At 69.2% G+C, this 56,760-nt stretch carries 51 protein-coding genes (2 of these 51 cut by a window edge); 34 read left to right on the forward strand and 17 right to left on the reverse strand.

The window, feature by feature from the left end:
* The 14 genes from AC1DBX_RS10685 to AC1DBX_RS10750 form a co-directional block, all read left to right on the forward strand.
* Nucleotides 1-719, forward strand: the 3' portion of a protein-coding gene (locus tag AC1DBX_RS10685; protein WP_476931718.1) for an ABC transporter substrate-binding protein. 838 nt of this gene lie to the left of the window's left edge; only the last 719 of its 1,557 coding nucleotides appear in the window; its start codon lies off the left edge, out of view; its stop codon occupies nucleotides 717-719.
* A gap of 61 nt (nucleotides 720-780) precedes the next feature.
* Complete coding sequence (locus AC1DBX_RS10690; RefSeq protein WP_476849541.1) at nucleotides 781-1,734, forward strand: ABC transporter permease; 954 nt, start codon at nucleotides 781-783, stop codon at nucleotides 1,732-1,734.
* Nucleotides 1,731-3,869 carry a dipeptide/oligopeptide/nickel ABC transporter permease/ATP-binding protein gene (locus tag AC1DBX_RS10695; protein ID WP_476931719.1) on the forward strand — a complete coding sequence of 713 codons (2,139 nt, stop codon included), beginning with the start codon at nucleotides 1,731-1,733 and terminating at the stop codon, nucleotides 3,867-3,869. Before AC1DBX_RS10690 ends, AC1DBX_RS10695 begins: the two co-directional genes overlap by 4 nt.
* Nucleotides 3,866-4,873 (forward strand): oligopeptide/dipeptide ABC transporter ATP-binding protein, encoded by a 1,008-nt coding sequence (locus AC1DBX_RS10700; RefSeq protein ID WP_476931720.1) that lies wholly within the window; start codon nucleotides 3,866-3,868, stop codon nucleotides 4,871-4,873. Before AC1DBX_RS10695 ends, AC1DBX_RS10700 begins: the two co-directional genes overlap by 4 nt.
* Before the next feature lie 92 nt (nucleotides 4,874-4,965).
* A complete protein-coding gene (locus tag AC1DBX_RS10705) occupies nucleotides 4,966-7,293 on the forward strand; it encodes an alpha-L-rhamnosidase (RefSeq protein WP_476931721.1) in 2,328 nt (775 codons plus the stop codon).
* A gap of 104 nt (nucleotides 7,294-7,397) precedes the next feature.
* Complete coding sequence (locus AC1DBX_RS10710; protein WP_476931722.1) at nucleotides 7,398-9,896, forward strand: glycoside hydrolase family 3 protein; 2,499 nt, start codon at nucleotides 7,398-7,400, stop codon at nucleotides 9,894-9,896.
* A 6-nt stretch (nucleotides 9,897-9,902) separates the two neighbouring features.
* Entirely contained in the window at nucleotides 9,903-12,590 is a 2,688-nt protein-coding gene (locus AC1DBX_RS10715; protein WP_476931723.1) for a family 78 glycoside hydrolase catalytic domain, read from the forward strand.
* Nucleotides 12,587-13,606 carry an alpha/beta hydrolase fold domain-containing protein gene (locus AC1DBX_RS10720; RefSeq protein ID WP_476931724.1) on the forward strand — a complete coding sequence of 340 codons (1,020 nt, stop codon included), beginning with the start codon at nucleotides 12,587-12,589 and terminating at the stop codon, nucleotides 13,604-13,606. Before AC1DBX_RS10715 ends, AC1DBX_RS10720 begins: the two co-directional genes overlap by 4 nt.
* The gene (locus AC1DBX_RS10725; protein ID WP_476855994.1) at nucleotides 13,603-15,468 is read left to right on the forward strand and encodes a glycoside hydrolase family 3 protein; all 1,866 of its coding nucleotides are present in this window, start codon (nucleotides 13,603-13,605) and stop codon (nucleotides 15,466-15,468) included. The genes AC1DBX_RS10720 and AC1DBX_RS10725 overlap by 4 nt, the downstream gene beginning before the upstream one ends.
* Nucleotides 15,465-16,502 carry an alpha/beta hydrolase fold domain-containing protein gene (locus AC1DBX_RS10730; RefSeq protein ID WP_476858655.1) on the forward strand — a complete coding sequence of 346 codons (1,038 nt, stop codon included), beginning with the start codon at nucleotides 15,465-15,467 and terminating at the stop codon, nucleotides 16,500-16,502. Before AC1DBX_RS10725 ends, AC1DBX_RS10730 begins: the two co-directional genes overlap by 4 nt.
* A gap of 97 nt (nucleotides 16,503-16,599) precedes the next feature.
* Complete coding sequence (locus AC1DBX_RS10735; RefSeq protein ID WP_476858654.1) at nucleotides 16,600-17,463, forward strand: alpha/beta hydrolase fold domain-containing protein; 864 nt, start codon at nucleotides 16,600-16,602, stop codon at nucleotides 17,461-17,463.
* Between the two features lie 125 nt (nucleotides 17,464-17,588).
* A complete protein-coding gene (locus AC1DBX_RS10740; protein ID WP_476858653.1) occupies nucleotides 17,589-18,434 on the forward strand; it encodes a fumarylacetoacetate hydrolase family protein in 846 nt (281 codons plus the stop codon).
* Complete coding sequence (locus tag AC1DBX_RS10745; protein ID WP_476931725.1) at nucleotides 18,434-20,182, forward strand: FAD-dependent monooxygenase; 1,749 nt, start codon at nucleotides 18,434-18,436, stop codon at nucleotides 20,180-20,182. The genes AC1DBX_RS10740 and AC1DBX_RS10745 overlap by 1 nt, the downstream gene beginning before the upstream one ends.
* Nucleotides 20,160-21,401 carry a DUF3500 domain-containing protein gene (locus AC1DBX_RS10750; RefSeq protein ID WP_476931726.1) on the forward strand — a complete coding sequence of 414 codons (1,242 nt, stop codon included), beginning with the start codon at nucleotides 20,160-20,162 and terminating at the stop codon, nucleotides 21,399-21,401. Before AC1DBX_RS10745 ends, AC1DBX_RS10750 begins: the two co-directional genes overlap by 23 nt.
* A gap of 116 nt (nucleotides 21,402-21,517) precedes the next feature.
* On the opposite strand, the gene AC1DBX_RS10755 is transcribed toward AC1DBX_RS10750, so the two are convergent.
* Nucleotides 21,518-22,585, reverse strand: coding sequence for a quercetin 2,3-dioxygenase (locus AC1DBX_RS10755; protein WP_476849554.1), 1,068 nt, complete (start codon nucleotides 22,583-22,585; stop codon nucleotides 21,518-21,520).
* 320 nt (nucleotides 22,586-22,905) lie between these two features.
* Between AC1DBX_RS10755 and AC1DBX_RS10760 the strand changes: the two genes are divergently transcribed.
* Complete coding sequence (locus tag AC1DBX_RS10760; protein ID WP_476849555.1) at nucleotides 22,906-23,061, forward strand: hypothetical protein; 156 nt, start codon at nucleotides 22,906-22,908, stop codon at nucleotides 23,059-23,061.
* A gap of 263 nt (nucleotides 23,062-23,324) precedes the next feature.
* Nucleotides 23,325-23,657: a YegP family protein gene (locus tag AC1DBX_RS10765; RefSeq protein WP_028276773.1), complete on the forward strand. Its 333-nt coding sequence runs from the start codon at nucleotides 23,325-23,327 to the stop codon at nucleotides 23,655-23,657.
* Between the two features lie 70 nt (nucleotides 23,658-23,727).
* Here the strand turns inward: AC1DBX_RS10765 and AC1DBX_RS10770 are convergent, their stop codons facing one another.
* Together AC1DBX_RS10770 and AC1DBX_RS10775 are read right to left on the reverse strand one after the other, a co-directional pair.
* Nucleotides 23,728-23,994, reverse strand: a complete 267-nt coding sequence (locus AC1DBX_RS10770; RefSeq protein ID WP_476849557.1) for a hypothetical protein — start codon at nucleotides 23,992-23,994, stop codon at nucleotides 23,728-23,730.
* Between the two features lie 130 nt (nucleotides 23,995-24,124).
* On the reverse strand, nucleotides 24,125-24,796 hold the full coding sequence (locus AC1DBX_RS10775; protein WP_476931727.1) for a hypothetical protein: 672 nt from the start codon (nucleotides 24,794-24,796) through the stop codon (nucleotides 24,125-24,127).
* 537 nt (nucleotides 24,797-25,333) lie between these two features.
* Between AC1DBX_RS10775 and AC1DBX_RS10780 the strand changes: the two genes are divergently transcribed.
* The 4 genes from AC1DBX_RS10780 (at nucleotide 25,334) to AC1DBX_RS10795 (ending at nucleotide 30,721) form a co-directional block, all read left to right on the forward strand.
* On the forward strand, nucleotides 25,334-25,840 hold the full coding sequence (locus tag AC1DBX_RS10780; protein ID WP_230011359.1) for a sigma-70 family RNA polymerase sigma factor: 507 nt from the start codon (nucleotides 25,334-25,336) through the stop codon (nucleotides 25,838-25,840).
* On the forward strand, nucleotides 25,837-26,553 hold the full coding sequence (locus tag AC1DBX_RS10785) for an anti-sigma factor family protein (protein ID WP_230011360.1): 717 nt from the start codon (nucleotides 25,837-25,839) through the stop codon (nucleotides 26,551-26,553). The genes AC1DBX_RS10780 and AC1DBX_RS10785 overlap by 4 nt, the downstream gene beginning before the upstream one ends.
* A 63-nt stretch (nucleotides 26,554-26,616) precedes the next feature.
* Complete coding sequence (hrpB, locus tag AC1DBX_RS10790; protein WP_476931728.1) at nucleotides 26,617-29,310, forward strand: ATP-dependent helicase HrpB; 2,694 nt, start codon at nucleotides 26,617-26,619, stop codon at nucleotides 29,308-29,310.
* A 187-nt stretch (nucleotides 29,311-29,497) separates the two neighbouring features.
* Nucleotides 29,498-30,721, forward strand: coding sequence for a macrolide family glycosyltransferase (locus tag AC1DBX_RS10795; protein ID WP_476931729.1), 1,224 nt, complete (start codon nucleotides 29,498-29,500; stop codon nucleotides 30,719-30,721).
* A gap of 23 nt (nucleotides 30,722-30,744) precedes the next feature.
* On the opposite strand, the gene AC1DBX_RS10800 is transcribed toward AC1DBX_RS10795, so the two are convergent.
* Nucleotides 30,745-31,434: an alpha/beta hydrolase family protein gene (locus AC1DBX_RS10800; RefSeq protein WP_476931730.1), complete on the reverse strand. Its 690-nt coding sequence runs from the start codon at nucleotides 31,432-31,434 to the stop codon at nucleotides 30,745-30,747.
* 70 nt (nucleotides 31,435-31,504) lie between these two features.
* Here AC1DBX_RS10800 and ligD point away from each other — a divergent pair, with 70 nt between their 5' ends.
* Nucleotides 31,505-32,530 (forward strand): non-homologous end-joining DNA ligase, encoded by a 1,026-nt coding sequence (ligD, locus tag AC1DBX_RS10805; protein ID WP_476931731.1) that lies wholly within the window; start codon nucleotides 31,505-31,507, stop codon nucleotides 32,528-32,530.
* A 67-nt stretch (nucleotides 32,531-32,597) separates the two neighbouring features.
* On the forward strand, nucleotides 32,598-32,735 hold the full coding sequence (locus AC1DBX_RS10810) for a hypothetical protein (RefSeq protein WP_164468558.1): 138 nt from the start codon (nucleotides 32,598-32,600) through the stop codon (nucleotides 32,733-32,735).
* On the opposite strand, the gene AC1DBX_RS10815 is transcribed toward AC1DBX_RS10810, so the two are convergent.
* Nucleotides 32,725-32,991, reverse strand: coding sequence for a hypothetical protein (locus tag AC1DBX_RS10815; RefSeq protein WP_476849564.1), 267 nt, complete (start codon nucleotides 32,989-32,991; stop codon nucleotides 32,725-32,727). The genes AC1DBX_RS10810 and AC1DBX_RS10815 overlap by 11 nt on opposite strands.
* A 210-nt stretch (nucleotides 32,992-33,201) precedes the next feature.
* Nucleotides 33,202-33,549 carry a hypothetical protein gene (locus tag AC1DBX_RS10820; RefSeq protein WP_043436051.1) on the reverse strand — a complete coding sequence of 116 codons (348 nt, stop codon included), beginning with the start codon at nucleotides 33,547-33,549 and terminating at the stop codon, nucleotides 33,202-33,204.
* A gap of 212 nt (nucleotides 33,550-33,761) precedes the next feature.
* Between AC1DBX_RS10820 and AC1DBX_RS10825 the strand changes: the two genes are divergently transcribed.
* The 3 genes from AC1DBX_RS10825 (at nucleotide 33,762) to AC1DBX_RS10835 (ending at nucleotide 36,602) form a co-directional block, all read left to right on the forward strand.
* A complete protein-coding gene (locus AC1DBX_RS10825; RefSeq protein ID WP_476931732.1) occupies nucleotides 33,762-35,045 on the forward strand; it encodes a class I SAM-dependent methyltransferase in 1,284 nt (427 codons plus the stop codon).
* A gap of 71 nt (nucleotides 35,046-35,116) precedes the next feature.
* A complete protein-coding gene (locus AC1DBX_RS10830; protein ID WP_476931733.1) occupies nucleotides 35,117-36,157 on the forward strand; it encodes a pirin family protein in 1,041 nt (346 codons plus the stop codon).
* 97 nt (nucleotides 36,158-36,254) lie between these two features.
* A complete protein-coding gene (locus AC1DBX_RS10835; RefSeq protein WP_476872601.1) occupies nucleotides 36,255-36,602 on the forward strand; it encodes a GNAT family N-acetyltransferase in 348 nt (115 codons plus the stop codon).
* A gap of 30 nt (nucleotides 36,603-36,632) precedes the next feature.
* On the opposite strand, the gene AC1DBX_RS10840 is transcribed toward AC1DBX_RS10835, so the two are convergent.
* The gene (locus tag AC1DBX_RS10840) at nucleotides 36,633-37,211 is read right to left on the reverse strand and encodes a TMEM175 family protein (RefSeq protein ID WP_028276784.1); all 579 of its coding nucleotides are present in this window, start codon (nucleotides 37,209-37,211) and stop codon (nucleotides 36,633-36,635) included.
* A gap of 81 nt (nucleotides 37,212-37,292) precedes the next feature.
* Nucleotides 37,293-37,622, reverse strand: coding sequence for a carboxymuconolactone decarboxylase (locus AC1DBX_RS10845; RefSeq protein WP_476849568.1), 330 nt, complete (start codon nucleotides 37,620-37,622; stop codon nucleotides 37,293-37,295).
* 324 nt (nucleotides 37,623-37,946) lie between these two features.
* On the opposite strand from AC1DBX_RS10845, the gene AC1DBX_RS10850 reads away from it, so the two are divergent.
* The gene (locus AC1DBX_RS10850; RefSeq protein WP_476931734.1) at nucleotides 37,947-39,386 is read left to right on the forward strand and encodes a DUF2252 domain-containing protein; all 1,440 of its coding nucleotides are present in this window, start codon (nucleotides 37,947-37,949) and stop codon (nucleotides 39,384-39,386) included.
* Nucleotides 39,387-39,392: 6 nt separating this feature from the next.
* Nucleotides 39,393-40,886 carry an FAD-dependent oxidoreductase gene (locus tag AC1DBX_RS10855; RefSeq protein ID WP_476931735.1) on the forward strand — a complete coding sequence of 498 codons (1,494 nt, stop codon included), beginning with the start codon at nucleotides 39,393-39,395 and terminating at the stop codon, nucleotides 40,884-40,886.
* On the opposite strand, the gene AC1DBX_RS10860 is transcribed toward AC1DBX_RS10855, so the two are convergent.
* The 3 genes from AC1DBX_RS10860 to AC1DBX_RS10870 form a co-directional block, all read right to left on the reverse strand.
* Entirely contained in the window at nucleotides 40,883-41,626 is a 744-nt protein-coding gene (locus AC1DBX_RS10860) for a CDP-alcohol phosphatidyltransferase family protein (RefSeq protein WP_476931736.1), read from the reverse strand. The genes AC1DBX_RS10855 and AC1DBX_RS10860 overlap by 4 nt on opposite strands.
* Before the next feature lie 207 nt (nucleotides 41,627-41,833).
* Nucleotides 41,834-42,244, reverse strand: coding sequence for a hypothetical protein (locus tag AC1DBX_RS10865; RefSeq protein WP_476931737.1), 411 nt, complete (start codon nucleotides 42,242-42,244; stop codon nucleotides 41,834-41,836).
* 44 nt (nucleotides 42,245-42,288) lie between these two features.
* A complete protein-coding gene (locus tag AC1DBX_RS10870) occupies nucleotides 42,289-42,654 on the reverse strand; it encodes a cupredoxin domain-containing protein (RefSeq protein ID WP_476849573.1) in 366 nt (121 codons plus the stop codon).
* Nucleotides 42,655-42,856: 202 nt separating this feature from the next.
* On the opposite strand from AC1DBX_RS10870, the gene AC1DBX_RS10875 reads away from it, so the two are divergent.
* On the forward strand, nucleotides 42,857-43,804 hold the full coding sequence (locus tag AC1DBX_RS10875) for a cation diffusion facilitator family transporter (RefSeq protein WP_476931738.1): 948 nt from the start codon (nucleotides 42,857-42,859) through the stop codon (nucleotides 43,802-43,804).
* A 38-nt stretch (nucleotides 43,805-43,842) separates the two neighbouring features.
* On the opposite strand, the gene AC1DBX_RS10880 is transcribed toward AC1DBX_RS10875, so the two are convergent.
* Nucleotides 43,843-46,134, reverse strand: a complete 2,292-nt coding sequence (locus AC1DBX_RS10880; RefSeq protein WP_476931739.1) for a putative bifunctional diguanylate cyclase/phosphodiesterase — start codon at nucleotides 46,132-46,134, stop codon at nucleotides 43,843-43,845.
* Between the two features lie 219 nt (nucleotides 46,135-46,353).
* Nucleotides 46,354-46,656: a DUF4193 domain-containing protein gene (locus AC1DBX_RS10885; protein ID WP_028276793.1), complete on the reverse strand. Its 303-nt coding sequence runs from the start codon at nucleotides 46,654-46,656 to the stop codon at nucleotides 46,354-46,356.
* A gap of 331 nt (nucleotides 46,657-46,987) precedes the next feature.
* On the opposite strand from AC1DBX_RS10885, the gene AC1DBX_RS10890 reads away from it, so the two are divergent.
* On the forward strand, nucleotides 46,988-47,233 hold the full coding sequence (locus AC1DBX_RS10890; RefSeq protein WP_230008878.1) for a hypothetical protein: 246 nt from the start codon (nucleotides 46,988-46,990) through the stop codon (nucleotides 47,231-47,233).
* A gap of 96 nt (nucleotides 47,234-47,329) precedes the next feature.
* Nucleotides 47,330-48,040, forward strand: coding sequence for a response regulator transcription factor (locus tag AC1DBX_RS10895; RefSeq protein ID WP_230008877.1), 711 nt, complete (start codon nucleotides 47,330-47,332; stop codon nucleotides 48,038-48,040).
* On the opposite strand, the gene AC1DBX_RS10900 is transcribed toward AC1DBX_RS10895, so the two are convergent.
* A complete protein-coding gene (locus AC1DBX_RS10900) occupies nucleotides 47,988-49,460 on the reverse strand; it encodes a sensor histidine kinase (RefSeq protein WP_476931740.1) in 1,473 nt (490 codons plus the stop codon). The genes AC1DBX_RS10895 and AC1DBX_RS10900 overlap by 53 nt on opposite strands.
* A gap of 344 nt (nucleotides 49,461-49,804) precedes the next feature.
* The gene (locus AC1DBX_RS10905) at nucleotides 49,805-51,730 is read right to left on the reverse strand and encodes an alpha-amylase family protein (protein WP_476931741.1); all 1,926 of its coding nucleotides are present in this window, start codon (nucleotides 51,728-51,730) and stop codon (nucleotides 49,805-49,807) included.
* A 166-nt stretch (nucleotides 51,731-51,896) separates the two neighbouring features.
* Here AC1DBX_RS10905 and AC1DBX_RS10910 point away from each other — a divergent pair, with 166 nt between their 5' ends.
* Entirely contained in the window at nucleotides 51,897-52,646 is a 750-nt protein-coding gene (locus AC1DBX_RS10910) for an ABC transporter permease (RefSeq protein ID WP_476855969.1), read from the forward strand.
* Between the two features lie 24 nt (nucleotides 52,647-52,670).
* Here the strand turns inward: AC1DBX_RS10910 and AC1DBX_RS10915 are convergent, their stop codons facing one another.
* Nucleotides 52,671-53,174, reverse strand: coding sequence for an HtaA domain-containing protein (locus tag AC1DBX_RS10915; RefSeq protein WP_476871518.1), 504 nt, complete (start codon nucleotides 53,172-53,174; stop codon nucleotides 52,671-52,673).
* A gap of 184 nt (nucleotides 53,175-53,358) precedes the next feature.
* Here AC1DBX_RS10915 and AC1DBX_RS10920 point away from each other — a divergent pair, with 184 nt between their 5' ends.
* From AC1DBX_RS10920 to AC1DBX_RS10930, 3 genes are all read left to right on the forward strand, one after another.
* Nucleotides 53,359-54,342, forward strand: coding sequence for a S1C family serine protease (locus tag AC1DBX_RS10920; protein ID WP_476871519.1), 984 nt, complete (start codon nucleotides 53,359-53,361; stop codon nucleotides 54,340-54,342).
* A gap of 356 nt (nucleotides 54,343-54,698) precedes the next feature.
* Complete coding sequence (locus AC1DBX_RS10925) at nucleotides 54,699-55,637, forward strand: AfsR/SARP family transcriptional regulator (RefSeq protein ID WP_476931742.1); 939 nt, start codon at nucleotides 54,699-54,701, stop codon at nucleotides 55,635-55,637.
* Between the two features lie 181 nt (nucleotides 55,638-55,818).
* Nucleotides 55,819-56,082, forward strand: coding sequence for a hypothetical protein (locus tag AC1DBX_RS10930; protein ID WP_476855967.1), 264 nt, complete (start codon nucleotides 55,819-55,821; stop codon nucleotides 56,080-56,082).
* A 70-nt stretch (nucleotides 56,083-56,152) separates the two neighbouring features.
* On the opposite strand, the gene AC1DBX_RS10935 is transcribed toward AC1DBX_RS10930, so the two are convergent.
* Nucleotides 56,153-56,760: the 3' portion of an L-threonylcarbamoyladenylate synthase gene (locus AC1DBX_RS10935; protein ID WP_079549522.1), read on the reverse strand. It continues 13 nt past the right edge of the window; 608 of the gene's 621 nt are visible here — the last part of the coding sequence; the start codon falls outside the window, past its right edge; it ends in the stop codon at nucleotides 56,153-56,155.

Consider the following 56,760-nt stretch of genomic DNA (forward strand, 5'->3'; position numbering starts at 1 on the left):
GCACGGTCCAGACCATGGTCGCCTTCGACAAGACGGGCAAGACGTCGCCGGCCTTCGCCAGCGAAAAGGTCCGCCAGGCGTTCCAGTACGCCATCAACCGGCAGGCCCTGGTCGATGCCCTGCACAAGGGTGACATCCCGGCGTGGAACGCCCTGCCCAACGATTCGGCCGGCTTCACGGAGACACTGAACTCACAGTTCGCCTACGACCCCGCGAAGGCCAAGAGCCTGCTGGCGGAAGCCGGCTACTCCAACGGCTTTGAATTCACCATCGTCGCGAGCGCCACCACCCAGACCGACCTCCAGGCGGTCCAGAAGGACCTGGCCGCCGTCGGCATCACCATGCAGGTCAAGATGGCGACGTCGACAGATGAGGCGTTCGCCGCCGTCGCCACCACCCCGCTGGGCTACGCGCCGCTGGGCTGGGACAACCCGGTGGGCCTGATGTACGGCGCGATCCTCAACGGCTTCACCAACGTCCAGAAGGCCACGGACGACCAGCTCAGCGCCGCCACCGGCGAGGTCGCCGCCGCCAAGGACGATGCCGCCCGGAAAGCCGCGCTGACCAAGCTCAACACCCGGCTCGTCGAATCCGGCTGGATGATCCCGCTCTTCGAATCCCTCACCAACCAGGGCTACAACACCAAGAAGGTCAAGCCGGTCGAGTTCGCCGGCAGCAACGTCTACCCGCTGCTCTCGTCCTACGCCCCGGCCAACTGACCCCCACCCTGCCGGGCGGCCTTCACCCCTAAGGCGAAGGCCGTCCGGCAGGACCTGACCAATGGAGGTCATCATGGCGATTTACGTCGCAAAGCGCCTGCTCATGGCGCTGGCCACCGTACTGGTGGTCGCGGTGCTGGCGTTCCTCTTGGTGCACGCCATGCCGGGCAGCCCCGGCGCCGTGTCCCTCGGCGCCGGCGCCACCCAGCAAGCCATTGACGAGGTCAACAGCCGGCTCGGCTGGTCCGATCCGCTCCCCGTCCAGTTCTTCCGCTGGCTCGGCAGCGCCGCGCAGGGAGACTTCGGGGTGTCCCTGATCGACGGCCGGTCCGTGAGCGCCGACCTGGCCAGCCGGCTGCCGGTGACGGCGGCCCTCGCGGCCGGGGCCACGGTCCTGAGCGCCGTGCTCGGCATCGGTCTTGGCGTCACGGCAGCCGTCCGCGGCGGCGTGGTCGACCGGATCGTCGGAGCCGTCTGCGGCCTCGCCGTGGCGCTGCCGGCCTTCTGGATCGGCATCATCTTTGTGTACCTCTTCGCCGTCCAGTCCTCGGTCTTTCCGGCCACCGGCTACGTCCCCTTCGAGGTCTCACCCCAGGACTGGGCCCTGTCCCTGGCCCTGCCGGTGATCACCCTCGCCGTCGGCGGTGCGGCGTTCATCGCCCGCCAGACCCGGGCATCCATGCTGGAGGCGCTGCAGCAGGAACATATCCGGACCCTGCGCGCAACGGCCACCCCCACCTGGAAGATCCTGTACGTCCACGCCCTGCGCTATGCCAGCCTGCCGATCGTGGCCGGGATCGCCCTGCAGTTCATCGGGCTGTTCGGCGGTTCGGTGATCGCGGAGCAGCTCTTCGCCATGCCGGGCCTTGGCCAGGCAGTCCAGACCTCCGTCAGCACCCACGACGCCCCGTCCGTGCAGGGCGTTGTGGTGGTCGCCACCGTTGTGGTGGTGGCCGTGAACCTCGTGCTGGAGCTCGCCACCAAGTTTCTCGACCCGAAGTTGCGTGCCTCATGATCCCTTCCGTTGCCCCCGCGCCCGTCCCCGCCACCGCGAATGCGGAAGATACAGGCACAGGCGGAGCCCCACCCGCGAACACCGCCACGGGCCGGCCCGGTCCCGGCCCCGGTCCCAAAACTGGCGTCGGCCGGAGGCCTGCCCACCGCCTGTTCGCGGCGCCAGGTGCCGTGGCCGGAGTGCTCTGGCTGGCGGTCCTGGTGCTTGCCTCCCTCACGGCGCCGTGGTGGCTGCCGTACAAGACCGAGGACCAGGACTTCGCCGCCATCCTGTCCGGCCCCACTGCCGCCCACTGGCTGGGCACCGACGAACTGGGGCGGGACCTGCTCAGCCGCATCTTCGCCGCGGCCGCCGGCACCCTGGGGACATCGCTCATCACGGTGATTGTCGGCGTCGGACTCGGCACCGTCCTGGCGATGGTCGCCGCCGCTGGACAACGCACCGAAGGGCCGATCAGCCGCGTCACCGAGGTCATGATGTCCTTGCCCGGTACGGTGATCATCCTGGCGGTCATCGGTGCCGTGGGCACGAACATTCCCGTCGTCATGGCGATTCTGGGCGTCCTCATCTCGGCCGGCATCTACCGCGTGATGCTGGGCCAGGCCACCGCGCTGCAGTCACAGCTCTATGTCGACGCCGCCAAGGTGGACGGCGTGAGCACGCTCGGCATCAGCCTGCGGCACGTGCTGCCCGGGTTGAACACCACGATCGTGGTGCAGTCCGCCCTCATCTTCGCGGTGGGCATGCTGATCCAGGCCGGCCTGGCGTTCATCGGATTTGGGCCGCCCATCCCGCAGCCCAGCTGGGGCGGCATGATCCAGGGCGCATCCCAGCACGTCTACGACGCCCCCTGGCTGATGGTCCCCACCGGTGCGGTCCTGGCGCTGACGGTCCTCGCGGCCAATGCCATCGGCAACGCCCTGGGGAAAAGCCCGAACGCGGCCGCCTCCCACCTGCCCTCCGCCGCTGACCGCCGACGCCGGGCCGCTGCGTCCGCGGCTGCGCCGTCGACCGATGCCGCCGCGCCGTCCACCGATGCCGCCGCGCCGGACGCGGCCGGCCGGCTGAGTGTCCGCGGGCTCTCGGTGGGCGTCGACGCCGGCACGCCCCTGGTCACGGAGGTCTCCTTCGACGTCGAACAGGGCACCGTGCTGGGGCTGGTGGGCGAATCCGGCTGCGGCAAAACCATGACGGCGTTGTCCCTGCTGGGCCTGTTGCCCTCGGGCGTATCCGTCACCGGAGGCCAGATCCTGTGGAACGGCCGGAACCTCGCGGCCGCCACGGAAAATGAGCTGGCCGGCGTCAGGGGACGGGAGATCGCGCTGATCTCCCAGGAACCCATGCGTGCCCTCGACCCCATGTTCACGGTCGGCTACCAGCTGGTCTCCGCCATCCGGCGCCTGCGGGGCATGGGCAAAGCCGAAGCACGCACCGAAGCCCTGAGCCTGCTCGAAAAGGTGGGCATCGTGGACGCCGCGCGCATCCTCACCACCTACCCGCACCAGATCTCCGGCGGCATGGCCCAGCGCGTGGCCATCGCCCTGGCCCTGGCCGGCAGTCCCCGGCTGCTGGTCGCCGACGAACCCACAACGGCGCTGGACGTGACAGTGCAGGCCGAGATCCTCTCGCTGCTGCGGGCACTGGTCAAGGACACCGGCATGTCCGTGGTGATGGTGACACATGACCTCGGCGTAGTGGCCGACATCTGCGACACCGTGGCCGTGATGTACGCCGGCCAGGTGGTGGAAAGCGGCCGGACCGCCAACATCCTGGACAACCCCCGCCACCCGTACACCCTGGCGTTGCTGGCCGCCGACCCGCACGCCAACACCGCCGAGGACATGCCCGAGCGGCTCGCCACCATCAACGGCCAGGTGCCGCAGCCCAAGGACTGGCCGGGCGGGTGTCGGTTCATGGCGCGTTGCCAGTTCGCCGGCTCGGCCTGCGTGGCGCCGGTCCCGCTGGTTCCCTCGGGCTCGGACGACGGCGGGGTGCGCTGTGTCAAGGCCGACGAACTGGCCGTGGAAGGCCTGGCCTGGGTGGCCACCGAAGTACCCGCCCACCGTGTCCTCGACATTCTTGAGATGGACAGCACAGTTGAGATGGACAGCACAGTTGAGAAGGACAGGACATGAGCATCGAAACAGCGGTACGCCAGGGCGGAACAGCGCAGGCTCCCGAGCAGCCGCTCCTGGACGTGGTGGACCTCGTGGTCCGTTACGGCCGGGGCCGGAAGGCCGCCGCCAGACCGGCCGCGGTGAACGGCGTGAGCTTCAGCATCCGGCCCGGGGAGACCGTGGGCCTGGTGGGGGAGTCCGGCTCCGGAAAGTCCACGATCGGCAAAGCCATCCTCGGCCTGGAAAAGAGCAGCGGGGGTTCGGTCAGCTACAACGGCACGGACATCACCCACGCCAGCCCCGCACGGCGGCGTGAACTGGGCGGCGAACTCCGGGCCGTGTTCCAGGACCCGAACTCCTCACTCAACCCCCGGCAGAGCATCGGTACCTCACTGGCCGAACCGCTGCGGATCCGTGGCGTGGCCGGCCGGGAAGCCCGGCAGCGCGCCGAGGACATGCTGGCCAGGGTGGGACTCCCGCGCGAGGCCGTGGACCGCTTTCCCGGCCAGTTTTCCGGCGGCCAGCGGCAGCGGATCGCCGTCGCCCGGGCACTGATCTGCGAGCCGAAACTCGTGGTGTGCGACGAAGCGGTCAGCGCCCTTGACCTCTCAACGCAGGCCCAGGTCCTGAACCTCCTGGCCGACCTCCGGGACGAGCGGGGGCTGAGCTATTTGTTCATCGCCCACGATATCTCCGTGGTCCAGTTCCTCGCCCAGCGCGTCGTGGTGCTCTACCGCGGCCAGGTCATGGAAAGCGGCCCGGCGGCAGCCGTCACGGAGTCGCCCCAACACCCCTTCACCCAGGCGCTCGTGGCGGCCTCGCCCGTGCCCCGCCCGGCGGAGCAGGCCGAGCGGCGGCAAAAACGCGAAGCACTGGGCGTGCGGACCGCGGCGGCCGCCGCTGCCGCTCCCGGCGGCTGCCCCTTCAGCCAGCGCTGCCCGCTGGCCACGGACTTGTGCCGGACCGAACGGCCGGCCCTGCGGAAGGTGGGCGCGTCCGACGTCGCCTGCCACTACGCCTGAGCGGCACCGGTCCCGAGCCTGATCCCGCGGCACCAGCGGTACCGAGCAAATCCCACAGCATGGCAACTCCCCACAAGAATGGACGACACCACATGACCCCCGCACCCTGGTCCGCCACGATGATCGCGCCGGATCGAGACTTCGACGGCGCCCCGCTTCTGCGCAAGGAATTCCGGCTGGACGAAGGCCACGGACCCGTGAAGCGCGCGCTCCTGCGGGCCACGGCGTTCGGGATCTACGAGGCGCAGATCAACGGCGTCCCCGTTGGTGAGGACGTGCTGAGTCCGGGCTGGAGCTCGTACGAATGGCGCCTGCGCTACCGCAGTTACGATGTGACCGCGCTCGTGGGCCCGGCCACGGTGATCGGCGTCGCGCTCGGCAACGGCTGGTACCGCGGACGCCTGGCCTGGCACGGCAAGTCGGGCCTGTACGGCGATGAGCTCGGGTTCTTCGGGCAGCTGGACATCGAATTCGCCGACGGCCACGTCCAGTCGGTCGCCTCGGACACGTCCTGGCAGTCCGGGCCCTCGGGCACCACGGCCAACGATCTTTACGACGGACAGCGCATCGACGCGCGGCGGGAACCGGCAGGCTGGGCCCGGCCGGGCTTCGCCGCGGACGCAGCCGGTCCGGAGGCCTACGCTGCCGCTGTGGGGGCCGGCGCCTGGACTGGGGTCCATGCCCTGGAGTTCGACGCCGGCCGGCTGGCGGATCCCGTCGGGCCGCCGGTGGTGCGCAACGAGGTCATCAAACCGGTGGAGGTCTTCACCTCACCGGCCGGCAAGACGCTGGTGGATTTTGGCCAGAACCTGGTCGGCTGGCTGCGCTTCACCGTCCAGGGCGACGCCGGCGCCACCATCACCGTGCGCCACGCCGAAGTCCTCGAGGACGGTGAGCTGGGCACCCGGCCGCTGCGCTCGGCCGCCGCCACCGACACGTTCATCCTCTCCGGCGCCAAGGACTTCTTCGAACCCAGCAAGACCTTCCACGGGTTCCGCTACGCGGAAGTATCCGGCTGGCCCGGCGAGCTGACGGCGGAATCCCTCGAAGCCGTGGCGGTGCACTCCCGGCTTGAACGCACCGGCAGCTTCGAGTGCTCCAACCCGCTGGTGAACCAGCTGCACCGCAACATCGTCTGGGGCCTCAAGGGCAATTTCCTGGACCTCCCCACCGACTGCCCGCAGCGCGATGAGCGGCTCGGCTGGACCGGGGACATCGCCGTGTTCGCCCCCACGGCCGCCTTCCTCTACGACGTCAAGGGCTTCCTGCAGGACTGGCTCCTCGACCTCGCCGCGGAACAAAAGGCTGCCGGCGGACTCGTTCCCATCACCGTGCCGGACGCACTGAAGTACTGCCCCCAGCCGCCGGAATTCCCGGCACCGGAATCCTCTGCCATCTGGAGCGAGGCATCCGTGTGGGTTCCGTGGGCGCTGTGGGAGGCCTACGGCGACGACACCGTCTTGAAGGACCAGTACGACTCGATGGCCTCCCACACCCGCCGGGTAGAGGGACTGCTCTCGCCCGCCGGGCTCTGGGATGAAGGCTTCCAGTTCGGCGACTGGCTGGACCCGGACGCCGCGCCGGACCAGCCGTGGGCGGCCAAGGCGGACACCGGCGTCGTCGCCACAGCGTGCCTGTACCGCACGGCGTCCATCACCGCGCGGACGGCTGCGCTCCTGGGACACGACGCCGACGCCGACGCGTTCGGCCGCCTCGCCGAACGGGTCAAAGCGGCCTTCAACACCCACTACGTGGCCGCCGACGGAACCGTGCACAGCGACTGCACCACGGTCTACGCGCTGGCCATCGCCTTCGACATCCTGCAGACCGGCCGGCAGCGGGAGTTTGCCGGCAACCGCCTCGCCGAACTGGTACGGAACAACAACTACCGCGTCTCCACCGGGTTCGCCGGGACCCCCTTCATCACCGGCGCCCTGGCCGATACCGGTCACACTGACGCGGCGTACAGGCTCCTGCTCGAACAGGAATGCCCCTCATGGCTGTACCCGGTGACCATGGGGGCCACCACCGTCTGGGAACGGTGGGACTCCATGCTCCCGGACGGCGCCATCAACCCCGGCGAAATGACCAGTTTCAACCACTACGCGCTCGGCGCCATTGCTGATTGGTTGCACAAGTACGTCGGTGGAATCCGGCCGCTCGCCCCGGGCTACTCCAGGGTGCTGATCGCGCCCCTGCCCGGCGAGGGCATCGATTGGGCCAAGACCAGCCTGCGCAGCCCGCACGGCACCATCGCCGTCGAGTGGCGGACCACCGGCGACGGGGTGCTGGAAGTCGAAGCAAAAATCCCCGACGGCGTGGAGGCGGAGATCAGGCTGCCGGGGCAGGACGGCCGAAGCGTGGGGGCGGGCACGCACCGCCTGACCGCCGCCGCCACCTCAGCGGCCGTCGCCTCCTAAATTCCACCCAGCGCCGTGTCAACCAATGAAACTGCGCTGTCCGGGCGCGCCGCCGCAAACCCATGCTGATAGCTGACGAAACCAACGATCAGGAGCACCAACGAATGACCTCCACGAGCTTTGACGCCGACGTCGAAGAAACGATCCGCACCCTGCCGGTGGCAGAGAAAGTCCGGCTCCTGAGCGGCTCCGGCCTGTGGCACACCCAGGCCGAGCCGCGCCTGGGACTGCCGAAGATCACGGTTTCCGACGGGCCCGTCGGCGTCCGCGGCCACCGCGACACCGAGGCAGCCGGCTCGGTGAACCTGCCGTCCGCCACGTGCCTGGCCTCTTCTTGGGACCGGCGGCTGATGGCGCGGGTGGGGAAGCTGCTGGCGGCCGAGGCGCGCCGTCAGCAGGTGGACGTGGTGCTCGGCCCCACCATGAACCTGCACCGTTCACCGCTGGCGGGCCGGAACTTCGAGTGCCTGTCCGAGGACCCGCTCCTCACCGGTGAACTGGCGGCCGCGTACGTGGACGGCATCCAGGGCCAGGGCATCGGCGCCTGCCCCAAGCACTTCGTCGCCAACGAGGCCGAGACCGAGCGGACCACCGTCAACAACTTGCTCGACGAACGGACTTTGCATGAGGTGTACCTCGCACCGTTTGAACGCGTCGTCAGGCAGGCCCGGCCCTGGATGATCATGGCGGCCTACAACGGCGTGAACGGCAAGGCCATGACCGAAAATCCCCTCACGGAGAACCCGCTCAAGACCGAATGGGGATTCGAAGGCGCCGTGGTCTCGGACTGGCACGCGGTGTACTCCACCGTGGACTCCGCCCTTTCGGCCACGGACCTCGCCATGCCGGGACCGGAGAAGCTGTGGGGCGACGGGCTCGTCGAAGCCATCTCCGCCGGTCTGGTCCCCGAGGCCGTGATTGACGAGAAAGTGCGCCGGCTCGTCACCCTGGGCCGCCGGGTCGAGGAGGGCCGCCGGAACGAACCCGCGGCACCCGAAGCCGGCGCCGCCGTGGCCCGGGAGGCCGCGGCGGCAGGATTCGTGCTGCTGGAAAATCCGGCCGGCGTCCTTCCCCTCTCGCCCGGGGACCTCACCTCCATCGCCGTGGTGGGACCGGCGGCGCTGGATCCCCGGACCCAGGGCGGCGGCAGCGCCTCGGTGTTCCCGGCCTACACGGTGGCGCCCGCCGCGGGGCTGCGCGCGCGGACCGGCGACGGCGTTCGGCTCACGACCGTCCAGGGTGCCTGGCTCTCCGGGGGCCTTCGCGAACCCCGGAACGCGGAATGCCACGCCCCGGGCCAGGGGGAGGGAAGCGTCCGGCTGACCTGGCGGGGGCCCGCCGGCACAGTTGCGGAGGAATACGGTCCCCGGACCACGCTCACCCGGGGCGCGGGCGCCATCCCCGCCGGCGCCACCGCCGTCGACATCGAAACGATCTTCACGCCGGACGTCTCCGGCACCTGGAAGCTGGGATTCAAGGGCATCGGCCGCGCCAGCCTGGAGGTCGACGGCGACGCCGTGGCGGCCGCCGACTCGCGGGACCGCTACGCCGACGTTGAAGCCGTGCTGATCGGCGCGCCGGACGAATCAGCCGGCGTCGTCCTGTCCGCCGGAACCCCGGTGCGACTGACCTTGCGCTACACCTGGCATCCGGAGGCCACTTTGTTCCGCGTAGGGCTGGCCATCGACGAACCCCGGGAATCGGCGGACCGCGAGATCGCCAAGGCGGCTGCCGCGGCCGCCGCCGCCGACGTCGCCGTCGTGATGGTCGGGACCTCCGGTGCCGTCGAAAGCGAAGGCTTTGACCGGACCTCCCTGGCGTTGCCGGGCCGGCAGGACGACCTCGTCCGCGCCGTCATCGAGGCCAACCCACGCACCGTGGTGGTGGTCAACGCCGGCGCCCCGGTGGAGATGCCCTGGCGGAACGACGCCGCGGCGGTGCTCCTGGTCTGGTTCCCGGGCATGGAATTCGGAAACGCCCTGGCCGATGTGCTGTTCGGCGACGCCGAGCCCGGCGGCCACCTGCCGACCACCTGGCCGGCCGCCCTGGCCGATGCCCCCGTCCGCGACACGCACCCCCGGAACGGCCAGCTCGAGTACACGGAACGGCTGGATGTCGGCTACCGCGGCTGGGCAAGACAAGCCGCGCAAACCACGCAGGCTGCCGCTCCGGCGTATTGGCTCGGCCACGGACTGGGCTACACCACCTTCGCCGTGGAGGGGTTCGCGCAGCTGGAGGAAGCGGCACCCGGGGAGGACGTGCACACCGTCCTGACGGTCCGCAACACCGGTGCCCGGGCCGGAAAATACCTGGCGCAGATCTACGCCGACGCCCCGGAAACGGACGTGGACCGGCCCGGGTTCTGGCTGACAGGCTTCGCGACGGCCCTCATCCCCGCCGGGGAACGCCGCGACATCCGGGTCACACTGCCTGGGCGGTCTTTCCAGCACTGGGACGCCGGGCGCGGCTGGTGCGGGGAGGAGACAACCTTCAGGATCGCGCCCGCCGGGCACGCCGGCGACGCGCGCGACGCGCTCGCCGGACCCCTCGCGGCCTCCGTCAGGCCGGCGGCGTCAGTCCCCGCCCTCGACGGGACGAGGTAGGCAGCCGTGAACCAGCCCACACACCTGCGCGTTGAGCACCTCAGCGAGGCCTTCGGCATCACCACCACCCGTCCCCGGCTCAGCTGGACCCCGCCGGAGGGGACGGTGCGGCAGAGCGCCTACCAGATCACCGCCAGCAACGGCTGGGACACCGGCCGGGTGGAATCGGGAACCCACCGCCTGGTGCCCTACGGCGGCCCGGCGCTGGGCTCCCGGGACCACTTTGAATGGACGGTGCGGACCTGGGACCTTGCCGCGGACGGCAGCGAGTCAGCCTCAAGGTGGGCGGACCCGATGCCGGTCGAACTGGGCCTGCTGCACCCCGCCGACTGGGCCGCACAGTGGATCGGCCCGCGCGAGGCCGCCATCCCCGCGGCCGGCGAGCGCCCGGGCTACGCACTGTCCACCACGTTCGAGCTGGACGCGGTCCCGGACTCGGCCCGGGCGTACGCCACCGCCCACGGGATCTACGAGCTCTTCATCAACGGCCACCGGGTAGGCGACCAGGAGCTCACCCCGGGCTCCACGAGCTACCACAGCACCCTGCAAGTCCAGACGTTCGACGTCGGAACGCTGCTGCAGACCGGCAGCAACACCGTCACGGGCGTCCTCACCGACGGCTGGTACCGCGGCACGTTCGGGTACACGCGCGACGCCGACATGTACGGAACCACGACGGCGCTGCTGGTACAGATCGAGCTGGCATCCGCGGCGGGTCGGACGGTGGTCGGGACCGATGACACCTGGCTGGTGGAGCCGTCCGAAATTGTCAGCGCGGACCTCATGGCCGGGCAGCGTGTCGACTTCCGTGCCGCAGGCGTTCGCTCCGGAAGCCGTCGCGGGCACGCTGTGCTCCGTGACGGCAGCTTCGAAACACTGACGGGTCCCGTCGCACCGCCCACCCGCGCCGTGGAGGACATCGCCCCGGTGTCCATCACCCGGCTGGCCAGCGGCCACCAGGTGGTGGACCTGGGCCAGAACATCAACGGCTGGGTGCGCCTGACCCGGCTCGGCGCCCCGGGCCACGCCGTGACGCTGGTGTACGGCGAAGCCCTGGACGACGCGGGCGAGGTCACGCAGGAGCACCTGCGGCCGCACGATTTCCGCAACCCGGGCCAGTTCCTGTCCGCCGGGCAGATCGACTCCGTGGTGTCCTCCGGCGCGCCCGGCGAAATTTTCGAGCCGCGCCACACGACGCACGGCTTCCGGTACGTTTCGGTCCGCGGGCTGGCGGACCCGCTGGAACCGGGGGATCTCGTGGGCCGGATGGTGCAGACCGACCTCGAACGCGTGGGCACGTTCAGCTGCAGCGATGACCGGCTCAACACGCTGCACGGGATCGTCGAGTGGAGCTTCCGCGGCAACGCCTGCGAGGTCCCCACGGACTGCCCGCAGCGGGAGAAAGCCGGCTGGACCGGCGACTGGCAGGTGTTCGTGCCCACCGCGGCCTACCTCTTCGACGTTGCCGGCTTCTCCCGAAAGTGGCTCAATGATGTCCGGGCTGATCAGTGGGACAACGGAGTGATCGTTAACATTTCGCCGTCGGCGGGCCCGGACGCCACCGCGGCCGATCACATGGCCTTTGTCAACGGCTCGGCCGGCTGGGGAGACGCGATCGTCCTGGTGCCGTGGGAGATCTACCGGGCCACGGGTGACACGGCCATCCTGGAACAGAACTGGGAGGCCATGAACCGCTGGCTCGGGTTCATCAGCAGCGCGGCCGGAGGCGCCCGGCACCCGGCCCGGGCCGTCACCCGACCTACGCCGGAACCACACGAGCAGTTCCTCTGGGACACCGGCTTCCACTGGGGTGAATGGCTCGAACCCGACGGGCCGGAACCGGACCTGTTCGCGGCCAGGTCCGCCGACCACGGCATCGTGGCCACCGCCTACTACCGGCACTCCGCCGCCATCATGGCCGGGATCGCCGCCGTCCTGGGCAAGGACACGGAGGCCGCCGCCCTGGCAGAGTTGTCCGCCAATGTCCGCGACGCCTGGGCCCGCGAATACGTCAATGACACCGGGCAACTGTTCGACCCCAGCCAGGCAAACTGTGTCCGGGCACTCGCCTCCGGCCTTGTCGCCGACGAGCACCGGGCGGCGGTCGCGGCGCAACTGGCCGGCCTCATCCGGGACGCCGGCACCCACCTGGGCACCGGGTTCCTCGCCACCGCAGACCTGTTGCCGGTCCTTGCCGACAACGGCCACCTTGACCTGGCCTATGAGCTGCTCATGCAGGACACCGAACCGTCCTGGCTGGTGATGGTGGACCGCGGCGCGACCACCATGTGGGAAGCCTGGAACGGCATCGGCCCGGACGGCACAGCGCAGCAGTCCCTGAACCACTACAGCAAGGGCGCCGTGGTGTCCTTCCTGCACCGCTACACCGCCGGACTCCGGCAGGCGCCGGGGAGCGCGGCCTACGAACAAATCATCATCGAACCGCGCCCGGGCGCCGGCCTCTCATCCGCCAGCACATCCCACCGCGGCCCCCAGGGCCTGGTTTCGGCCAGCTGGCGGATCGACGACGGCGGGCTGACCCTGAACGCCGTCGTCCCGGCCGGCACCAGCGCCGAAGTCCGCCTGCCCGGCCGGGCGGGAGCCGTCGTCGGGCCCGGAACGCACACCTTCTCCGTCCCGTACGGCCCGGCCGTCCCGGCATCCCTGCCCCACCTCACCAGGAGCGCACCATGACCTTAATCGAATCCCCAACGACTGACACCGAGGCAAGCCCCGACGCCGCCGCAGGGAAGGACGGCCCGCCTTCTGGTCCAGCGTTACCGGCGTTCCCTGCCTTCGACGGCCCGGGCACGGCCGTGCAGGTATCCGAGGTCTCCGCGGTACACCGCGAAGTCAGCTACGCCCGGACCGTCGGGTTCCGGCCGCTGAGCATGGACATCTGGCTTCCGCGGACGGCCGGGGGTCCGGTGCCGCGGCCGGTTCCGCTGGTGCTGTGGGTCCACGGCGGCGCCTTCCAGCTGGGGGATCGCCGTGAGCTGCCGCCCACGTTCCCCGCGGACTCCGTCTTTTCCCGGCTCAACGCGGCGGGGATCGCCTGCGCCACCGTCGACTACCGGCTGGCCCTCGAAGCCGCCTTCCCGGCCCAGCTGCATGACCTGAAAGCGGCGGTCCGCTACCTCCGCGCGCACGCACAGGAGCTGCGGATCGATCCGGAACGCTTTGGCGCCTGGGGCGAATCGGCCGGCGGCCACCTGGCCGCGCTGCTGGGCCTGACCGGCAGCCGCGAAGACCTCGAGGGCGGACTCGGGGCGCAGGGACACTCCAGCGCCGTCAGCGCCGTCGTGGACTTCTACGGCGTGTCCTCGCTGCCCCTCATGCCCCCGATGCAGCTCCCGGCCGGCCTCCTCACCGGACCCATGGTGGCCGCCGTTCAGGCAGGCATGAGCATGGAACCGGGACCCATGCTCGTTGGCGGCTCCAGCGACCCGGACCGGCTGGCGGCCGCGAGTCCGCTCGGCCACGTCAGCGCCGGGGCGCCGCCGTTCCTGCTGATCCACGGCGACAGCGACGCCCTCGTGCCCCTGTCCCAGAGCGAGCTCCTCGCGCAGGCCCTCAGCGCCGCCGGCGTCCGCAACGACGTCGTCGTCATCGAGGGCGCCGACCACTGCTTCTTCGGCGCAGAAGACCGGATCGACAGCATCCTGGATACAGCCATCACCTTCCTCTCCAACGAATTGAGCCAGCCATGACCCCCGCCACCGCCCGGTACCCGTACCAGGACGCCACTTTGCCGGTCGGGCAACGCGTCCAGGACCTGCTCTCCCGGCTCTCGCTCGAGGACAAGGCGGGCCTGATGTTCCACGGCGCGCTGCCGTTCGCGCTCGGCACCGGCCCGGCCGTGGAGTTGATCGGCGGGCGCCGGATGAACCACTTCAACATCATCGGCGCCGCAACCCAGGCCAGGGAACTCGCCGAATGGCACAACAGCATCCAACGTCTCGCCCTGGACACCGGCTGGGGCATCCCGGTCACGCTCTCCACGGACCCGCGCCACGCCTACACCGACAACCCCGGCACCGGGGCCCTGGCCGGGCCGTTCTCGCAGTGGCCCGAGGCGCTCGGCTTCGCCGCCGTCGGAGACCCCGACGCCGTGGAAGAGTTCGCCGATATCGCCCGGCAGGAGTACCTCGCCGTCGGCATCCGGGCCGCCCTGCACCCGCAGGTGGACGTCTTCACCGAACCGCGCTGGTCCCGCGGCGCGGCCACGTTCGGTGAGAGCGCCGAGCTCGCGGCGGAGCTGGTGGGCGCCTACGTCCGCGGCTTCCAGGGCGACGCGTTCGGGACAGCGTCCGTGTCCACCATGACCAAGCATTTCCCCGGCGGCGGCCCCCAGCTCGACGGCGAGGACCCGCACTTCAGCTACGGCCGCGAACAGGTCTATCCCGGCGGCAACTTCGACTATCACCTGCTGCCCTTCCGGTCCGCCGTCGCCGCCGGCACACGGCAGATCATGCCGTACTACGGCATGCCGGTCGGCACGGAATACGAGGAAGTGGGCTTCGCCTTCAACAAGCGCATCCTCACGGAACTCCTGCGCGAAGAACTCGGCTTCGGCGGGATCGTCTGCTCGGACTGGGGCATCCTCACCGACGGCGACATCTTTGGCAGGGTGTTCCCGGCCAGGGCCTGGGGCGTGGAACACCTGACACCGCAGGAACGGCTGCTCAAGGCGCTGGACGCCGGCGTGGACCAGATCGGCGGCGAAAGCTGCGTCGACCTCCTGACCGGCGCCGTCCGGGCGGGCAAGCTCAGCGAAGACCGGCTCGACGTCTCCGTCCGCAAACTGCTGGAGGAGAAGTTCCTCCTCGGGCTCTTCGAGAACCCCCTCGTGGACGCCGCCGCCTCCGACTCCGCAGTGGGGACCCCGCAGTTCCGCGCCGCGGGCCGGGCCATGCAGCGCCGCTCCTACACGCTCCTGGCCAACAAGGACGTCGACGGCGGCCCCGTCCTGCCGCTCGCCGCCGGCGCCAGGGTCTACCTCGAAGGCATTACGGCCGCGGACCTGGGGCCGGGCTTCATCCCGGTTCCGACGCCGGAGGCCGCGGACCTCGCCATCCTCCGGCTGGGGACCCCGTTCGAAGTCCGCGGCGAGGGCTTCGAATCCTTCTTCCACTGCGGCAACCTGGCCTTCGCGCCGGAGGAGATCGAACGCGTCACCGCCATCTGCCGGGCCGTCCCCACGGTGATCGACATCAACCTGGAACGGCCCGCCGTCCTGCCCGAAATCGCCGACCACGCCGCGGCCCTGCTGGCCAACTACGGATCCGACTCCGATGCCCTGGCGGACATCCTCACCGGGCGTGCCGTGCCGGAGGGCCGTCTGCCGTTCGACCTCCCGCGGTCCATGGCCGCCGTCGAAGCCTCCCGGGAAGACATGCCGTTCGACACCGAGGACCCCGTCTTCCGCTTTGGCCATGGACTGTCCCTGCCCCGGTCCGGACGCGCCGGCGCGTCCGGGGCCGCTGCGGGGGCCGCTACCGGCACGGTTGACAGTGTCGACTTGGGGGCGCCGCTGCCCTGGGCCCGGACCGCGACCGGGTCCCGGCCATGAGCCTGGACCCGGACCTGGCCGGCGCCCTGCACCACCTGGCCGGAGCGGGCTCGATCACTGACCTCCTGGGCCAGCCCGGCGGCCTGGACCGGCTCGAGGCCTTCAGCGGCGGTGCCGTGCCCTACCAGGCTCCAGCCGTCCGTTTCCGGGAAACCGGGGCGCGCGGTCCGAACGGGACCGTCCCTGTCAGGGTCTACGGCGGCGCCCCGGGCCATGACGGTCCCGCGCTCGTGTGGATGCACGGCGGGGGATTTGCCGGCGGCGGGCCGGAGATGCGCGAAGCGGACCAGCTCGCCCGGGAAGTCGCCGCCCGCAGCGGCGGCGTGGTGGTGTCCGTGGACTACCGGCTGGCCCGCGACGGCGTCCACTTCCCCGTCCCGCACGAGGACGTCCTGGCCGCCTGGCTCTGGACCGTGGAGCACGCCGCGGAGCTGGGCGCCGACCCCGACCGCGTGTGCCTGGGCGGCGCCAGCGCGGGCGGCAATCTCGCCGTCGGGGCCGCGCTCTTCCTCAAGGACGCCGGCCTGCCGCTGCCGGCCAAACTGCTGCTCGCGTACCCGTTCCTGCACGCCGACCTGCCAGCGCCCAGCACCGGATCCAACCCCGGTTCCAGCACCGCTTCCAGTCCGGCATCCGGCGCCGGTTCCGGGCCCGGTTCCGTCCCGGCGCCGGACGTAGCCGGCGTGCTCGAGGGGCTTCCGCGGCTGCTGCGCTTCACTGCCGATGACTGCCGCGCCCTCGTGGAGAACTACATCGGCGGTCCTGTCGCCATGGCGTCCTCCTATGCCATGCCCGGCAACGCGGACCCCTCCGGGCTGCCGCCCGCGGCGATCATCGCATGCGAATACGACGACCTGCGGCACTCGGCAGAGGCTTTCGCGGCAGAACTCCGGCGTGCCGGAACCGACGTCGACTTCCGCCTCGAAGCCGGTGCCGTCCACGGCTATCTCAACCATTCCGCGGGGCTTAGGATCGTGCAGGACGGCCTCGCCTTCCTGGCCCGGGCCCTGGTGGAGGCAAAGCCGTTCCAATGATTGAAATGCCCGGTGCCGGCACGGCCCGGTATCCGACACCCTTGATTCAGACGCCGGAACACCTCGAGAGGCCGGCCAGCAGCAGATGGAGCCGACGATGACAGCAGAACAGATCCTGGAAGGGATCGAGTTCGCCTGCCCCGGGGGCGCCGAACCCCTGCTGCTGGACGTCTACCTCCCCGCCGCCGAAGAACACCCCGCCGAAGGGCCGGCCCCGAAACTGTTCCCCGCCATCGTGCACTTCCACGGCGGCGGCTGGCGGACGGGGGAGCGATCCTCCCTCGGCCCGGTCCTGGACGGCTTCGGCTTCAGCCCGTTCCGGCGGCTCACGGACGCAGGCTTCGTAGTGGTCTCCGCGGACTACCGGCTCAGTACGGCCGCCCGGTTCCCGGCGCAGCTGGAGGACGCGAAGGCCGCCGTGGACTGGCTTCGGAGCCATGCGGCGGAGTTCCGCGTGGATCCTGACCGGATCTTCGCGTGGGGCGACTCCGCGGGCGGGCATCTCGCCAGCCTCGTGGGGCTCACTCCTGGCGACACCGGCGCCGCCGCGGTCGCTGCCGTGGCAGCCTGGTACGCGCCCGCGGACCTGGCCACGATGGCCGAACAAAGCCTGCCCAACGCCGTCGCCCGCGCCGACGACCCCGCCTCACGCGAAGAACTGCTCATCGGAGCGGTGCTGGCCGAGGCCCCCGGCAAGGCCGCTGCCGCCAGCCCCATGGGCCATGTGACCACGGCGGCGCCGCCCTTCCTCCTGGTCCACGGGACCGCCGACCGCTTCGTCCCGCCGGCCCAGTCGACGTCCCTCGCGGCGGCGCTGGAAGCCGCCGGTACCGACGTCGAACTGCTCCTGATCGAGGACGCGGACCACATGTGGGTACTGCCCGATCACAGCCAGGCGGCCGCGCAGAAGGCCATGGATGCCACCGTCGACTTCTTCCTCCGCCAGGCCCACCTACCCTGACAGACCCGTCCCAGCGAAGCCAGTGCAGGCCTCGGCCTGACCAGGGCAGCTTTGCCGTGCCAATTTTCCACAATCACCACTTCCCTCACCGCGCTCGTCCGGGCGGAACCTGAAAGGCCCTTCACATGCAGTACATCGGCATCACCCACGACGGCGCGGCCTGGGTTGCGGCCCTGGCCGACAGCCGGGTCTACCCACTGGCTCCGGTCCAGGATTTCTGGGCGGATGCCGCCGGCTGGCAGGAAAAGTCCCTGTCCCTAACGGCCGGCGGCGCGTCGCTGAACCGGGCGGACGTCACCGAAGTCCCGCTGGTCCCGCCCACCGCCCGCGTGATCTGCGTGGGATTGAACTACCGCGCCCACGCCGCCGAGGGTTCCTTCTCCGTGCCCGAATACCCCACGCTGTTCGGCCGGTGGACCGCGTCCCTTTCGGTCGGCAATGTCCCCGCGCCCGTGCCCGCCGGCGAGGCCGGGCTGGACTGGGAAGGCGAAGTCGCCGCCTACGTGGGCCGGCGGGTCGAATCCGCGGACGAGGCCACCGCCGCGGAAGCCGTCTTCGGCTACTCCACCTTCAACGACCTCACCGCGCGGCGGGCCCAAAAGCTCACCGTCCAATGGACCCTGGGAAAGAACGGCGACTTCAGCGGCCCCCTCGGCCCGCTGGTCAGCCGCGACGAGGCCGGGGACCTACGCGAGGGATTGCAGGTCCGGACCCGTGTCAACGGCACCGAGGTCCAGAACGGCAACACCCGGGACATGATCTTCTCCGTCCCGGCCATCATCGCCCTGATCAGCCAGACGATGACCCTGCATCCCGGTGACGTCATTGCCACGGGAACCCCGGAGGGGGTCGGCTACGTCCGGACCCCGCCGTGGCTCCTGCAGCCCGGCGACACGGTCGAAGTGGAAATCGACACCCTGGGAACGCTCACCACGCCCGTGGGCGGCCCGTCTCTGCGGGCACGGGCCTGATGACGGCCGTCAACAACGCGGCCCTCGGCGACCTGCCGGAGCGGGTGCCGGTGCTGATCGCCGGCGGAGGACCCAGCGGGCTGTTCCTGGCCCTGGACCTGGCGCACCGCGGCATCCGCAGTCTCGTCATCGAGCCGAGGACCACCATTGACCAGGACCGGCCGCGCGCCAAGACCACGAACGCCCGCACCATGACGCACCTGCGCCGGCTCGGGCTTGCCGACAAACTCCGCGACGCCGCGCCGCTGCCGGTCGCCTACGCCCAGGACGTCATATTCTGCTCCGCCCTCACCGGCCACGAAGTCACCCGGTTCCGTCAAGCCTTCCAGCTCGTCCCGGGCCGGTATGGCCCCCAGCCGGAATGCGGGCAGCAGGTCCCGCAGCCCGTCATGGAGGCCGTGCTCCGGGAGGCCGCCGCCGAATCCCCGCTCATCACGCTGCTGACCGGCCTGAGCGTGGAAGACCTGGACATCAGCCAGTGCGGCGGCACGCCGGGCCCGGGCCGGCCGCGCTTCGGCTCGCGCGTGGCGGTGTCCGACGCAACCGGGCGGCGCAAGGCCGTGGACTGCAGCTTCGTCGCCGCGGCCGACGGCGGTTCCTCCACCGTGCGCCGCCGGCTGAACATCCGCCTCGCCGGGGGCTCCGCCGAGCTCTCCAACATCAGTGTCCTGTTCCGTTCCGACACCCTCGCCGCCGCGATCACCCTGGACCCGGCCGTCCAGTACTGGGTCCTGGGACCCGAGGTTTCGGGCATGGTGGGGCGGCTGGACCTCGGCAGCACCTGGTGGGCCATCATCCAGGGCGTGGACGGCAGCGCATCACCCGACGCCGGACGCCTGGTCCGTTCGCTCGTCGGGGCCGACGTCGACGTCGAGGTCATCGCCACCGACCCCTGGACGGCCCGCATGTTGCTCGCCCCGGGATACGGGCACGACGGCGTGTTCCTGATCGGGGACGCGGCGCACCTGAATCCGCCCTGGGGCGGGCACGGGTTCAACACATGCATCGGCGACGCCGCCAACCTGGCCTGGAAGATCGCCGCCGCCCTGGCGGGCTGGGCTGGCCCGGCCCTGCCCGGCAGCTACGAGCTGGAGCGCCGGCCCGTCGCGGCCCGGACCATCCGCGACGCCGCCGCCAACGGGAAGTCGCTGGCCTACCACTTCGCGGACCCGGCCCTGGGCCGGGCGGATGCGGACGGCGAGGCAGCCCGGCGGGTCGCCAAGGAGGCGCTGGCCGTCAAACAAAGCGAGTTCGACTCGCTGGGACTGGTGCTGGGCTACACGTACGGCTCCTCGCCTCTGGTGGTCCCGGATGGACTGCCCGTCCCCGCCGAGGACCCCGTCAGCTACGTCCCCTCCGCCAGCCCGGGATCGCTGCTGCCGCACGCCTGGCTCGACGCGACAACGTCGCTCTATGACCTGCTGGACACCGGCTTCGCCCTCCTGGTGGACCGCGACAGCCTGGGCGGCGCGGCCGCCGGACAGGCCTACGCGGCGGTCCTGGCCGCCGCCGCGATCCACAAAATCCCGCTGTCCGTCGTCGACGTCGGACCCGATCAGCACGGAACCCCGATGACCACGCACTGGCAGGCCGCCGCGGTGCTGGTCCGCCCGGACCAGCACGTCGCCTGGCGGGGGACCGACCCCGCGGGGGCCGCCGCGGCCATTGGCGTGGCCGCCGGCTGGCCGCTGGCAACACCATCCGAAGACCCCGACAGGAGAACACGTGTCCGTGCCGTCCTTCCGTGACTATCTCTACCCGCCCGACCATCCGCGGGTGGCGCAGATCCGTGGCCTGGATGCCCGCGGCTATGCCGAGGCGGCAAAGACCGATCCCTTCGCGGGTCCCATGATCCAGGGCTGGGCCGCCCAATACCCCGAGCCTTTCACCGGGGTGACCAGTGACGGTGTCCACCGGGCCGGGCTGTACCCCCTTGCGCCGGCGCCGTCGGGGGAGGAGGCGCCGGCGGCCGCCATGACAGCCGCCGCCCGGGACCTGCTGGCACGACTCACGCCGGCCCAGGCCGAACAGCTCCGCTACGGGGTGGACGCGCACGAATGGCAGAGCTGGGCCAACCCGGAATTCCTGCAACATGACACGGGCCTGCGCCTGGACGAGCTGGACCAGGACGTGCGCGAACAGATCCTGGCTATCGTGGCGGCGAGCCTGAGTCCGGCCGGCTACGGGCTGGTCCGGAACCTGATGCGGATCAATGGATTCCTGGGCGGCCTGGTGGAGCTGCCGGAGCTGATGAACGAGTTCAGCTACAACTTCGCGCTCTACGGTGACCCGTCGGAGACGGCCCCGTGGGGCTGGCAGCTCTTCGGCCACCACGTGGCGCTCAACGTCCTGGTGGCCGGAACCCAGCTGGTGGTCTCGCCGGTGTTCCTCGGCGCCGAACCGGACGTCATCGACGCCGGCCCGCACCAGGGGGTGGCCGTTTTCAAGGAGCGGATCGGCCTGGCGCGGCGCCTCATGCAATCCCTGCCCGGGCCACTGCGGGATGAGGCCACGCTTTTCGCGGACATGCAGGACCCGGCCATGCCGGAGGGCAGGCTGCACCCCGGGGACGAACGGCACCTGGCCGGCTGCTTCCAGGACAACCGCGTGATTCCCTACGAGGGCATCCCGGTCAACGCGATGCCCGCCGCGGCACGCGCGATCCTGGACGAGCTCGTGGCAGACTTCATCGCGTTCCTCCCCGACGGGCCGCGGACCGCCCGCCGGCGGGAGATCGCGGCCCACTGGGACGAAACCTGGTTCTGCTGGATCGGCGGATGGGAGGCGCAGGACGCCTTCTACTTCCGGCTGCAAAGCCCCGTGCTGGTCATGGAACTGGACCACCACACAGGCGTCTTCCTCAGCAATGACACTCCGGCCCCGTTCCACATGCACACGGTGCTGCGCACCCCGAACGGCAACGACTACGGGCGCGAGCTGGTGCGCCAGGCTCTGCACGCATCATGAACCGCTGACAAGCCGTCCACCGACGCGAAAGGCCCGGAACCCTCCGAAAGGGTTCCGGGCTATTCGCGTGGGACCTGCAGCCGGACCGGAAAACCGGGTCAGATGCCCAGGTCCGCCTAGATGTCCAGCGCAGCCCTGCGCTGCGGCGGGGGACCCACCACGGTCAGGTCCATCTCGGCCTGGGCCCGGCCGAAGCCCTCCATGTCCATGTAGGGCTCGCCGCCCTCGGTGTACATGTAGTCCTCCGTGGGCTTGTTGAAGTACTCGAAGAAGCCGTTGAAGACCGACGGCGTCAGGAACCCGACCATCTGGGTGTTGTGGGAATCGAAGGCGAAGGAGTGGATGGTCCCGGCCGGGGCGTGGAGGAAGTCGCCCTTGGTGAGCAGCACTTCGCGGCCGTTGGCGTAGATCCACATCCGGCCCTCGGTGCAGAGGAAGTTTTCCGTGTGCTGTTCGTGGAAGTGCAGCGGAATGTAGGGGGACTTGGCGCCCTTGGTGTGGACGGCGAAGTAGTTCGATCCCGTGTTCGCCGGCCGGGACAGGTAAGTGAACATGGTCTGGTAGCTGACCATCCGCTCGCCCTCGCCGGCACTGAGGAAGTACGGGCTCTGGGCCGCCGGCAGCCCGGCGTCCTGCCGGAAAGACGGTGCCACGCGTTCGACGTCGGGGAACGTCATGCCGAATTCGGCGCCCACCGCCGCGCACTCCTGCAGGCTGGGCTTCCGGCCCGGGGTGACAGGCGGGACGTGCGAATCGATGGGTGTGCCGACGCGTTCGTAGTAGGCCTCGGCGCCGCCCGGGGTCATCCAGTTCAGGAACCGGGTGTAGTGGCTTGCCATCCGGTACGCGTGCGGGGTTCCCGGCGGGATCACCACGGAATCCCCGGGAGTCAGGATGCGGCTTTCGCCCGGCAGCCAGACGTGCAGGATGCCGTCGAAGACATACAGCGTTTTGTGTTCCACCGCGTGGCTCACAAACGGCGATTCGGCCCCCATGCCGCCGGAGATGTAGGCGGCGCTGAAAATGCCGCCGGTGTCCGCCGCACGGGCGATCACCGTGACCAGCTGGCCGTTGATCTCATAGCGGGCGCCTTCGCCCGACGCCATGTAGTACGGGACGGCGTCGCCCGGCAGCACATTCGCCAACGGGAGCTCTTTGTTCATTTCCTCAACGCTGAGGGACATCGCATCCTTCTTTCCTGTCTGTGGAGCGCGGGCTGCCCCCAAGACTGCCCCTGATTCTCCGCCGCTGCGACTTCCATTTCCAATGGATGAAACACTTCTGCCCGTCGCTCCGGGCTGTTGGGCGCCGGGAAGCCGTTGGCGGCGGCCTGCGGGGCGGTCACGGGTAGGCGCCCGCCGCCTTTCGCCGATACGGTCCAAAGTCCCTGTTTTGGTGTCAGTGCTCCCGGTTAGTCTTGCGTGAGGCGCATGGCGGTCCGTAATGCGAGCCGGTGCGCCTCCAGCCAAGAACAATGGGGGGTACGTTGTCCAACGATTCAGTCATGACCTGGTTTCCCGGCGACGCAGGCCGCACCGCGGCAGCCGAGCCTTCAGAGCGGAGCGAGGCCGTCGCCCCCTCCTGGGACCGCGTCATCCCGCAAGGGTCTCCCGGCGCCAGCCGCGGTGACTACTGCCGCGACCATTGGCCGCCCCTGTAGGGGTACCGCGGAGGCCGCAGTGTTCCTGCCCGCGGCGGACCCAGACGGCGGTTGCCCGCGCACGGCTGTTGGGTTCTATTTACCTGGGATTTACGTGACTTGCCTTGTGGGCGTTCCACGGCCGCAGCGAGACTTTAATGACGGGCTGACATCATCCGTTCAGCCTCAGGGACAAACCAAACCAGCGGGCAGCAGCGACGCCTTCCCCTTCACCCCGTGGCAATGATGTCCGGACGGGGAGCCCGCGAATCGGGAGGATCGCCATGGCCGGCACATTTGAACTCTTCGTTGACGCCGATGCCTGCTTCAGGTTTCGGCTCAGGGCACCGGACGGGGCAGTACTGGCCGTGTCAAAGGGCTTCGCGGACAAGCCTGCAGCGGTTGCCGGCATCACCGCGGTGCGCGAGTATGCCGGCATGGGGCTGATCAGTGATCTGTGCCCGGAGCCGCCGGCGAGTCCGGCGGCACCGCGGCCGAGAAGCACTCCGACTCCGGTGCCCGGCGTCGACCGGCGCGTGCACGACAACGACCTCCGGATCCGCGCCCGCGCCCTCCGCCGCCCGGCGCACGGGCCGGGCGCGGTAGGCGTCGGCTGATCCGGCAGGGCCCACGGCGACCCGGCCGCGGCAAACGGCCCAGGCGGACGTTGGGTGGCCAGGGGCGCCGCTACGGGTCCATTCCGGCGTGCACCGGAACGAATTCGATCTTGTTCGCGGGCTGAACCGTTTTCCTGGGCGCCCGCGAGAACCCCTTGGCATCCAGGTGGTTCTGCGCCCGGTACTCCGCCAGGGCCTCGTCGTAGATGCCGTTGAGCCGGTGCCCGGAATAGACGTGTTCTGAGCCATCGGTGAACGTGATGCTGATGAGCGACTTTTCCGGGAAGTGCCGGTTCATGCGGATGAACCCCTCGGCGTCTTGCTTGAGATTGATCATGTGGTTCCCACTTTCGTGATCGAGTTGATCCAGTCTCCCGCCTTCGCTGTGACTAAACCAACCGGCCAGGACCAGCCGGCTTCCTCCAGCGGGCCAGGCCACCCTGCTCGATGGGGATTAGGCCGTGCCCCTATTGGGGGGCATACGCGTCCACCGCTTGCTGCAGCACGGGGCTGAAGCGGTCCCAGGAATCGGCCGGCGTGGCCACAACCAGGACGCTGCTTCCCCGGGTTCCTGCAACGAGGCAGGCTATTTCACGGTATTTGTGGGCACCGATCCGCGTTACATAGGTGTCTTCCACGCAGGAACCGTTGCCTCCCCGGAACCCCATTCCGGCGCGGTACTGCAGCCGGCTCGCGGATGCGGCGTTCTCGCCCGTGAGATGGGCCAGCCGGAATTCGGGCCAATTAGCCAGCGACTCGTCGCCCTGCTGCGGCGTGGCGTTGAGATAGATCTGGAGGTCCCCGTCGGGGGCGGTGACGGTCGCGGACACGCTCCCGGGGTCGCCCGGCACGGGAGCGGCATCAGGTGGGATGGCCAGCACGGCTGTGGTGTCCGGAAGCTCCAGCGGCTGCCATCCTGCCGGGGCCGGTCCGGCACGGAACCACGCGAACGGGGTGGGGCCGGAGGCAGGCGCCGCCGGCTGGTTCCCGGCCGGACTGCCGCACGCGCTGAGGGCCAAAGCCGCTAGCGCCGCCGGCACCCCGAACAGGAGCCCCCTGCCGGGGCCCGGCCCAAGCGCCCCGTGGCTGCTACCTGTTGCCGTCACCGTCGTCCGGTCCTCCGTTGTTGTCGGCATCATGATCGTTTCCGGCAGGCACCCGGGCGGGCGGCGGAACCATGGGCCGCGGCGCCGGTGGAACGACGCGCCGCGGGGCGGGCGCCGGCGGCCGGATCATGGGCGCCGGGGCGGGCGGGGCAGCGTACCGTGGCGGAGCCGGCACAACGGGCGGGGCAACCGTCGACGGCGGAGCCAGCACAACGGGCGGGGCAACCGTCGACGGCGGAGCCGCGTTGCCGGCTGGGTCCTTGGGCGACGGCGTGGGGGTCCCCGTCGCAGGAACTGACGGGACTGTGTAGGGGGCCGGTGCAGGCGTCGCTGTGCGCCCGGCGAAGCAGGCCCCCAGCAGCAGGATGGCGCCCAACGCCGCGGCGGCAGTCGCCGGGCGAAGAATCTTCATTGTGCTCTCCTTTGGGATGGCCGGCCAGGGGCGGCCGGACCTGTCCCTACAACGGTTCCGGCAGCCTGCAGGTTCAACGCGGGCTGCGGCCATCGACCGCGCCGGGCGTAAGTGAACTGTTTGCCGCCCGGCGTCGTCCTACCTCCAAGGAGGCGGAAATGTCCGATCAGGAGGCCGAGTTACTGCGATCGCTGCAGGAGGCTTACGGCCCGGCGCTATGGCGGTTCGTCATGGGGATGACCCGTGACAGCGCCCTGGCGGATGACGTCGTGCAGGAGACGCTGATCCGCGCGTGGAAACACCCGGCGATTCTGCGGCGCCCGGAGACGGCGGTGCGGGCCTGGCTTTACACGGTTGCCCGCAACCTCGTCATTGATGACCGGCGCAGCGCCCGGCGCCGGCACGAAACGGGAACCGATCAGCTGCCTGAGATTCCGGAGGCGGACCGGGTCGACAGGATCCTGGACGGGTGGCTTGTCTCGGATGCGCTCGCCGGGCTGTCCGCCGAGCACCGGGCCGTCGTCATTCATTCGTACTATTTGCGGGAGACGACCGCCGAGATCGCGCAAAATCTTCAACTGGCCGAGGGAACGGTGAAGTCGCGCCTGCACTACGCGCTGAGGGCGATGCGGCTGGCCCTGCAGGAGGGAGGCGTGACGCCATGAACCAGAACGGAACCGATGAGTACCGCCGCTGGGATGCCGCGTACGTGCTGGGTTCCCTCATCTCCTCGGAGCGGCGCGAGTTCGAGGAGCACTTGTCCGGCTGCGCGGGCTGCAGGGCCGCCGTCGCCGACCTTGCCGGACTGCCGTCGCTGCTGGCAGCACTCTCACCCGAGGAAGCCCAGTCCCTCGGGCGGACGGACGGCGAACGGCGGACGCCGACGTTGCAGCCCGGGCTGGCGCATAAGGTCCAGCGCGGCCGCCGGCGCACCCGCCTGGCTGTCGCCGGGATCATGCTGGGCGCCGCTGCCGCCGCAGGCGCGGTTTACGTTGAGGTCACGGCCTCCCCGCCCCCGGCTGCCCAGATCCAGGCCGCATCCGCGACGGCCCTGGACTTCACGCCGGTCGCCGACAGCGCCATGGTGGCCACCGGATCCCTGACCACGCAGCCGTGGGGAACGCAGATCGACTGGCAGTGCACGTACACGCCGTCCCCGGCCGACTACGCTCTGCCGGGTGGTCTCCGCGCGCCGGAAGAGTACGGATTGGTGGTTGTCGACTCCCGCGGCGCCACGACCCAGGTGGCCACCTGGACAGCAACGCCGGGGACAGTGGCGACGCCGACGGCCACCACGGTTGTCCCGAGAGCCGATATCCGCAGCATTGAAATCCGCGCCGTCGCGAGCGGCAAGACGCTGCTGGCCGCGCGCCCGTAGCGCCGGCACAGCGGCGCGGCGCCGGATGGATGGCCAGGACTCCATTGCAGGGACAATGGAGGCGTGACTTCCGCGACCGCACCCCTGGACCCAGCCTGCGCGAAGGGCCTCTTCGACCTCGGCGCCATCGGGGCTGGCCTGGCCTTTGCGGAATCGCTGGGAGCCCTCGCGGCGGCACTGCAAGCCGGTGGTGCGGGGGCGTCCGCGGTGGTGCAGGCGCCTCCTGGCACAGGCAAGACGACACTGGTGCCGCCGCTGCTCGCCAACATCTCCGCCGGCGGGAGGGGCGGGCGCCCGCGGATCGTCGTCACCCAGCCGCGCCGCGTCGCTGCCCGTGCGGCCGCCCGGCGCCTGGCCGCCCTGGACGGCACCCGGCTCGGCGACCGCGTGGGCTACACGGTCCGCGGGGAACGCCAGACCGGCCCGGGTACCGTGATCGAGTTCGTTACCCCCGGCATCCTCTTGCGCCGCCTCCTCGCTGACCCGGGGCTCGAGGGCACGGACGCCGTGATCCTCGATGAGGTCCACGAACGCGGGCTGGAGACCGACCTCCTCGTTGGCATGCTCGCCGAAGTCCGCCAGTTGCGCGGCGACCTCGCCCTCGTCGCCATGTCGGCCACCCTCGATGCCCCCCGCTTCGCCGCCTTGATTGGAGACGCACCGATCGGTGCGGCGGCGGACGGAATTGACGACGGCGGCGGCCCGGCACCGGTCATCGACTGTCCGTCCGTGCTGTTTCCGCTGGACGTGGAATGGGCCCCCGCGCCGGCGCCGCGGCTGGATGAGCGGGGCGTGGCCCGGGCCTTCCTGGACCATGTGGCCGACACGGCAGCGGCCGGGCACGCGGCCGCGTTGGCTGGCGGACGGGATCTGGACGCCCTGGTGTTTGTTCCCGGCGCCTGGGAGGTTTCCTACGTGGCTGCGCGGCTCCGCGGCCGGATCCGCGCCGAGGTTCTTGAACTCCACGGCCAGGCCCCGCCGGCGGAGCAGGACCGCGCCGTCTCCGGGCGTGAGCCCGGCGGGGCTGCCCGGATCATCGTTTCCACCGCACTCGCCGAGTCCTCCCTCACTGTTCCGGGCGTCCGGCTGGTCATCGATTCCGGGCTGTCCCGCGAGCCGCGGCGCGACGCCAGCCGCGGAATGTCCGGACTCGTGACGGTGTCCTGCTCCCGGGCGTCCGCGGACCAGCGCGCCGGCCGTGCCGCACGCCAGGGCCCGGGCACGGTGATCCGCTGCTATGACCAGCGGGCCTTTGGCGCTGCGCCGGCGCACCCGACGCCGGAGATCGCGGCAGCTGACCTGACCGGCGCCGCCCTGGTCCTGGCCTGCTGGGGATCCCCAGGCGGCCGGGGACTGGCGCTGCCGGACGCGCCGCCCCGGGCCGCGATGGACGAGGCCGTCGAAGTGCTTCGGGAACTCGGCGCCGTCACCGCGGAGGGTCACGCAACCGAGGTGGGCAAGACCCTGGCCCGGGTCCCGACTGATCCCCGGCTGGCCCGCGCCCTGCTGGACGGCGCCGCGACGGTGGGCTACCGCACGGCGGCCGAGGCCGTTGCCCTGGTCTCGGGGGACCAGCGCGCACCGGGCGCAGACCTCACCAGGCTGCTTGCCGCGCTGCGGACGGGCCGGGATCCCGGATCCCGGCGCTGGTCGGAGGACGTCCGGCGGATGGAGTCAATCGCCCGGCAGGAATCCACCGGTGGCGGGCATCAGAAGCCATCCGGCGCCGCGCCGGTTGCGTCTGCTGGGGCCGTTGGTGCCGCGGAGGCGGTCGGGTTCGTCGTCGCCCTGGCTTTCCCGGACCGGGTGGCGCGCCGCGTTCCGGGCCAGGGGCCGGCGCAATACCTGCTGACCTCCGGAACGCGGGCCGGGTTGCCGGCCGGCAGCGCCCTGTCCGGGCACGAATGGCTGGGAGTGGCCGAAGTGTCCCGCGCACAAGGGCGCGACGCCGCGGGGACCGGTGCCGTCATCCGCTCTGCGGCGCCGCTGACGGCGGACACGGCAGAGGCCGCCGCCGGCAACCTCCTGAGCGACACGCTGCAGGCACGGTTTAGCCAGGGCCGGGTCTCGGCCCGGCGGGAGCGCCGCCTGGGCGCGATCGTGCTCTCGTCCACCCCGGTGCGGCCTCCTGCGGAGGAGGGCCGCGCAGCCGTGGCCCGCGCCCTGGCCAGCGAGGGGCTGGCCACCATCGGATGGTCGAACGCGGCGGACGGCTTGCGCCGCCGTCTTGCCCTGCTGCACCGGGAGCTGGGCGGGGCATGGCCCGACGTTTCCGAACCGGCGTTGCTGGCCCGGCTTCAGGACTGGCTGGCCCCGGAGCTCGCGGCGTTGGCCGGCGGGGCGTCGACGGGCGGGATCGACCTCGCCGGCCCGCTGAGCCGGCTGCTGCCGTGGCCCGAGGCGGCCCGGCTGGGCGAACTGGCACCCGAGTCGCTGGCGGTCCCCAGCGGATCCCGGATCCGGATCGATTACCCGGACGCGGCAGACGCCACCGGCCGGCCCGTAGTGGCCGTCAAGCTGCAGGAGTGCTTTGGCTGGGCCGAGACGCCGCGGCTGGCCGACGGGCGCGTGCCGGTGCTGTTCCATCTGCTCTCGCCGGCCCGCCGGCCCCTGGCCGTGACAGACGATCTCGCATCCTTCTGGTCCGGGCCCTACGCCCAGGTCCGGGCCGAAATGCGCGGCCGCTATCCGCGGCATCCGTGGCCTGAAGACCCATGGACCGCACCCGCGACAGCCCGGACCAAGCCGCGGAACTGACGCCGGACCAGCAGCCCGGCGCTGCCAACTGACCACTCGCGCCGCCCGGGCAACAGGGGCATGATGAAGGAGCACGACACCGGCGGGCCTCCCGGCCCGCGGGACGCCGGGCAAACAGGCCGGTCAAACGGGCGGGTCAAACCTGCCCGTCAAACAAAAATCAGCCACGCGATGAAGAGTGATGGCCATGCACCTTGCGTTCGTCTCCATTCCCGCCTACGGACACGTGAACCCGACCCTGCCGCTGGTGGCGGAGCTCGTGGCCCGGGGGCACAGGGTCACATATTTCACGTCCGCCGACTTCGGACCGCTGATCCGCAAGGCCGGCGCGGACTTTCACGCGTCCGGCGGGAACTGGATGGCATCGCTGCCCGCCCTGGGGCCCGGGCAGCGGGCACAGGCGCACCTGATGCTGCCGATCATGCACCGCGTGTTCGAGGACCTCAGAACCAGCTTTCCGGCGTTGGTCGATCAACTCCGCCAGGACCCGCCGGACGCTATCTGCTTTGACGCGATGACGCTTAGCGGCAGCATGACGGCGGAAAAGATCGGTGCCCCGGCCATTGCCCTCATGCCCACCTATGCCACCAACGAGCACTTCTCGCTGAGATCGCTGATGCCTGCCCCGCCACCGGACGGCGCCGATGAGATGGCCAAGGTTGCGCTGGCCATGGGCCGATTGCTGGCGGAGTTCGCGGCCGGGCAGGGCGTGCGGACACCGCGGATGTTCGATGGTCCGCCTGCGCCGTTCAACATCGTGTTCCTACCCCGCGAATTCCAGCCCATGGGGGCGACCTTCGATGACCGGTTCCGGTTTGTGGGTCCCAGCGTCGGCGGCCGGGATACCGACGGCGAATGGGAGCGTGAGGGAACGGGACCGCTGTTGTTTATTTCGCTGGGCACCACCCCGCTGAACCGCCGGCCGGACTTCTTCCGGATGTGCCTTGATGCCTTCGGCGGAAGCGAGTGGAACGTCGCGATGGCCGTTGGGGACCAGACCAGCCTGGCCGATCTCGGCACGATTGCGCCGAACGTCCGGGTCCGGCCGTTCTTCCCGCAATTGCAGGTATTGCGCCGGACCGCCGTCTTCATCACCCACGCCGGCATGAATTCGACCATGGAAGCGCTGTATTACGCCGTCCCAATGGTGGCCGTGCCCCAGCAGCCGGAACAGGCGGCCACCGCCCGCCGGCTGGAAGAACTGGGTCTGGGCAGGCGCCTTGCTCCGGAGGATGTCGGGTCCGACGCGCTCCGGGCCGCGGTCACCGCGGTCCATACGGACGAGCAGGTCCGGCGCAACCTGGCCGCGATGCGCGATGTTGTCCGCAGCGCGGGAGGGGCCGTGGCTGCCGCCGACGCCATCGAGGCGCGTGTGCAGCACGGGGCGGGCCGGTTCGGCGACGTCGGCTAGGCCGGGCCGTGATGCCAGACCGGTCAGGGGAGCGCGGCCGCGGGAATATCGCCGTGTGTTTTCAGGAAGTCGGCGACCGTCGCCGCCAGTGACGCCCCCGCCTCGTCGGCACTGCGCTTCGCGCCGGCAACGGCAAAGGAGTGGTCCCCGCCCTCGCGCCACTCCACCGTCGCGGGCGGCCCGATTTTGGCCGCCACGGCCTCGAGCAGTTCCGGGGTGGCGAACGTGTCCCGCGTGCCCTGCAGGAACAGCATCGGCAGCGTCAGCCCGTAGAGGTGCTCGTCGCGGAGCTTTTCCGGTTTCCCCGGCGGGTGCAGCGGGTAGCCCAGATAGACCAACCCGGCGGCAGGCATGCCTTCCGCGACGGCCATTGAGGCCATGCGTCCGCCGAACGATTTCCCGGCGGCCCACAACGGCCGGCCCGCGGAACGGGACGCGGCTGCGGCCATGGCCGCCCGCCAGGTGGCGATGGCAGCCGGCGGCCGGTCCGGGAATTTTCGTCCTGCCTCGCGGTAGGGGAAGTTGAAGCGCAGGGTGGCGACGCCGAGTTCGTTCAGGGCGCGGGTGAAGCCCACAAGGAACGGATGGTCCATTCCCGCCCCGGCGCCGTGGGCAACAACCAGGGTTGCGAAGGAGTCCTCGGGCCCGGCAAATACGCCCGACACTGCGGCGTCGCCGACTTCAAGGGTGATCGGGAACTCAGGCGTTGTCATGTGTCCATCATGCCGGGTGGACGGCTGTTCCGCTCTTCAACTGTCCACGCCGCCGGGGTAGGTTGTCCCCATGGCCAAGGAAGAAGTCCACCTCACCGTCAGCGGTCCGCACGGCGACCGGGAGTTGCGGGTGTCCAGCCCGGCGAGGGTTCTCTGGCCCGGCCCGGGACTGACCAAGCTGGACCTGGCCCGGTACCTGGTGGACGTCGGGGACGCCTTCCTGGCCGCGAACGGGGACCGGCCGGTAACGCTCCAGCGGTTCAAGGACACGGTGGACGGCGAGCAATTCTTCTCCAAGAACCCGCCCAAGGGTGCCCCGGACTTCATCCGCGCGGTCGACGTCGTCTATCCAAGCGGACGCACGCATCCCCAGCTGGTCATTGACGAAATCGCCGCCGCGGTGTGGGCGGTGCAGATGAATACGGTGGTCTTCCACCCCTGGGCCTCCCGGGCCGGCAAACCGGATTATCCGGACGAGTTGCGGATCGACCTCGACCCGCAGCCCGGTACCGGGTTCGTCGATGCCGTTCCGGTTGCACGCGAGTTGCGGCGCGTACTCGCGGAGGCCGGGCTGGAGGCCTTCATCAAGACCTCGGGCAACCGGGGGCTTCACGTCTTTGCCCCGATCGGGCCGACCCGGGAGTTCCTGGACGTGCGCCACGCCGTCATCGCGGCAGCCCGCGAACTCGAGCGTCGGATGCCCGCGCAAGTCACCACCGCGTGGTGGAAAGAGGAACGCGGCGCCCGCATCTTCGTCGACTTCAACCAGGCGAACCGCGACCGCACGATCGCGGGGGCCTACAGCCCGCGCGCACTCGCCAACGCGACGGTGTCGTGCCCGATCCGCTGGGAAGAGCTCGGGTCCGTCGACCCGGCTGATTTCACGATCGCCACCGTTCCGGAGCGGCTCAAAGTTTCCGGCGATCCGTGGGAGGGCATGCACGCAGGCGGCGCCGGCTCCGTCGATCTTTTGCTGGAATGGTGGAACAGAGACCTCGAAGCCGGGCTGGGGGAGCTGCCGTTCCCGCCGGACTTCCCGAAGATGCCGGGGGAACCGCCGCGGGTGCAGCCGAGCCGGGCGCGCAACAGCGGCTGAGGCTGCCCGCGCGGACGGGCAACACCCGCCGGCCCATCCGTGGCCGCTCCTGCATCGAATTACCGGCATGAGCAAGTCGGAGAAGAAGAACCTGCGGTATTGCGACTACTACTGCTTCATGTCGCTGAAGGACTTCGCGGCCTGGGTCGACGCCGACGACGACCGGGAACCCGCCATGTCCTACGCCGGGACCCCTACCAGGTAAGTTCCTGGGCCTTTATTACGTAGTGGCCGTCCCGCTCGGTGAACGTGGCCCGGTACCCGCGTTTGACCCCGTTAACCACCATCTGGCAATCCGTATGCGTGTTGACCTTGATATCCGGGAAGTTCTTGCACTCCACTTCGGAAATCGTGACACCAGGGTCCGTGGGTTTGGCGCGGGCCTTGATCCGCTCGGCCAGAACCTTGCCGCTGGTCTGCGGATCGAAGACCACCACCGACGGCGGGGCCGTCGCCGTCACCGTGGTTGTGGGGCCCGGTATGGCCGGGGGAGCGCCGCAACCCGTCATCAGGAGCGCCGCGCCCAGGCTTGCTGCACATGCAGTTCTGAATAAGTTCATCGTCGATCAAGTCCGTCCGACGCCCGACCACAGGGCTGCCCGAGACCCAGGCTGCCAGACCCAACGATGCCCGGACGGGCTTGGGGAATCCTTGGCCCTGCGGCCGCGGTGCTAGCGGTGGGAACGGACAGTGCGAAGAATGCCGCGGATCGAAACGCCAACGGCGCACACCAGAGGGGCCAGCGCCACCAGAAGGACGACGGTGTTGGGCCGGAACGTCATGCGGCCCGAGGAGCCCTTGGCGTAGACGCCCAGGGGCAAGACGAAGCCGCCGCCCCCGCCTCCACTTCCGCCGCTGCCGGGCTGGGCGTCTTCCGGGCTGCTGCCTCCGCCGAAGCCGAAGGACACCACCGCTACCGGGACGATCTCTTCTCCTGCGATGTTCACGGCGGGCCCGTAGGCCCGGGACACACCGACATTCTTGAACGTGTCCACGAGGGACGAGAAAGACTCAGACATAGGACACACCATAGGCAACAGCACCCCCACGCGCCAGAGGCGTCCGCCGCTGATGCTTTGGGCAGGCGTGGTGTGCAGGGAAGAGGGGAGGGGGCGGGGAAAGGAATCGGAACCAAAGCTCTGGTTGCCGGGCGTGTCATGCCCTTAGATTTGGAACTGGCGGGCTCAGCCCGCAGCACCGGAGACGAGGCACTGGAATTGAGGCACTGGACATGACGGCATCCACGAATGCGGCTTCACGGCTGGCCGACGCGCTGGCGATCATCCTTGGCACCGACGGCATCCCCCTGCGGCTGAAGGCCTGGGACGGCTCGGAAGCGGGACCGGAAGACGCTCCAGTCGTCGTTTTCCGGTCCCGGCGGGCACTTCGACGGATGCTGTGGTCCCCGGGGCAGCTTGGACTGAGCCGCGCCTACGTGGCCGGCGATATCGAGGCACCAGACGACATCTTCGCCGCCTTCGCGGCCATCAGTGCGGCGGGAAAGTTCGCCGAGCCCGGCCCGTTCCGGCCGCCGACGCCCGGCGAGGTGTTCGCGCTGGTCAAAACAGCCGTCCGGCTCGGCGCGCTCGGGACGAACCCGGCGCCGCCGCCGGAGGAAGCGCGCGTGAGCCGGCACGGGCGGCGGCATTCCATGGGGCGCGATGCCGCGGCCATTTCCCACCATTATGACGTCGGGAACGACTTTTACGCCCTCGTCCTGGGCCCTTCCATGGTGTATTCGTGCGCGGTCTGGGAGTCGGACGAGACCGTGCTTGACGCCGCCCAGAGCGCCAAGCTCGATCTGGTCTGCCGCAAGTTGGGGCTCCAGCCGGGCATGCGGGTGCTGGATGTGGGATGCGGTTGGGGCAGCCTGGCGCTGCATGCCGCGCAACACTATGGGGCCGACGTCGTCGGGGTGACGCTCTCGGTCGAACAGGCGGCCCTGGCCCGTAAGCGGGCGGCGGACGCCGGACTCACGGACCGGGTGGACATCCGGGTGCAGGACTACCGCGACGTGGACGACGGGCCGTTCGACGCGATCAGCTCCATCGGCATGTCAGAGCATGTAGGGCGCGAGCAGATCCAGCACTATTCTTCCCACCTGCAGGGCCTGCTCCGCCCGGGAGGACGGCTGCTCAACCACGCGATTTCCTGGAACGCCGGCGCGACCCCGCCGGACCCTGACTCCTTCATTCCCCGTTATGTCTTTCCGGACGGTGAGATGCTCAGCCTCTCGGAGATGGTCGCGGCACTCGAATCGGCGGGCCTGGAGATCATGGACGTCGAGGCGTTGCGGCCCCACTATGCCCTGACGCTCAGGGCGTGGGTGCGGAACCTGGAGGAGCACTGGGACGAGGCCGTGCGTTTGGCCGGGCTGGGAAGGGCCCGGGTGTGGCGGCTCTACATGGCCGCGAGCGCACTCGGCTTCGAGGCTGGCATCACGGGCGTGAACCAGATCCTGGTCCAGCGCCCGGGCGGCGCGGAACCCCCATTGCGCCGTTCGGCCTGGATGTGAGGCCCGGTCCTGGACGTTCAGGCCGTGTGCCGAAGGCTGACCCGCGGACCGCACGAAGCTAGGCTGTCATCATGAGCAATACCGAAGTCGCGCCCCAGGAAATCCTCTGCGAAACGGACAGGACCTGCGCCGGCGTCGAACTCCTGGTTCCGCGGCAGGTCCCGCTGGGCGGCCCGCGCGCGATGGATGTGCGGCGCACCCTTCCGCAGCGCCAGCGCAGCCTCATTGGGGCGTGGTGCTTCCTGGACCACTACGGCCCGGACCAGGTCGGCGATTCCGGCGGCATGAAAGTCCCGCGCCACCCGCACACCGGTCTTCAAACCGTCAGCTGGCTGTTCACAGGCGAAATCGAGCACCGGGATTCGGCCGGCTTCCACGCAGCGGTGCGGCCCGGTGAAGTGAACCTCATGACCGCCGGCCGCGGCATCAGCCATTCGGAATTTTCCACCCCGGACACCACCGTCCTGCACGGGGCGCAGCTGTGGGTGGCGCTGCCGGACACGGCACGCCACATGGCGCCCACCTTTGAGCACTACCGTCCGGAGCCGGTCAGCGGAAACGGCTGGACCATGCGCGTCTTCCTGGGCGCACTCGCCGGGTCCGTCTCGCCCGTCACCACCCACACGCCCCTGCTCGGTGCCGAGCTCCTGCTCGAAGCGGGGACGGAGCTGACGCTCGCAACAGATGCGTCCTTCGAACACGGCCTGCTCGTGGACTCGGGCAACCTTGCCCTGGACGGGCAGCCGGTCCCGACGGACAACCTCGCGTACCTGCCCGTCGGCCACGGGTCCCTGACCCTGGTCGCGGGCAGCGAGGGAGCCCGCGTTCTCCTCATTGGCGGAGAGCCGCTGGGCGAAAAAATCGTGATGTGGTGGAACTTCGTCGGCCGCAGCCATGAGGAGATCGTCGCGTACAGGGACCAGTGGCAGTCCGAGATCGGCGCGGACGCCGGCACTGCGGACTCCGGCACTGAGGACGCCGGCACTGCGGACGCCGGCGCGGACGCCGGCGGGCGAGCATCCGACCTGCGGTTCGGCCCGTTCCCGCCCGGCGGCCCCGCCGCTCTCCCTGCCCCGGCCCTGCCGAATGCCCGCATCCGGCCCCGCGGCTGACCTGTTCATTCCGGCAGGCCCATACTGGCAAGCCCAGCCAGCCCTGCACCCGTAAGCCCGACTGCCGGGCCAATCCGGCCCGCTCAAGGAGACCATATTGACCACGATCACCATCAGTAACAACCCGCAGCGCAGCCGTTTCGAAGTGCTCGACGCCGGCACCGTGATCGGCCAGGCCGCTTACGTGGACGACGTCGGGGCGGGCCAGCGGATTTTCTACCACACGGAGATCAACGAGGAATATGGCGGCCGCGGGCTGGCCGGGGTGCTGGCCGCGCAGGCACTCGATGAGACTATCGCCGCGGGCCTCACGATCGTTCCGGTGTGTCCCTACATCAAGAAGTACTTGGGCAAGCACCCGGGCTACGCGGCCCACGTGGTACCGCCGGCCCCGGCGCATCTGCGGTTCCTGAGCGCCTCGCTGGCCCAACGCGTCCGGCAGTAGCCGCTCCGGGACACACCTGCGCCTCTGGACTCACGTGTGTGCGATGAACCGCTCCACACGCCGGTCCGGGATGAGCCAGATCGCGGCGACCACCGAATAGGCGGCGATCCCCAAGAGCGGGTTCACCAGGCTGAGCCCCATCCCGGCGATGTAGAGCGCCGGCGATCCCTTGCCCTTCCAGTCCTGCCCCATGGCCCGGTCCAGCGCGCCGCCGCGTCCCTGCTGGCGGATCAGGGTTGTTTTCAGGATGTAGTAGGCAATGGCGGCGAACAGCAGGTCCAGCCCATAGACGAGGACGGGTACCTCCGCCAGGCCCGTGTCATTTATCCACCGGGTGGTGAAGGGGATGAGGGAGAGCCAGAATAGCAGATGCAGGTTTGCCCAGAGCACCCCACCGTTGATCCGCCCGGCCAGATGCAGCATGTGGTGGTGGTTGTTCCAGTAGATCCCGACATAGATGAAGCTCAGCAGGTAGCTGAGCAGCGTTGGAAGCTCGTGAAGCAGGGCCGGCCAGGTCGGTTCGGCGGGGACGTGAAGCTCCAGCACCATGATGGTGATGACGATCGCCAGCACGCCGTCGCTGAACGCCTCCAGCCGGTTCTTGTTCATGGGCCGCCTTTAGTCAGGGCATCGTGGCAGATGCAACGAGGAACTGCCGACGCCGTGACGTGCGGTTCGTAAGTAAGGGTACTAGTCCGGGGTCCCTGCTTCGAGTTCTTCCTCCGCCATTTCGAGGGCAAAGCCCAGCGCCTGGACGAGATTGGTGGTCGCCGCCACGATCCGGGGAGTGCCGACGATGGGTGCAACGGCGATCAGGATGCCCCGGACATCCTCCAAGGTGATGCCGACGTCTACGGCGGTACCGGCGTTGAACAGGTAGGAGGCGCCCGGGGCGTCGACTGCCGCGAGCGCCGCAATCCGGGCCAGCATCAGTTCGCGAGGCTCAAGGGTGGAGCGTTCGAGCGAAACGGCGGTGATGTCGGCGAGGACGGCGAGAACAGGTGCTTCTTCTTCGGCCATGGTTATGTCTCCATCTGGTTTCAGTGTTGTGCGCCGAGTGACGCGACGTGAGCGGATCGGCCCGACTCGTCATGAACGTAACCCGCCACGACCAGGGGTGGCATCACCCGAACCGCATGAATCGATGGGTCAGTCGCCCGGCTGCGGAACAGATGGCGTTTTGAGCCTGCGCTGCGGGATCCATCAGCGATGCGTTGACGATGGGCCGGTTCGGGGCCAGAATCGCAGTAGCTTGAGCCGAGACGCAGTGGCGCGCTCGGCGGGGACTGACCCAGGCAAGCAGTGCCGGTGGCGGTTCCGGACCTAACAGGGAGGTCGCCGATCATGGCCGAGACCAAAAAAGTCAAGCATCCGAGTGTCGAGGAGCGTGCTGCGAAGGGCAAGGGCCGCCGGGAAAAAACGCCCGTCTCCAGCCACACAGGCTGGGTTCCCGCGCCCGACCGCCCGGATCCGGTCGCGCTGCTCGAGGAACAGAACCTCACCCGCGAACAAGACCTCGTGCCGGTGCGGCACGGCCGGATGCTGGTCTCACCGTTCACGTTTTACCGGGGCGCCGCCAAGATCATGGCAACCGATCTGAAAGACACCCCCCGGGCCGGCCTGGTATCCCAACTGTGCGGCGACGCCCATCTTTCCAACTTTGGAGTCTTCGCCTCACCAGAGCGAACCCTGTTGTTCGATCTCAACGATTTCGACGAAACACTTCCCGGCCCATTTGAGTACGACGTCAAACGCATGGCCGCGAGCTTCACTATCGCGGCCCGCAACAACGCGTTCACCAAGGAAGAAACGCGCGACGCGACACTCACCGCCGTTCGGGCTTACCGCGAGGCGATGGCAGAGTTCGCACAGATGGGCACCCTGGACATCTGGTACGCCCGTCTGTCCGAGGAACAGCTGATGGAAACCATTGAGCTGGCCGTGGCAACCCAAAAGGGCAAGGCCCTCAAGAAGGCAGCCCACGGCATGGAAAAGACGGCGAAACAGAACGTCGCCAAGGCCCACACCCGCGACAGCCTGCAGGCACTCTCCAAGCTCGCCGAGCGGGTGGACGGGGAGTACCGGATCGTCAGCCAGCCGCCGATCGTCATTCCCTCACGGGAGCTGGGGGAATCATTCGGCATGTCTGCGGATGGGATTCAGAAAGCGGTTCGTGAGCAGCTCCGTTCCTACCGGGCCACGCTGCCAGACGACCGACGAATCTTGCTGGAGCGCTTCGAGGTCATCGATGTCGCCCGCAAGGTGGTGGGCGTCGGCAGCGTCGGCACACGGGCGTTCATCGCCTTGCTCCAGGGCCGCGATGAGCAGGATCCGCTGTTTCTGCAGGTCAAGGAGGCCACAAGGTCAGTGCTCGAGGACCACCTGCCGAAGAGCAAGTTCAAGCAGCCGGGCGAGCGCGTGGTGCAGGGCCAGCGGATGATGCAGGCCGCGAGCGACATCTTCCTGGGGTGGACCAAGGGCGTGCAGGACAACCGGTACCTCTACTGGCGCCAACTGCGTGACATGAAGGGCTCAGCCATTGTGGAAGGCATGAAACCGCTCGGCATGGGTTTCTACGCCAACGCCTGCGGCTGGACCCTCGCCCGTGCCCACGCCCGGTCAGGGGACCCGATCGCAATCGCCACTTACTTGGGCAAGAGCGACAAGTTCGAACGCTCCATCACCGACTTCTCCGAGCGGTACGCGGACCAGAACGAAAAGGACTACCAGGCCTTCGCCGACGCGGTTCGCTCAGGGCGGCTGGAAGCTACTGAGGGCCTCTGATCGCGGATGCTCGAAGGACGGCAGGTTTCGCTCTGGATCGCCACAACCGGTACCACCCGCTATCCCTCCCTGGACACGGATCTTGAGGTCGACGTCGCCGTCGTCGGGGGAGGGATCGCCGGCCTGACGGCGGCGCTGGCCCTCAAGCGCGCCGGCAGCACCGTCGCGGTCCTGGAGGCAGCCCGCATTGGCACCGGCGTCACTGGGCACACCACCGGCAAGGTCACCTCCCTGCACCGGCTGGCCTACACCGAACTCGCGGACCGGCACGGACCGGACGTCGCGGGCACGTACGGGCAGGCCAACCAGGCCGCCATCGAGCACATTGCGCGTGTCGTCGCGGAGGAGGGCATCGACTGCGACTTCCGCAGGGTATCCAATTACACCTACGCAGAATCCGACGACGCCCTCGCCCGGGTCCGCGGCGAGGCGGCCCTGGCCGGGCGGCTCGGCCTGCCAGCCGTCTTTACCTCCGAGGTGCCGCTGCCGTTCGGTGCCCGGGGCGCAGTCCGGTTCGACGGCCAGGCGCAGCTTCACGCGGTCAAGTACCTCCAAGGCCTCGCCCGCGCCGTGGACGGGAGCGGAAGCCACGTACTGGAGGACTCGCGCGTCACCTCGGTCCACGACGGGGTGCCCGCCGTCGTCGGGACCGGGAGCGGCACCGTCCGGGCGCGCGAGGTGATCATTGCCACCAACGTCCCCGCAGGCGACGCCGGCCTGTTTGCCGAGCGCTGCTACCTGCACCGTTCCTACGTCGTTGCCAGCCTGGCACCCGCCGTGCCCCTGGACGGAACCTTCATCAGCGTCGACGAGCCGATGCGCTCCATCCTGGCGATCGACATTGAGGGTTCCCGATTCGTTCTCACCGGCGGCGAGGGGCACCGTGCCGCCGAGGCCAGCGATGCCGCCGAGCGGTACCGCCGCCTCGCGGCTTTCTCCCGGGAACGCCTCGGCACCGGGGAGACCAGCTTCCGCTGGTCCACGCAGGACAACATGCCCGTCGACGGGTTGCCCTACGCCGGGACTTTGACTCCGACGGCGGCGCACCTTCATGTGATCACCGGCCTGCGCAAATGGGGCCTGACCAACGGCACCGCGGCCGCCCTGATCCTGGCCGACACCCTGTCGGGCCGTCACAACCCCTGGGCCGCGGTATTCGATACCAACCGCCCTTCCGCCGGCCAGGCCGGCGGGGTGCGGCAGCAACCGGACCAGCCGCCCCCACACCGGCTGCCGGATCAACCGGCCGTCGCCGGGCTGCGACCCGGCGAAGGCACCGTCGTGGAGATCGATGGCGAAATGACCGCCGTCTACGCTGGCGCTGCCGGGGGCCTCCTCGCCGTCTCGGCCATCTGCACGCATCTGGGTTGCACGGTCGCGTTCAACGCGGACGATTCGACGTGGGACTGCCCCTGCCACGGCTCGCGGTTTTCCGCCGACGGCGCCGTCATCCAGGGCCCGGCGACGATGGACCTGGCGCCGAGACCCGCACCGCGTTAGGTTCCTGCCGGTGTTCCGGCCCGTATGGCGGGGGAGCCGGCGGCCGAAGCGCGGCTTGCCCGGAGCCGTTCCAGCTTGACCACGTCCCGCCCGAATGAAAAGGCCAGCAGCCCAAGCGCCGGCCCGAGCACCATGGCTCCCAGCGGCGGAGGCACCCCCGGCAACAGGGCGAACAGCAGGGCGGCCGGCTGGGTGGCTCCGATGACCCTGCGGACCGTGCTGGACGGCAGCGGGTTCTTCAGGGACGCCCGGAACCAGGCCGCTGCGAGGAACGCGTAGTACATCAGGCCGATGCCCAGGGGCCACAGGCCGAACTTTCCCGCCGCGGCGCAGGACAGCACCAGGACCAGCGCGGCGTCCGTATCCGAATCCAGGCGTGAACCCTCGGCCGTGGCACATCCCGTGAACCGGGCCACCCGTCCGTCGACGGCATCGAGCAGGAACGCGGCCGTGCCCAGGACCACCACCAGAAGGTCTGGTCCGGTTCCGGCTCCGGCGATCAACCCCACCACCGTTTCGGCGGCACAGCAGGCCACGATGCCGGCCCTGCCGAGGGTGACGCGGTCCGCGGGGGTGGAAAAAGGGGGTTTCCGCCGCAGAACGGAGCCGGCGGCCCGGGTGATCACCGCGGCCCCCGCCGCCAGGGCCAGGAGCCAGGGCACAGGATCCGTGAGGACCGCCGCGCCGAGCCAGGCCCACACCACGAGATAGGCGCCGACGGCGGTGCCGGCATCCGCCACGGCACGGCGGGCGGCTGCCGATCCCGGCCCGGTCTGCCCTGGCGCCGGGGAAGCGGTGCCCCTCGTCGGTTCTGCAGGCCGGATTCCAGGCACGTTTGCTGACCCCGTGCCTGTAGACGCCGTGTCCTCTTGTTTCGTGCCTTCTGCAAACGACTTCAGCCTGAACCACCCCGCCCACATGCTAGCAAGTCCGCGGCCCGGGGTTGGTCAATGCTTGGACTGGGTGCCCTGCCCGTTCGTCCGCCGTCCGGCCCGGACGAAACCGATGGCTGCCAGGACGGCTCCGGCGCCTTCAGCCACGGCGCTGACAGACTTCTCGAAGAACCAGATGGGCTCGTACATGGCCGGGAAAGGCCCGAACGCGGGAATATTCACGTAACGGTATGCCACCACGGCCACGAAGGCGCTCAGCGCGACGACGAATGCGACGGCGAAGGCCGCCCTGCTGCCGCGCAGCAGCACGTACAACCCGGCCAGCACAGCGGCAGCTGATTCCAGCAGGAACAGGTTCCCTTGGCCGATTCCCGCGGAGTTCCCCGCCTGGTAGCCCGGGGCCAGGTGGATGTGGGCGGCGGCGTCAATGAACAGGGCAACGGCCGTGAGGATTCGCAGTGTCATGCCCGCCGTATGGACCCGCACGGCCCGTCCGGGGCTCTGGGCGCTCATTTGACCACCAGCGTCCCGTGCATGCCCGGATGGTAGGTGCAGTGATACGCGTAGGATCCGGGCTTCGTCGGCGCGGTGAAGGTGGCAGTGCCGCCGCCCTTGACCTGGGCATCGAACGCTGAGCCTTCGTCAGCCGTGACCGTGTGCGCCGCGGCATCCATGTTGGTTACGGTGACCGCCGCGCCGGGGGCCACGGTGAGCGGGTCGCCGTAGGCGAAGTCCTTGATGGTGATGGTGGTGGCGGCGGCGGTGCCCGCCGTCGGGCCAGCCCCGTAGGCGGGGCCGGGTGGGGGCGCCGACGTCGACGCCGGCGATCCGCTGCCGCCGGCGCACCCGCCGGCGCCCAGCAAGATCAGGAGCAACCATAGCGATGACAGCTTCCGACGAGCATTCATTGCGCACCACCCCGAGCGGCTTGAGGAAACGAGCGGATGAACGTACTAGCTATATTGTGCGCCTGACCGGCACGAATGGAACCAGTCTGCGTCGAACGCCGGTCCGGGACAGCCCGGGGAGATAGCGTAGTCCCTGGCATGCATCCTGCAGCCGAGGGAGGAAAATGGCGTGAAGCGTAAGAAGTCCTGGTCCGCATCGCTCACGGTGCTGATTGCCTTTGCAGCGAACGTCCTTGTCGCGGCAGCCAAGACAGTGGCCGCTCTTGTCTCTGGCTCGGCGTCCATGACTGCCGAGGCGGCCCACTCCTGGGCCGATACCGGCAACCAGGTCTTCCTGCTCATCGCCGAACGGAAAGCCGCGCGGAAACGCGACAAAGCCCACCCCATGGGTTACGGGCGCGAGGCCTACGTATGGTCAATGATCGCCGCCTTTGGCTTGTTTACGGCCGGCGCGGTGGTGTCGGTGATGCACGGCATCCAGCAGCTGATCACCCCGGAACCGCCAGGTGACTATGGGATCGCCTACCTGGTGCTGGCCATCGCGTTCGTCCTTGAAGGCGTGTCCTTCATCCAGGCGTTCCGGCAAAACCGGAAGGCGGCGCGAGAGCTGGACCGGAACACCCTGGAGCAGGTCCTCAAGGGCTCCGACCCCACGCTGCGCGCCGTCTTCGCCGAGGACGGGGCAGCGCTTGTTGGCCTGCTCATCGCCTTCGCCGGGATATTCCTGCACCAGGTCACGGGGTCCTCCGTGCCGGACGCCGTGGGGTCCATTCTGGTGGGCATCCTCCTGGCCGTGGTTGCCGTCGTGCTGATCGACCGGAACCGGCGCTTCCTGGTGGGGCAAGCCGTGACCGGCGATATCGAGGGCACCATGGCCCGCCGCCTCCTCGAGCACCCAGCGATCGAACGCATCACGTACCTGCATCTCGAATACGTCGGCCCGCGCAAGCTTTACGTCGTGGCGGCCGTGGACATACAGGGGGACCTCCGGGAACACGACGTCGCCGCGGCCCTACGCCGCGTTGAACGCGAACTTGAGGACCACGAAACGGTGGAAGAGGCCGTCCTGACACTGGCCACCGCGGACGAGCCCTCGTTGGTCTTCCCCGCCGTTTGAGCACAACGCCGACCTCCGGGTCCGGTCCTTCGGCTGGCTCAGGCGCCGGCCGCCGTCGCGTCCATGCCGGCCGGTGGCTGCAGGCGGGCCCCGGAGGCCAGCAGCGCCTCGAGAACGGGGGACGGGCTGGGACTGGCCAGAAGGAAGCCCTGGCCCATGCCGCAGCCGAGCGAGCGCAGGAGATCCAGCTGCCCGGTGTGCTCGATGCCCTCGGCGATGACAGCCAGGTCCAGTTTCCGGGCCACTTCCAGAATGCCCTCGAGCATCGCCGCAGCCGGGGCGTCCCCAGGCAGCCCGGACAGGAAGGCACGGTCGATCTTGAGAATGTCCGCGGGCAGCGCAGCGAGCGTGCTGAGCGAGGAGAAGCCGGTCCCGAAGTCGTCGATTGCGATGCGGACGCCGAAGCTCTTCAGCCGGTTCAGGGCAGCGACCCCGCCGTCGGCGCTCGTGGCCAGGGCCGATTCGGTGACCTCGAGGATCACCTTGTCGGCCTGCGAGGCGGGGTGGGCCAGGATGCGCTCCAGGGCTGCCAGGTTCCGGTCACTCGATAGCTGAAGAGTGGAAAGATTGACCGAGACCCAGAAGTCTTCGGCAGTGCCGGGGGACCGGCGCCAGCCGGCGACGTGACGGCTTGCGGTGTCCAGGACCCAGCAGCCGATGGGCCCTATCTCGCCGGTTTCCTCGGCCAAGGGGATGAAGTCGGCCGGTCCCAGCCTGCCCAGGGTCGGGTGCTCCCAGCGGACCAGGGCCTCCACCCCGGCGATCTGGCCGGTGCCGAGATTCACGACGGGCTGGTAGTCGAGGCGCAACTGCCCGGCCTGCACGGCTGTGGCGAGGTCCGCCCGGAGAGCGGCCCGGTAGGTCATTTCGTCATATCCCCGGGCATCGAAGAGCTGGTAGCGGCCTTTGCCGCCGTGCTTGGCCATGTACATGGCGAAGTCCGCCTGCCGCATCAACTCGGCCGGATCTGCAGTGGCGGCGCTGCGCTGGGCGGCGCCCATGCTGACGGTTACCTTCAGCCGGACGTCATCGATGCAGAAAGGGTCCCGCAGCGTGTCCTGGATGCGCCGTGCGACGTCGTCCGTCGCCGTGCCGCCCTCATCCGTCACGACGATCGCGAATTCGTCGCCGCCCAGCCGGGCGACGAGGTCATGTCCGCGCACGCAGCCCCGCAGCCGTTGGGCCAGCTGGATGAGCAACGCGTCGCCGCCCTCATGGCCCAGCGAGTCGTTGACGTCTTTGAAGTCGTCGACGTCGATGACCAGCAGGCCTTCACGCCCGTCGCAGACCTCGGCGCCAGCTGTTTCCGGGTTCTTTGTTCCGGGGTCGAACGCGGCGGTGAGGCGTTCGGTGAGGACTGCCCGGTTGGCCAGTCCCGTGAGCGGGTCGTGGGTGGCGCGGAAGGTCAGTTCCAGGTGGTTGTCGTGCACGGTGGCCGCCATGGAATTGAAGGCCTCGGCCAGCTGGCCAAGTTCGTCATTGCGGACAACGCTGATCCGGTGGCTGTAATCACCGGACTGCAGCTTCACGACCCCGCGGTACAGACCCTCCACAGGGCGCATCAGGTACTTGGTCATCCGCCGGCGGAAAAAGAACACCCCGCCCGCGGCCAGCGCAAAGAGGGCCGTGCGGACGGTCGATACCATCTGCTGAAGCCCGGCCCCACGGGCGACGCCGTCGGCAAGCGCGTCGAGCGAAGCGCGACGGACGTCGGCGAGCAGGGCGCGGGCCTTGGCGCTGGATTCGGCGAACGCCGGCGCCTCCGCCACTCGGTTGCCGTGGAGAGTGGCCACCTGGCTTCCCCAGAGATTGTGCGCGGACAGTCCCTCCTGCCAGGCGGCCCGGGCCCCGCGGACTGTGGCCCGCATGCCGTACGCCTCCGGCAGGATCCGGGCGGTGGCATCGAACTGGGCGGAGAGGTCCTTTTGTTGCAACAAAAAGGCGGACGGATCTGCGGGTCCTGCGGACAACAGCTGGAGTCCGGCTTGTTCGTGGGTCTCGATGCCGGTCCGGAGCTCGGAGATGGCCTCCGACTCGACGCGGTGCTGTGCGGCGGCGTGCTGAATCTGGTCCGTGACAAAACGGACGCCGACCAGGGTCACCGCGGCCCCGGCGAGCAGGGCAAGGATCACCAGGATGAATGCCCTGGACCATTCGCGCTGCAGGCTCCCTGCGCGGGCGGGTTTGCCGGTGCGGGGGGTACGGGTGCCCGCCGGCCCTTCAAACGGCATGGCCGGCCCGTCGGATCGTTCGGGTCCACTGGCGTCGTTGGCGGCGGCCGACGGCGGCACATCAGCAGGGTCAGCCAAGCTGCTGGTGGATTTACGCATGGTCAGCCTCCGGCCGTGTGCCGGCAATCGCCGCATCGTCAAACAGGAGCGTAGCCGAACCTGCACCGGCTGGTCATGTCCGGCCGCCTCCCGACACTATTGTGAAGCATGTGACAGAAGTGTATTCGACGGGTGGCCCGGCGGGTAGCGTCCGGTGCCGGAACCACACCTGCCGCGCTGAACGTCCCCGGACCGGCTGAGCCGGTCCTGCCGGGGGCTCTAGCTGAGGCAGTCTGCGCAGTAGGCGTGGCCGGCCTTCTCCTTGGCCAGCTGGGACCGGTGGCGCACCAGGAAACAGGAATAGCAGGTGAATTCGTCTTCCTTTTGCGGGATGACCGTGACGGTCAGTTCCTCGCCGGACAGGTCTGCCCCCGGCAGTTCCACGCCTTCGGAGGTATCGGCCTCGTCGAGTTCGCGGACAACGCTTCGCGCGTCAGGCGCATTCGCCGAACGGAGCGCCTCCAGGGAAGCGTTGCGGGATTCCGCGACGTCGGAGCGTACTTCGTCATAATCGGTTGCCACCTGGTGATACTCATTTCAGTTGCTGGGCGTGTGATTCGGAGTCTCTCCGGATCTACGTGTCGCCGGATCTACGTATCTCTGTATCTCCGGATCTCCGGATCTCCGGGATTGAACCGTACAGCATGACGCCGTGTAAATGCTGGGGACCGGGGCAGTCGCGGCAGTGACGCTCATGACACCCGGAGGCGGACGCCCCCGACGCCGGCCTTCCTGCTTTGTTCGCCACTCGTCACCGGGGCGTCACGCGCCGTTAATTTGGGTGCCCTAGCCTGATTCTTTAGGCACCATCCACCTTGGGCACCATCCGCACCATCCGTCGGGAGGATTCACCATGGCCGATATTGCTGCAGTGCTGGGACGGCTCACGCAGGACGAACTCAATGAACTGCGGTCCCTGGGCCCCAGCGGGCACCTGACCCGGCGCCTGACCGACGCCATCGACCGCGCAGCCGGCGGCCCCGGAGCCGGGCGCGGCTACTACGTCCCCAACGGGAGCGTCAGTTCCACCGGCGGACCGCACGTGGTCCTGCGCAGCGACGTTTCGGGGTGGCTGTTCGGTCCTCCCCAACAGGCCTGACCGAACAGCGACGGGCATCCCCTCCCACTGGACCCGCCAGGTTCCTTCCAGCCCGGCCCCGGAAGGGCCATACTGGCCCAAAGAGAGGGGGCTGGATTGCGGATCCTGATGGTGGAGGATGAGCATGCCCTGGCGGAAACAGTCCGCCGCGGGCTGAAGAACGAGGGGTTCGTCGTCGACGTCGCCCACGACGGCGTGCGGGGACTCGCGGCGGCGCTGGAGAACGCGTACGATGCCATCCTGCTGGACCTCATGCTGCCGCGGATGAACGGCTACGACGTCTTGAAGGAACTGCGGCAACGCAAGGTGTGGACTCCGGTGCTGATGCTCACGGCCAAGGACGGCGAATACGACCAGACCGATGCCTTCGACCTGGGCGCTGATGACTACCTCACCAAGCCGTTCAGCTTCCTGGTGCTGGTGGCCCGGATCAGGGCGTTGATCCGGCGCGGAGCGCCCGCCAGGCCTGTCATCATGACACTTGGCACGCTGTCCCTGGACCCCGTCAGCCACAGTGTGCGCCGCGGCGACACCCTCATCAGCCTCACGGCCAGGGAGTACGGGCTCCTGCATTATCTGATGCGCCGGCATGACCAGATCGTCTCAAAGGCGGAAATCCTGCAAAACGTCTGGGATCCGGCTTTCGAGGGCGCGAACAATGTGGTGGAGGTGTACATCGGCTACCTTCGGCGCAAGATTGATGTCCCGTTCGGGATCCACAGCCTGACCACGGTGCGTGGCATGGGCTATCTGCTCAGCGCCGACCCGACCCCTGAACCCCGTGCCGCCGGGAGTTCCGAGGAGTGACATCGGCCGGCTCCACAGGTTCCGGAAGGGGAAATGTGATCTCAAAGCGGCAGTGACCCGCCGGTCCGTCCGTCGGACGGATGCTCCCATGGTGGGCGGCCACAATTCCAGCCGCGATGGCCAGGCCCAGTCCGCTGCCGCCGCCTTCCCGGGAACGGCTGCCATCGAGCCGGACAAACCGTTCGAAGATCCGTTCCCGGTCCGCCTCCGGGATGGGGTCGCCGTCGTTGTCGACAGTGAGGATGACCCGGTCCCCGGCCGTGTGCAGGTCCACGGCGATCCGGGACAGGGCGTGACGGTCCGCGTTGTCCAGGACATTCCGCAGGACTTGCGCCAGCCGCCGGGCGTCGCCGCGGATCCGGGTCGGAACGAGCTTCACCGAGATCTGGTGCCGGCTGGTGGACCGCAGCCGGCGGATCTCCTGGTCCAGCACGTCGTCAAGATCGACGTCCTTCTGCTCCACGCGCAGGCCGCCGTCATTGGCCTTGGCCAGTGTCAGCAGGTCCTCCACGAGGAAGCTCATGCGGGCCGTCTCCTCGGAGAGGACATCCTTCATCTGAAGCCACATCGCCCCGGTCGGGTCCGCCGCCGCGATCTCGATCCCAGCCCTCAGCGTGGCCAGCGGGCTGCGCAGCTCGTGGCTGGCGTCCGAGACGAATCTGCGCTGTTCGGTGTCCGAGGCCTGCAGCCGGTCCAGCATGGTGTTCATGGTCAGCGCCAGGGCGTGGATTTCGTCGTTGGTGGGCGGGACGTCGACGCGCCCGTCCAGCCGCTCGGCCTTGATCCGGGCCACCTGGCCACGGATCCGCTCAACCTGGCGGAGGGAACGCCCCACCAGGAGCCATACGGCCACGGCCACGGTCCCGAGCAGCAGCGGCGTGGCTCCCAGCATGAACCACGCGACGGTGGAAATGGTGTCCGCCTGTATCTGTGAGGCCTGGGCCACCACCACGGTATAGCTCAACGTGCCGGTCCGTGCTCCCACGGTGACGATGTGGTAGTCGTCGGTGTCTCCGATGCTCGGAAGGCTCGAGACGTCCTGGGTCATGGTCTGGCCCGGGCTGGGCCGCTGGGCTGACAGCGGGGCGTTGGCGACCTCGGGGTCCGAGCTGGCCAGGACATACCCTTCGGCATCCAGCACCTGGACGAACTGGCCCGCATGCGCGGTGTCAATGATGTAGGCCCGGGCATCCTCGATGTCCATGTCCTCCATCTCGGCGACCACGTCCAGGGCCTTCTGCTGGGCTGCGACGTCGCTCGACCGCGCCAGGGACGCCTGCAGCAGGACCAGAAGGACGACGCCGCCGAGCAGCAGCGCCACGGCTACGACGCCGACGGCGACCGCCGTCGAGCGCTTCCGCACGCCCCATCGAATCTCGCCCGTGCCGGGGCCGGAGGGGGCCCGTTTGCCCAGTGCCATGCTCCAAGAATGCGTCAATGCGCGGTTCGGGACAACCACCGCGGCCGCATTGCCGGCGCCGCCCGCCCGGCCGGCACCCCCGGCGGTGGCCGGAGCGCTCCTGCCTGGGCGCACGTCCCCAGGGAGAGGCTGCTCTCAGTCTCTTCTCAGCGGGATGGGGGAGAGTGGAAATAGGCCGCATAAGACCGGCCGCCGGCCGCCACGGGGCCGTTCGTCCACAGATTCCGGCCGCACGCTCTCCTCAACCAGTGTGCGGCCGGACACGGCACCCGGGCGAAGCGGCGCAGCGGACGCCGACACAGCCGCTACCGATATTCCATGCCGATAGGCCGCGGGCCAGCGCCTCAAGGCCGGGGCGTCACCCGGAGCCAGACGAACTGCCGGGCGTCCAGGACCAGTCCCGCGTCGAGGCACACGTGGGCGCCGGTCAGGACGTCGACGGCGCCGGCCGCGAAGCCGGAGAGCGTCAACGCCGTTACCTCCTCGGGGCCGTCGCTGAAGTTGGCCAGGGCGAGGATCAGCGTTCCATTTCCGGGACGCTGATACCCCAGGACTCCCGGGTTGTTCGTGGCGAACCCGACCAGCCGGGTCCCGGCCAGTTCCGGCGTCGCGGACCGTACGGACACCATCCGGCGCAGCCCGGCAAAGACCGCCCCGGCGGGGGTTTCCGGCTCCGCGCGCCGCGCGTACCCTGCGGCCGGGTAGTGCGGCCGGTGCACCCAGCGGCTGTCCGTTCCGTGGCCTTCCTCGGCGGCGTACCCGTAGTCGTTGAACTGGCCGACCTCGTCACCGAGATACAGCAGCGGGATGCCCCCGGCGCTGAAGGCCACCGAGTGGGCCAGCAGGATCCGGTCCACCGCCGCAGCGGTTCCGCCCTCGAGCCCGCAGAGCGACGCCGTTGTGCCGGAAATCCGGCAGTCGCCGGTGCGGGGGTTGTCCTGAAAAGGCACGCCGCGGGCGAAGCTGCCAGGGAAACGGTTGACGAAGAAGGAATTGAGGAACCGCCGGTGCTCGAAGGCATTGATGCCAAGCTCGGCAGCGTCCTCATCCGCAAACGTCCAGCCGATGTCGTCATGGCTGCGGACATAGTTCACCCACGCCGTGCCGTCCGGAATATTGTGGCGCCGCTCCAGGGCCTGGGTGAGCAGGGACACGTCGCGGGTGGCCAGCGCCTCCCAGATCAGCGCCATCTGCAGGGGGTTGTAGGAGAGCTGGCACTCGGCGGGGTCAATGTAGCGGGCCACCTCGTCGGGGTGGACGATCGCCTCGGACTTGAACAGCAGCGACGGCGCCGCCAGCCGGCACACGGCATTGAACGCCTGCAGCAGCGTGTGGGCTTCGGGAAGGTTCTCACAGGGCGTGCCGAGCTGCTTCCAAATGAAGGCGACGGCGTCCATCCGGAGAATGTCCACGCCCTGGTTGGCCAGGAACAGCATCTCGCCCGCCATGGCCCGGAACACGTCCGGGTTGGAGTAGTTCAGGTCCCACTGGAAGGTGTGGAACGTGGTCCAGACCCACCGTCCGTCCGGCAAATCCACAAATGAGCCGGGATGGTCGTCCGGAAAGATTTCGCGCACGGTTTGCTCGAACGCGTCCGGCATGGACCTGTCCGGGAAGATCCAGTAGTAGTCGCTGTAGGCCGGTTCGCCCGCGGCCGCCTTCCGGGCCCATTCGTGCTCGTCGGAGGTGTGGTTGAAGATGAAGTCGACCACGAGGCTGATGCTGTTCGCCCGCAGCTCGGCGGCGAGGTCACGCAGCTGCTCCATGGTGCCCAGCCCGGGATTGACGTCCCGGTAACTGGAAACGGCGTAGCCGCCGTCGGAGTGCGGTTCGGGGGCCAGGAACAGCGGCATCAGGTGCAGGTAGGTCAGGCCCAGTTCTTTGAAATAGGGGATCCGGGCGCGGACGCCTTCGAGGTCCCTGGCGTATCTGTCGACGTAGCAAACGCCGCCGAGCATGGTGTTGGACTGGAACCAGCCGCTGTTGTGTTCCCGTTCGGCGTCGAGACCCTTGAGCGCGGCAGGCCTCTCGGCCCACGAGCGGGCAGACTGCATCACAAGGTCGGTGAGCTGATCCAGCCAATCCGGCCGCGCGCCGTAGAGATCGTGGAACAGCCGCAACAAGACCGGGAAATGACGGTCGAAGCGCTCTTCGAAGACGGCCCGGTCCGCGCCGTCCCACCCGATGCCCGTGCCCGCCGCTAAGGCCCGGAGCACATGCCGGCGGGCCTCGCTGTCGACGCCGTCGGCTACGAGGGCGGGTTCAACCATGGAGCATCTCCTTTGACCAGTTTCAGTCCCCGACGGTGCGACGACCGTTCACATCCTTGCAGACGGACGCGCGGGTGCCCAGCACAGCAGCCGTGTCCGGCGAGGGAAGGCAGCCGACAGCCGATGCCGCCCATGGTGCTGCCGGGAAGGTCTATAGGCTGGCGTGATGACCGCCCTGACTGATCTCCTGCCCACGCTGCTGGGCGTCGGGCTCCTGATGCTGGTCACCGTGGGGTTGCTTGCGGTTTTCCGGATCCCGCACCGAACGGCGCCGGCGCTGGCCATCCTGCGCGGGGCTGTGCAACTGGCTGTCATCAGCCTCATACTGGGCACTGTCATCACCAGTCCGGTCTGGGTCGGCGCCGCACTTCTCGTGATGTTTTCGGTGGCCGCAGTGACGGCCGCGCGTCGCCTGGGGTGGAGTTGGGGCCGCCTGGCGGTAGTGGGGGGCTCGATGGCGGCCGGCATCCTGGTGACCCTGGCGATCGTTTTCGGCACGGGCGCGATAGCCCTGACGCCCCGCTACGCGCTGGCAATTGGGGGGATCGTGATCGGCAATGCGATGACCATCGCCACCCTGGCCGGCCGGCACTTTGCCGAGTCGGTGAATGAACGTTGGGATGAGGTTGAAGCGTGGCTGGCTTTGGGGGCGACGCGGCGTCAGTCGACGTTGGAGCTGGCCCGGCGCGCCGTCTATTCAGCCCTCATTCCTTCGACCGACCAGACTAAGACGACGGGACTTGTCACCCTGCCCGGGGCGTTTGTGGGTGCGATCTTCGGCGGCCTTTCACCCTTGGAAGCGGGCCGCTTCCAGATCGTCGTCCTCGCCTCGATCATGGCGGCAGGTTCCATGACCGCCGTGGCCCTGATCGGGATCATCGCGCCGGTGAGGGTGCGTCCGGTGCCTCCACGCTAGCTTCCGCGCAGTGGCCCGTCCTAACTACGCCGGCACCCGGATGACGAGGGGGTCCATCGCCTGGCCGTCGGCGTACTGGCCGTCGAACAGTTCCGAACCGGCCTGGGAGATGGCGACCTCGACGCGCTCCCAGACGAGAAACCCTTCCATGTTGCGGGGCGCGGCAGTGCGCAGGGTGCCGACATCCGAGCGGTCGGTCCCGCCGCCGTCGCCCGTGCTGATGGACAGGACCCCGTGCCCGGCCGCGAACTCGACCCATGGATCCAGCAGCCGGACGAACATCATTCCGTGGTGCCCGGCGACGCGGACATCGCCGCGGAACCGCAGCACCCCGGTGCCACTGGCGGGATCGTACTCGGAACCGGCGGGAGCGAAACAGAACTCTCCGGACGCAGTGACCGTGGCGCCGTCGGCCGCGGAAACAGCACCGTCCGGGAGTCCCGAAATGTAATCCATAAAGCTGCGCTTGATGCCCCAGGTCAGACCCGGCAGGGGCAGCGGGGCGGGGGAGGCGGACGTTGGTGTCACGTAGGTTCTCCTGGGCTGTCGGGCGGATCTACGTCCGAGCCTAGCCGCGGATCCGCGCCGGGCTGAACTGTTGCACCGCCGCCGCTTCATCCTGCGTATTTCTCTGACGGCGTATGCCCGCCAGGACTACTCCCGGGACGGCGGTGGTTGACTTGGATGAGTACCGTTTAGCAGGAGGTGCACCGTGGCCGCGTCAATCAGCAGGGTATCCGGATCCGATGTGTCCGAAGACCCGCTGGATTCCTATTCCGCAACGGTCATCCGCGTGGCCGAGGCTGTCACCCAGCACGTCGCCGCGCTCGAGATGACCGGCAACGGGCGCAACGGCAGGTTGAGGGTCGGTGCGGGGTCGGCCGTGCTGTTCACCACGGACGGATATCTGCTGACGAACGCCCACGTAGTGGGAGGCGCCCAGTCCGGCCACGCAGTCTTCGCCGACGGCACCAGCACGGCTGTTGACGTGGTGGGCGCCGACCCGCTCTCCGATCTTGCCGTGGTCCACGGCAGGGCACCCACCGCTGCACCGGCTGAACTCGGCGATGCCGAGTCCCTTCGGGTCGGCCAGCTGGTCATCGCCGTGGGCAATCCGCTCGGGCTCGCCGGCTCCGTCACCGCCGGGGTGGTCAGCGGGCTGGGCCGTTCGATCCCGGTCTGGTCCGGACGGAGCCGGCGCGTGATCGAGGACGTCATCCAGACCGACGCGGCCCTCAACCCCGGCAGCTCCGGCGGGGCGCTGGCAGACGCCCGCGGGCGGATCGTCGGCATCAATACGGCCGTGGCCGGTGTCGGGCTCGGCCTGGCCGTTCCCATCAACGCGACGTCCCGGCGGATCATCGCTTCGCTGCTCAAGGACGGCCGCGTCCGCCGGGCCTACCTGGGCCTGGTCAACACACCCATCCAGTTGCAGCCGAGCGCCGTCGTCCGGACGGGCCGCAGGGAGGGCCTGCTCGTGGTCGAAGTCCTCCCGGATTCCCCCGCCGAGCGGGCCGGGCTACGGGCCGGCGACATCCTCCTGAAGGTCGGACACATGTATGTGTCCAACGCCGAGAGCCTGCAGAAACTGCTGTTCGCCGAAGCGATCGGGGAGCCGCTGGACCTTGCCGTGCTCCGGGACGGCGCGGACCTGCGACTGGTGGCTGTGCCCGCCGAGATGACCGATAACCAGTAGGGAAACCCGGTCCGGACCCGCGGTTTCAACGTGCTGGAATTTGGCCGCCGGGGGCCAAATCCTTGCCCGCCTAAACTACTTGGGTCCGCATGGCGGCGGCCCGCGGAATTACTTGGCTGGCGCCGCAATCACCTGCCCTCCGCTCCGCCCGCTTACTCAGCGGTACTGACCCCTGTACGCGTCTTTCTTTGGGCGAAAGATCGGGTAGCGGCATGCCTTGTTGCGCCCCGCCGGGCGTGTCACGGTGTCATTGGAAAGCCGGAGGGAACAGAGCCTCAGTACGGCCTGGTTTCAATGTTGATCCGGCTCTCCATAGACGATTGAGTTCGTTTTACCTGGGGAAATCGGAGAACATCGTGGATAGCCCAAAGGAAACAGCACCTTCCATTTCGGTCCGCCTCTTCGGATCATTCGAAGTGCGCCGGGACGGCGTGGCGCTCACCGCCGCCGACATGGGCGGATGCAAGCCCCGGCACATACTGGAAATCCTTCTCCTGAACCTTGGCACGCCCGTGTCCAAGACCCGCCTGATCGATCTTCTCTGGGGCGCAGGAGCCAGTGACGGCTCCGTAGCGACCCTCGAGAGCTACATCAGCGGTATCCGCCGTGCCATCCAGCCGGGGCAGACCAAAACCGGCCCGCTCCGCACGGCCAACAGTGGCTACGTGCTGGACCCTACGCTCGTGGACCTCGATCTGTTCCGGTTCCGTGACCTGGTCCGCGACGCGGGTGAGCTGCCTCCGGCGGAGGCCTACCCCCTGATGCTCGAGGCCCTGGAGATTTCCGCCGAGCCGCTGCTCGGGTTCGAACTTGCCTCCGACTGGGCCGAAGAGGCGCGCGCACGCCATGCAGCCGAGAAGGTGGCGCTGCAGATCCTCGCGGCAGAAACGGCGGCTCTGCTGGACAAACCAGACGATGCCGTCAACCTGGTCCAGGCTGCCATTCGCGCGGAGCCCCTGAACGAGCGGGCCTGGACGGTGCTGGTGACGGCCTATGAACAGGCAGGCCTGCCGGCGGAGGGCCTCTCGGCCTATGACCGCTGCCGGCGGCTCTTCGACCGCGACCTTGGCTGCAGCCCCGGTCCGGCCCTCCAGGAAGCTCATCTGCGGCTCCTGCGGCAGCGTGCGGAAAGCAACTCCGAACTCTCCGAGGTACTGGCGGCGCTGCTCTATCTGGGCGAGCGGTTGAACGGGCCCAAGAGCCGGCAGCTGCCGGCGGCCGAGTCCCGGCGCATGCATGAGAACGCCGGGCGGGTGCTTGATTCCTTCCTCCAGCGCGTCCGGGCCGCGGTCTGACCCCCGCGGGGCCGCCACCGGTGGACCGGCGGCGCCCAATTGATGACCGGGATGGCCGCCAACCGGACGCGGGCGTTAGCTTCGTCACGTGGCCGGGATTCTCGGGGAATTCCGCCGCGCCGGGCCCCATACTGGGAATATCCCCGGCGGGCAGTCCCACCGCCAGGTGTGAGGAGGGCCCATGGAAACCTTGAAGAAAGTCGTCACGAACGAGTACTTCCCCGCAGCCGCTGTGCTGTCCGGAGTCATCCTGTTCTGGGTCCTGGGCCTCTTCGGCGGACTGTCCCTCCTGAGCACCCGCCAAAGCCCGGTGACCACCCTGACGTGGATGATGTTCGTCTACGCCGCAGCGGTGCTCTCGCCCCTGGCCGGGCTTGTCGCCGCCATCGACCTCGTGCGCCGGTGGCTGCGGAACCGGCAGGCGGCCACGGCGGAATCCGCCTAGTCCGCCCCGCCTGGTCAGCCGGCAGGCGCCATGCCGTTGCCGGCGTCGTCTGCTAACCGAAGCGCGACTGTTACTCGAAGCGCGACGGATCACCCATGCCGCGCCGGACGATTTCCGCGACGCCGCTGGAGTAGTCGATCACCGTGGTTGGCTCGGCACCACAGTCGCCGGAATCGATCACGGCGTCCACCACGTGGTCCAGGCGTTCCTTGATCTCCCACCCCTGAGTGAGTGGCTCTTCCTCATCGGGAAGCAGCAAAGTGCTCGACAGCAGCGGCTCGCCGAGCTCAGCGAGCAGCGCCTGCACGACGTGGTTGTCCGGGATGCGCACGCCAACGGTCTTTTTCTTCGGGTGCAGCAGACGTTTCGGGACCTCCCTGGTCGCCGGCAGGATGAAGGTATAGCTGCCGGGCGTGACGGCCTTGATGCTGCGGAACACATCGTTGTCGATCTGGACGAACTGGCCCAACTGGGCGAAGTCCTTGCAGACGAGGGTGAAATGATGCTTGCCGTCCAACTGCCGGATGGTCCGGATCCGGTCCAGGGCCTCCCGGTTGCCCAGCTGAGCGCCCAGCGCATAGCAGGAATCCGTGGGGTAAGCGATCAGGCCGCCTGAGCGCACGATGTCCACCGCCTGGAGGATCGAACGGTGCTGGGGGTTCTCGGGGTGCACATCGA

The organism is Arthrobacter sp. 10N44_2 (assembly GCF_056394385.1).

Coding starts and splice junctions, on each gene's coding strand:
- AC1DBX_RS10690 (WP_476849541.1), top strand. CDS start 781: ATGGAGGTCATCATGGCGATTTACGTCGCAAAGCGCCTGCTCATGGCG.
- AC1DBX_RS10695 (WP_476931719.1), top strand. CDS start 1,731: ATGATCCCTTCCGTTGCCCCCGCGCCCGTCCCCGCCACCGCGAATGCG.
- AC1DBX_RS10700 (WP_476931720.1), top strand. CDS start 3,866: ATGAGCATCGAAACAGCGGTACGCCAGGGCGGAACAGCGCAGGCTCCC.
- AC1DBX_RS10705 (WP_476931721.1), top strand. CDS start 4,966: ATGACCCCCGCACCCTGGTCCGCCACGATGATCGCGCCGGATCGAGAC.
- AC1DBX_RS10710 (WP_476931722.1), top strand. CDS start 7,398: ATGACCTCCACGAGCTTTGACGCCGACGTCGAAGAAACGATCCGCACC.
- AC1DBX_RS10720 (WP_476931724.1), top strand. CDS start 12,587: ATGACCTTAATCGAATCCCCAACGACTGACACCGAGGCAAGCCCCGAC.
- AC1DBX_RS10725 (WP_476855994.1), top strand. CDS start 13,603: ATGACCCCCGCCACCGCCCGGTACCCGTACCAGGACGCCACTTTGCCG.
- AC1DBX_RS10730 (WP_476858655.1), top strand. CDS start 15,465: ATGAGCCTGGACCCGGACCTGGCCGGCGCCCTGCACCACCTGGCCGGA.
- AC1DBX_RS10735 (WP_476858654.1), top strand. CDS start 16,600: ATGACAGCAGAACAGATCCTGGAAGGGATCGAGTTCGCCTGCCCCGGG.
- AC1DBX_RS10740 (WP_476858653.1), top strand. CDS start 17,589: ATGCAGTACATCGGCATCACCCACGACGGCGCGGCCTGGGTTGCGGCC.
- AC1DBX_RS10745 (WP_476931725.1), top strand. CDS start 18,434: ATGACGGCCGTCAACAACGCGGCCCTCGGCGACCTGCCGGAGCGGGTG.
- AC1DBX_RS10755 (WP_476849554.1), bottom strand. CDS start 22,585: ATGTCCCTCAGCGTTGAGGAAATGAACAAAGAGCTCCCGTTGGCGAAT.
- AC1DBX_RS10760 (WP_476849555.1), top strand. CDS start 22,906: ATGACCTGGTTTCCCGGCGACGCAGGCCGCACCGCGGCAGCCGAGCCT.
- AC1DBX_RS10765 (WP_028276773.1), top strand. CDS start 23,325: ATGGCCGGCACATTTGAACTCTTCGTTGACGCCGATGCCTGCTTCAGG.
- AC1DBX_RS10770 (WP_476849557.1), bottom strand. CDS start 23,994: ATGATCAATCTCAAGCAAGACGCCGAGGGGTTCATCCGCATGAACCGG.
- AC1DBX_RS10775 (WP_476931727.1), bottom strand. CDS start 24,796: ATGATGCCGACAACAACGGAGGACCGGACGACGGTGACGGCAACAGGT.
- AC1DBX_RS10780 (WP_230011359.1), top strand. CDS start 25,334: ATGTCCGATCAGGAGGCCGAGTTACTGCGATCGCTGCAGGAGGCTTAC.
- AC1DBX_RS10785 (WP_230011360.1), top strand. CDS start 25,837: ATGAACCAGAACGGAACCGATGAGTACCGCCGCTGGGATGCCGCGTAC.
- AC1DBX_RS10795 (WP_476931729.1), top strand. CDS start 29,498: ATGCACCTTGCGTTCGTCTCCATTCCCGCCTACGGACACGTGAACCCG.
- AC1DBX_RS10800 (WP_476931730.1), bottom strand. CDS start 31,434: ATGACAACGCCTGAGTTCCCGATCACCCTTGAAGTCGGCGACGCCGCA.
- ligD (WP_476931731.1), top strand. CDS start 31,505: ATGGCCAAGGAAGAAGTCCACCTCACCGTCAGCGGTCCGCACGGCGAC.
- AC1DBX_RS10810 (WP_164468558.1), top strand. CDS start 32,598: ATGAGCAAGTCGGAGAAGAAGAACCTGCGGTATTGCGACTACTACTGC.
- AC1DBX_RS10820 (WP_043436051.1), bottom strand. CDS start 33,549: ATGTCTGAGTCTTTCTCGTCCCTCGTGGACACGTTCAAGAATGTCGGT.
- AC1DBX_RS10825 (WP_476931732.1), top strand. CDS start 33,762: ATGACGGCATCCACGAATGCGGCTTCACGGCTGGCCGACGCGCTGGCG.
- AC1DBX_RS10830 (WP_476931733.1), top strand. CDS start 35,117: ATGAGCAATACCGAAGTCGCGCCCCAGGAAATCCTCTGCGAAACGGAC.
- AC1DBX_RS10840 (WP_028276784.1), bottom strand. CDS start 37,211: ATGAACAAGAACCGGCTGGAGGCGTTCAGCGACGGCGTGCTGGCGATC.
- AC1DBX_RS10845 (WP_476849568.1), bottom strand. CDS start 37,622: ATGGCCGAAGAAGAAGCACCTGTTCTCGCCGTCCTCGCCGACATCACC.
- AC1DBX_RS10850 (WP_476931734.1), top strand. CDS start 37,947: ATGGCCGAGACCAAAAAAGTCAAGCATCCGAGTGTCGAGGAGCGTGCT.
- AC1DBX_RS10855 (WP_476931735.1), top strand. CDS start 39,393: ATGCTCGAAGGACGGCAGGTTTCGCTCTGGATCGCCACAACCGGTACC.
- AC1DBX_RS10865 (WP_476931737.1), bottom strand. CDS start 42,244: ATGACACTGCGAATCCTCACGGCCGTTGCCCTGTTCATTGACGCCGCC.
- AC1DBX_RS10880 (WP_476931739.1), bottom strand. CDS start 46,134: ATGCGTAAATCCACCAGCAGCTTGGCTGACCCTGCTGATGTGCCGCCG.
- AC1DBX_RS10890 (WP_230008878.1), top strand. CDS start 46,988: ATGGCCGATATTGCTGCAGTGCTGGGACGGCTCACGCAGGACGAACTC.
- AC1DBX_RS10900 (WP_476931740.1), bottom strand. CDS start 49,460: ATGGCACTGGGCAAACGGGCCCCCTCCGGCCCCGGCACGGGCGAGATT.
- AC1DBX_RS10905 (WP_476931741.1), bottom strand. CDS start 51,730: ATGGTTGAACCCGCCCTCGTAGCCGACGGCGTCGACAGCGAGGCCCGC.
- AC1DBX_RS10910 (WP_476855969.1), top strand. CDS start 51,897: ATGACCGCCCTGACTGATCTCCTGCCCACGCTGCTGGGCGTCGGGCTC.
- AC1DBX_RS10930 (WP_476855967.1), top strand. CDS start 55,819: ATGGAAACCTTGAAGAAAGTCGTCACGAACGAGTACTTCCCCGCAGCC.